The organism is Streptomyces sp. NPDC050619, from assembly GCF_040654815.1.
Classification (GTDB): Bacteria; Actinomycetota; Actinomycetes; order Streptomycetales; family Streptomycetaceae; genus Streptomyces.
Map to the genome: position 1 here is coordinate 115344 of NZ_JBFAIR010000022.1, position 57671 is coordinate 173014.

The window sequence follows — 57671 nt, forward strand, 5'->3', positions numbered from 1 at the left end:
GAGTTCACCGTCTATCCCGTCGCCGGCCGCGACTGCATGGAGCTGAACCTGTCCGGCGCCCACGGCCCCTACTTCACCCGCAACGTCGTCGTCCTCAAGGACTCCGAGGGCCGTACGGGACTGGGAGAGGTACCCGGCGGCGAGAAGATCACCCAGACCCTGCGCGACGCGGAATCCCTCGTCGTCGGCGCGAAGGTGGGTGACTACAAGCGCGTCCTGCGCGAGATCGGCGACCGGTTCGCCGACCGCGACGCCGGCGGACGCGGCGCCCAGACCTTCGACCTGCGCACCACCGTCCACACGGTCACCGCCGTGGAGTCGGCACTGCTCGACCTCCTCGGCCAGCACCTCGACGTACCCGTAGCCGCACTCCTGGGCGACGGCCAACAGCGCGACTCCGTACGGGTATTGGGCTACCTCTTCTACGTAGGCGACCCGGACCGGACCGACCTGGAGTACGTCCGCGAACCCGACTCCCCGGTGGAGTGGCACCGGATCCGGCACGAGGAGGCCCTCTCCCCGCAGTCGATCGTCCGCCAGGCAGAGGCGGCCTACGACCACTACGGCTTCCGGGACTTCAAGCTCAAGGGCGGCGTCCTGGCGGGCGCGGACGAGGTAGCGGCCGTACGCGCCCTCAAGGACCGCTTCCCCGAGGCCCGGATCACCCTCGACCCGAACGGCGCGTGGTCCCTGCGCGAGGCGATCGAGCTGTGCCGGCCCCTGCTTGGCACACTCGCCTACGCCGAGGACCCCTGCGGAGCCGAGGACGGCTACTCCGGACGCGAGATCCTCGCCGAGTTCCGCCGCGCCACCGGCCTGCCCACCGCGACCAACATGATCGCCACCGACTGGCGCCAGCTGACCCACGCCCTGGCCCTCCAGTCGGTCTCCATCCCCCTGGCCGACCCCCACTTCTGGACCATGCAGGGCTCGGTGCGCGTAGCACAGCTGTGCAACGCCATGGGCCTGACCTGGGGCTGCCACTCCAACAACCACTTCGACATCTCCCTGGCCATGGTGACCCACTGCGGCGCGGCGGCCCCGGGCGAGTACAACGCCCTGGACACCCACTGGATCTGGCAGGAGGGCCTGGAACGACTCACGACCGCCCCACCGCGGATCGCCGGTGGCGAGATCGCCGTCCCTGACTCCCCCGGACTGGGCGTTCACGTCGACATGGACCGACTTCTCGCGGCCCACGACCTCTACCGCGAGAAGGCGCTGGGGGCGAGGGACGACGCCGTCACCATGCAATACCTGATCCCTGGGTGGGAGTTCGATGGCAGGCGGCCGTGTCTGGTGCGGTAGGAGCGACGCGGACCTGCCAGTCATCACCTCAGCCGCCGTGCTGGTCGAGGCGATCCACCCGAAGATCAACGACGCCGCACCGAAGTGGACCCTGTCCCGCCTGAGAGTCGAGCCGGTGACCCAGGCCGTCGGGGCCAGGTCTGAGCCGAGGCGCCTGCCGGATCGCCTGCCGCTCGACTGCATCGAGTGCCTCGCGCCGGTGGCGGGACTTTTGAGGGCCCCGCCACCGGATCAGGGCCGGGCTACTCGATGTCTCCGTGGATTTCGAAGTCGTCGATCTCGCCGCTGACGTGGGGGTCGGGGAACTGGGACTTGCCGAGGTAGTTTCCGGTGGTGGTGCCCAGGTCGCGTGGCGCCACGGTCATGGCGGTGTTCTGGCCGATCTGGGTGCCGCCCGCGTAGAGGGTTCCGGTGGTGGTGCCGTTGCCGTTGTCCTTGAAGGTCAGCTTGAGCGTCACCCAGGTTCCGGTGGGCATGGTGTAGTCGGTGGTGATCTCGGATTCGTTGGCGCCGCCGGAGGTGGAGATTCCGACGCCGACGGTGCCATCGCCGGTCTTCGGGGCGAGGTAGAGGTACTTCTGGGTGTTGGAGCCGATGTCGAGCAGCGAAGTCCAGTCGGTGAGGCGGTTCATCTTGGCCCGCACGCTGATGGTGATGTCGGTGCCGCCCGCCAGGATGTCGTCGGGCAGCTGGGCGTAGGTGCTGTCGCTGCCGTCGAGCTTGAGCACGGTGTCGCTGCCGTCGGTGCCGGTGACGGCGTTGCCCTTGAGTGCGAGGGTGTTGTTGTTGCCGGACAGGTCGGCGACGGTCCCGTGGGATGAGGAGTCGAAGGAATACTTCACCCAGTTCGGCGGCATCGGCGGCAGCTCGTCGACGGTGACTCGGACGGTGTCGTGCCTGCTGAAGTCGCCGTCACTGACGGTCAGCCGGAACACGTAGGTGCCGGGCTTGTCCTCGGTGACGGTCGGGTTGAGGCCGGCGGCGTTGCTGAAGCTCACGGTCGAACCCGCGGGCTTGCTGTCGACGGACCAGGTGGTGGTGAGGGTGCCGTTGGGCGAGCCCAGGCCGTCGTCGGAGGCGGCTCCGCTGAGCTGGATGGTGTCCAGGCCCTGGCGGATACCGGTCTTGGCGCTGCCGGCGTCCACCGTCGGAGCGGTGTTGGCGTCCGGGGTGGTGGGCACCAGGTGCACCGTGTAGGAGGACCCGGCGGGGACGTCGTAGCTGACCGCGGTGGGCGCCTTCAGGTTCGACGCGTCGTCGGGCGCCGTGTAGACGTTCACCTTCCGCTGGGTCGTGCCGTTGACCTTGACGGCGTAGGTGCCCTCCGCCAGGCCGGTCACCTTCAGTGAGGCGCTGTGGGCCGCACCGCTCACGTTCTTGAAGGTGAGACCGACGCCGCGGTTGGCCGAGTCGACGGTGGCCGCCGTGTACTGATCATTGTCCAGGGAAACAGACAGCCGCTGGGTGACCAGGTTCAGCCGACGGCCCAGTCCGTCCTTGGGGACCACGCGGGTGGAGTGGGATCCGGAGGTGACCGTGGCGCCGTAGCCGACGGTGCCGAAGATCGGGTCGTCGGTGACGACGTCCGCGCTCAGGGTCTGGAGCGCTCCCCACAGGCCGAGGTCGGACTCACCGGTCATGCCGCGCCAGCCGTTGAGCAACGGCACGTCGGTGCCGCCGCCGAGGCCCAGGGTGCCGAGGTTGCCCTTCTCCGACTGATAGGTCCACGCGGAAGCGCCGATGTTGTCGGGATGGTTGCTGATCTGGCCGGAGTTGACGGTGGAGAAGGCGCCCACCTTGGCGGCGTAGTTGAGCCGTTCCAGTACGGCACGGTCGGCGGAGGAGACGGCGTTGGTCCCGCTCTCCAGCCCGGACGTGTGGTTGATGTAGTCGTCCATCGTGTAGCCGGCGAGGGCGATGGTGTACTGGAACTGCCACCAGTTCTCACCGGTGTTGGTGGTGGGGTTGGCGTACCAGTACCAGACCGGCATCTGGCCGCGTGTGGCCCGGGTCTTGCGGACGATGTCGCGCATCATCCGCAGCGCTTTGTCCTTGTCGCTGTTGACGTTCTGCTTGGCCAGGGTGTAGACGGCCTCTTCACCGGTGTTGTCGTAGCTGTACTCGGAGCCGTAGGGGTACTTCTTCGCCGAGAAGTTGGCGTATTTGGTCGCCATCTTCGCTTCGACGTCGTTCGCGTAGTCGTTCATGCCCTCCGCACGCAGCGCGGTGATCAGATCCGGGGTGGTCAGCTCGCCCATCAGGCCGGTGTCCCAGTTGTAGTAGACCGGACCGTCGTAGAGCTCCTTGAAGACCTGGTAGGCGGTGCTGAGGTACCACTTCGCGCTGTGCGCGTAGTTGATCAGATCGGGGTTCTGCTTCTCGATCTGGTACATCCCGAAGTAGGTGTTGTAGACGTGCGGATAGGCGTAACCGCGGTAGCTGGGCGAGGTGTTCTGGCTGCCGGGGTGGCCTTGATCCCAGAAGTCGTAGACGAGGTAGCTGGGGTCCTTCTGATTGGCGGTGTTGCCCATCAGGTGCTCCCAGACGGCCTTCTCGAGATAGTCGTCGAGGGCCTTGGCCTGGGTGGCGTCGGGGCGTGCGATCAGTTTCTCGGAGAGGAACTCCCCGTGGGTCAGGCCCCAGTCGTCGCCCAGGCCCCAGTAGCCGGCGTACTCGTCGCGGCGTCCGGCCGGCGGCTTGGAACGAGTGGGCACGGAGCCGTCCGCGGCGTTCATCATCCAGTCGTCGAACGTCTTGTAGCGGATGTCACCGGTGGTGATGCCGTCCGAAGTGTTCCACTGCGTCTTGTCGACCATGAACTTGGCGTGCGAGTCCAGCAGGTCGGAGACCTTGCCGATGACGTCGAACTGCAGGACGGACGTCCTGGCGCGTCCGCCGCTGTCGGTGTAGTTGACCGTCAGCTGGTTGTTGCCTATCTGGGTGGAGTCGAAGCGGACCTTGTAGATGCGGTACTGCCCGTTGGTCCGGGAGAAGGTGACGTCGGGATCGGTCGGGGAGCTGTTCCCCGAGTCGTTCTTGTTCTTCGCGACAACACTGTTGACGGTTCCTTTGACGCGCAGCGCGACCTGGGCGGTCTGGTCGTACGGGACGACCATGCCGGGCACCACGGTGGTGTCGAGAAGGCCCTGGTCGTAGAGGCTGTCCTTGACGTCCTGGTCGGAGTTCACCTTGCCGATGTGGAAGGTGTACGCCTTGCTGGCGCCCCGGGCCAGGGAGAGGCCGGTCGAGGGCAGGTACCCGCGGTTCGTCTTCTGGGCTGCCATGGAGTGGACGTAGTAGACGTTGAGGCCCTTGACGTTGGAGCCCTCGTTGTCCTGGTTCCAGGCCCAGGTGGTCTTGCCGACTTCCTCTGTGCGCCAGCGGTCCTGGTACTCGAAGCCGGAGCCCGTGGCGGTGTCCGGGGTGAACAGCAGGGACGGACCCTGGCCGCTGGGTCGCCCTATGGTGACGTAGGAGCCGTTCTTGCCGACGTAGGAGTGGCTGAGGACGCGGGTCTCGTAGATCTCGTCACCGCCCTTCCACAGCTCGTTGTCGGGCAGCGGGACGCCCCAGTCGCCGATCACCAGCCGCTGGCCCGAGGTGTTGGTGACCTTCTGCTTCCAGGTGAGGGAGCCGTCCGCCGCGAGGCTGTAGGTCTCGGTGAAGGTGAACTTCTTGATGGCGTTCGAGTCGGTCGAGGGCTTGTAGGTGACGGTGATGGTCTTCCCGTCGGCCGACTGGGTGACCGTGCGGGAGTCCGTGGAGGAGGTGGTCCACGCGGACTTCCACGGATTGCTGCCGACGCCCTGCTTGCTGACGGCTCCGGTGCCGGTGGCGTAGGAGAACATGACGTTCCCCAGCCACTGGCGGTACTTGGGGTTGGGCTCCTTGCCCTGGTCGGGAGCGACGTCGGGGTTCATGACGTACTCGGTGTCGAGGGTGTCCCCGGCGACCTTCAGGGACTGGATGCTGCCATCGGAGGCGAAGCCCACGTGCAGCTGACGCGAGGAGAGGGTGTAGGGGTAGGTGGTAGCGGCGTGTGCCTTGATCGGGGGAACGATGGTGAAGGACACCACCGCGAGTACCGCCGCCGGCGCGGCGATGGCCAACCGTGGTTTCGGCAGGGAAACCATGACGACCTCTCAAGTTGTGGGGGGTGGCCCGGCCGGCGTGGCCGGGGTGGCCACACTTTATGGACCCGACGGAACTGACCTTCACGCAGGGCGGGAAGTTGGCCGGGTGAGGCGTACTTCGTCGCCGTGCTGGTCGCGGGCCGCACAGGACCCACGTCGACCCGCGCGGACGGATACCGGCCTCACCGGTTTCGAAGCGACGCAGCACATTCGACGTGGCCGGCCAGCCCCGGCGGCTACCTCGTTCAGGCTCGCCTCGCATCGGCCGAAGGCGGGTGGAGGTGCCGCCCGCTACGGTGGGCGGAGGCGCTGGAGTTGCTTGCGCTGAAGGTGGCCGCCTCGGCCTGATCAGTACCCGAGGAACGCATCGGCTGGACTGCTACGCCCCCGGCGCCCGGTACTGGATTCGTTCGGCTTTGCGCAGGGCGTCCATGGTGTCGTCGACGGTCAGGAGAACCGTCGTCTCGAACGAGCTGAGCGCGCCGCCGCCACTGATCGCCAGCGCGACCGAGGCCATGGACACGTTGTCGGGGGCCTCCCACAGGTTGTAGCCGTCGTGGGTGCCGAAGGCGTACCAGAAGCCGTGGAGCTTCCCGCCGGCGGACTCGATGTATGCCTGAGCGGCCTTCGCGCGGTCCTCGGGGTGGACGATCAGCCTCGCCCAAGTCTCCGGTGTGTAGCTGAACCTCGATAGATAGAGCGGCATCATGTCTCCCTTTCGTTCCACCAAGGGATGCCCCGGTGGGGCGGGGGACGCGCCGGATGCGGCCCGCGTGTCCCCCGACAAGCTCAACGGCCGGTTGAGAGCATCCAGATCGCTGCGGCCGTGAACGCGATGCCGACCAGGAGAGGAATCCCGATGCTCTCGAGCCGTTTCTGGGCGTGGTCGATGCGTGCGGTCTTCGGGGCGCCGAGGAGGTAGACCACTGGGGCTTGACCGCCCACGGGCAGGCCCTTGACCCCGGATACCCTGGCCTCGAACTCGTGCCGGGTGCCCTGTGCGTCAACGAAGTCGACCACCGCGAAGTAGGTGGTCCCCTTCTGGATGCGCTTCTCGCGGTGGCGGACCACCCGGCCCTCGGTGCGGGTTCCTTCGCGTCGCAGGCGGCGATGGAGCGTGGCCTCGTAGATGCCGAACCCGATGACGATGAGACCTATCAGCAGAAGCAGCACCCGCAACCACACGGCCGCCTCCCCTCCTCCGCACTGCACGGCTCGTTATGAAACGCCTGTTGCAGGAATGGACGATGCGCCGAGTTGACGCGGTTCCTGGCAGTCGCAGCCCGAACTCGAGCAGGCCCTCGCCTCACCTTCGCCAGAACAGGTGGTGTGTCACGCCGCTCGGGCTGGGCACGACCTCCAGGTGGAACCGGTCGAGCAGCTCGTCGGGGGACTCCCAGAGTCGTAGTCCGGACCCGAGCTTCACCGGCGAGACCGCCACATGCATGGTGTCGACAAGGTCGGCATCGAGGAACTGCCGGATGGTGGTGACCCCGCCGCCGAGCCGGACGTCCTTGCCCTGCGCCGCTTCCCGCGCCCGGTCGAGGACCGTGGCCGGGTCGCCGTCGACGAAGTGGAACGTCGTGTCGGAGAGCGTGAACGACGGACGCTTGTGGTGGGTCATGACGAACACCGGCGTGTGGAACGGGGGCTCCTCCCCCCACCAGCCGCGCCACTCATGGTCCTGCCAGGGCCCGCGCTGGGGCCCGAACTTGTTGCGGCCCATGATCTCGGCACCGATGTTGCGTGCGAAGTCTCGCGTGAAGTAGTCGTCGAGGCCCCGGCTTCCTCCGGGATCGGTGCGCATGGGCCAGCTTGCCGTGGCTCCGGCCCAGGCGAACAGCCTCTCGGCATGGTCGAGGCCGAACGGTCTCTCGAGACTCTGGTGCTCACCGGCACCGATGCCGTCACTCGAGACGTTGAAGTTCATGACTCTCAGCAGTTGATCCACGTGTTTCCTCGTCAGGTCCTGTCGCGTCATCGTGCGGCGAGGCGCCGCACATCATGACGTCGAACGGGACGTGGCGGGATCGACAACGGCTCGCAACTTTTTTTGACCCTCTCGCTCGGAGAGGATCACCCACGTCACGGCGCCGGGACGTCCGTGTCCGTCGGTTCCTCGTCAGTGGGGTCATGCAGTGGAGCGCGCTTCGAGCGATGGCGGGGCGTCGTGCGGCGGGGGGCCCGGGTCAGGGTGATCTGGCGGACGGCTTGCTGGAAGCAGGCGAGGGCGGCGAGTCCGGGCAGGGCGGCTGATGTGGTGTCGAGGAAGGTTTTGGGGGCCTGTTCGACGCACAAGAGGATCGCAATGGCTGAGAAGACGAGAATCATGCACCAGGAGTGCACAGTGCGGCGCTGATGCAGAGCGGCACGGAGGATGGAGAGTGACGCGACCAGCCAGGGTCCGTACACCAGCAGGGGCCACCAGGCCGCGATGCCGCTGTGCACGCGGGACACGGCCATGACGCGCAGAGGGTCGTAGGCGGCCATCGCGCCGAAGAAACTCACCGCGGAGGCGACGAGTGCCGCCAGCGTGGCGATGAGATAGCTGGTGGCTTGGAGCGCGCTCGGGCGCTTGCGCTCACGAACCTTGCGGTGACCTTGGCGAAGTCTTTTCAAGGGCGGCAGTTCCGCCGTGATTTCCTGGATTTTCCATAGGGGCGTGCCCACGGTCGGAGTGATGACCGAGGTCTCGGTGACCGATGTGTCGTCGCGGGCCGCGGGGACTCTTGGGAGCTGCCCCGCCATGGAGTCCTGGAGCTGCTCCGCCATGGAGTCCTGAAGCACCCAGGCCAGTTCTTCCGCCGGATCCCAGCTCGCGTCCGGTGGCACCAGGGGTGCCGAGAGAACCTCGGCCGTGGCCCGGTGCCGACCCGTGCCTGAATGATCGATTTCTTCGTCGTGCATGACGCAGCCTGATTATTCCGCGCCCGGGAAGGCGTACAGGCCTTCGGATTTGGCCCAGCGCCGGGTGAGATCATCTTCCAGTGCGCTCATTACGTCCAGGAATTCCCGCAGAAGAGGCTCAGTGACCGCAAGCGCCACCGGAAACCCACCTCGCGTCAGCGTGCCGTTCGTGGCGGCTGATGAGTGCATGGGGGCGGGGATGTAGGTGTAGGGCCCCAGCGTCAGGGGACGGCGCCCTTTCATGGTTGCCTCATTCATATCCCGACTAACGGCGTTTCACTTCAACAGATGCGCGGCGAACGAGTGAAGGGAAGCCTGGATAAGTATTTCATCTAGGGGCCATTCAGGCTCCATATATCCCTGTACGAAACTGTACGAAAAGCATGATGTGATTCCTGAAAGGGAGTGAATATTTCTTATGACAGCCGCCCTCAGACCCGCTCTCAGACGCGGCTCAGACCCGCCCGCGCGACTCCGCGGCCCGCCGCGCCAGCGAGTCGAAGATCACCGCGAGGAGCAGCACTCCGGCAGTGATCATGAACTGGACCGCGGGCTCGACTCCCAGCAGCGCCATGCCCGAGGCGATCGACTGGATGATGAGCACCCCCAGCAGCGCGGACCAGGCCGAGCCGCGTCCGCCGAACAGGCTGGTGCCGCCGATGACGGCAGCGGCGATGGCGTTGATCAGGAGCATGCCGGAGCCCGGGACCGTGGTCGCCGAGGTGAGCCGCGAGGCGACGAACAGGCCGCCGACCGCGGCCAGGCCCCCCGACACCAGGAACACCCAGATCCGCACGCGCGCCACATCGACACCGGCCCGCCGGGCCGCCTCCACCCCGCCGCCCAGTGCGAGAATCTGCCGGCCGTAGGGCGTGCGGCGCAGGAAGAGGTCCGAGGCGACGATGACTCCGAGGAAGATCAGGAGCGCCAGCGGGGGGCCCTCGAACCGGCGCAGCACGTAGACGGCGGTGAACGCGACCGCCGCGAGGAGGGCCGTACGCGCCCAGATCTCGCCCACCGGCCGGTACGGCATCCCGGCGGCGCCGCGGCGCCTGCGGTCCTGGTAGGAGGCGAGGAGGTACGCGGCCGTGCCGAGCGCCGCCAGGCCATAGGTGGCGACGGCGGCGCTGAAGTAGCGGTTGGTCAGCGTGGCGACCAGCCCGTCCCCGCTGAAATTGATGGAGCTCTCCGGCCCCAGCAGGTAGAGCATCAGACCGTTCCAGCCCAGCAGGCCCGCGAGGGTGACGACGAACGCGGGTACGCCGATCCGGGCGAAGATGAATCCGTGGCCGGCCCCGGCCGCCGCACCGCAGATCACCGCGATGATCACGGCGGGCCATTCCGGCATGCCGAGGTTCACGTTCAGCGCCGCGAACAGGGCGCCCGCCAGGCCCGCGAGCGAGCCCACCGACAGGTCGATCTCGCCGATCAGCAGCACGAAGACGATGCCGACGGCGATCATGCCGGTCCCGACGATGTCCACGCTGAGGACGGACAGGTTGCGCGGCGAGAGGAAGTTGTCGTTGAGGCTCTGGAAGACCACCCAGGTCACGGCGAGAGCGAGGAGTGCGGGGACCGGGCCGAGTTCACCTTCGTGGAGTCTGCGGCGCACCGTACCGGCGCGCGCCCGGGTCCCGCTCCACCTCACGGCCATGCCTCCTCCGGGTGGGTCGGGCGGTGGCCCGGGGCATTGTCCGCCGCTCCGGTGATGGAGGAGATGATCCGTTCCTGGGAGGTGGTGTTCACGTCGAAGAAGCCGTTGTTGCGGCCGAGGCGCAGGACGGCGATCCGGTCGGCGACGGCCTTGATGTCACCCATGTTGTGGCTGATGAGGAGCACCCCGGCGCCCCCGTCGCGCAGTTGTTCGATGAGGTCGAGGAGCTGACTGGTCTGCTCGATGCCCAGGGAGGCGGTGGGCTCGTCGAGCAGGAGCAGCCTGGGCGCGCTGAGCAGCGAGCGGGTGATCGCGACGACCTGCCGCTGGCCGCCGGACAGGGTGGCGAGCGGCACCCGTACGTCGGGGATGCGGATGGAGAGGGTGTGCAGCAGCTCGCGGGTGCGGCGCTCCATCTCCACCTCGTCGAGGATGCCGAACCGGTGGATCTCCCGGCCGAGGAAGAGATTGCCGACCACATCGAGGTTGCCGCACATCGCGAGGTCCTGGTAGACGGTCGCGATGCCCAGGACCTGGGCGTCCTGGGGACGCTTGATCTGGACGGCACTGCCCCGCCACTCGATGAGGCCCCGGTCGGCGGGAGCGACCCCCGAGATCACCTTGACCAGGGTGGACTTGCCGGCGGCGTTGTCGCCCACCAGGGCGACCACCTCCCCGGCCCTGATCTCCAGCTCGACGTCCACCAGCGCCTGGACGGCGGCGAACCGCTTGGAGACGCCGCGCAACGCCAGCAGGGGCTGAACCGGCACGGGCCACCTCCTTCCACCTTCGAGGACAGCTCTTCGGAACGCTCATCGGAAAGCTCATGGGGTGAGCCCGGCCTTGTCGCAGGCGGACCGGAGCTTCGGAGTGCAGATCTGGTCGATTGTGTACATACCATCCTTTACCAGAGTGTCCTTGATGTTGCCGACCGTCACCGAGACCGACTCGAGCAGGACCGCCGGGATGTCCTTGGTGGTGGGGCTGTCGACGGTGCCGGTGGCGATGGACGCGACCGTCTCGCCGCGCCCCAGGGCTACGGCCATCTCGGCGGCGGCATCGGCCGCGGGCTTGAACGGCTTGTAGACGGTCATGTACTGGTCGCCCCTGACGATGCGCTGTACGGCCAGGAGGTCGGCGTCCTGGCCGGTGACCGGGGGCAGCGGCCTGACCTGCGTGGCGTTGTAGGCGGAGACCACGGCGCCGGCGAGGCTGTCGTTGGCGGCCAGTACGCCGTCGATGTTGCCCGCGCCCAGGGCGGCGATGGCGCCGGTCATGTTGACGTAGGCGTTCTCCGGCCGCCATCCGACGGTGTCGTACGACTTGCCGATCTTGACCTTGTCCTTGAGGACGGAGAGCGCTCCCCGCTTGAACCAGCCGGCGTTGGGGTCGGCCGTGGCCCCGTTCATCATGACGATCTGGCTGCCCTGCGCCTTCGCGCCCAGGGCCTTCAGGAGCGCCTCGCCCTGAAGCCTGCCGACTTTGGCGCCGTCGAAGGTGACGTAACCGGAGATCGGGCCCTGCGCGAGCCGGTCGTAGGCGACGACCGGGATGCCGGCTCGGTTCGCGGCCTCGACCGACGGGCGCAGCAACTCGGGGTCGATGGCGGCGACGATCAGGACATCCACCCCCCTGGTGATCATGGCCTCGAGCTGCTGCCGCTGGACCGCTGGGTCAGACGTGGCGGCGACGACCGGCGCCGGGCAGTGCGGGCACAGCTGCTTCAGTTTCTGCTCGATCAGGGGCCCGTCGAACTGCCCGAAACGAGAGGTTCCGCCACCCGGGAGCAGCACGCCGGCGGTGAGGCTGTCGTCGCCGTCCCCTCCACCCCCGTCGCCCCCGCCGCAGGCCCCGGTCAGGACCAGGCCCGCGGCGACCGAGATCGCCACGGACGCATGGGTGAGGGACCTGCGCTTCACGGCCGGAAGCCTGACACCGAGACGCATCGTTGGTTCCTTTGGGCTTTGTCCGTTTTTACTCCGTAATGGGAGCCTAATGCCAAGCCCGTCAAGCGTCTGTGTGGCCCCGCTCAGGCAAGGACACCCCGGCGGCCGTTGACCGGGGTCACAGGTGCCGTACCAGGTCGGCCATGTCCAGCGGCGGCAGGCCTCAGCGGGCGACGGTCGCCTCGGTGTGACCGGCGCGTTCGGCCGCCGACGCTCCGGTACCGGTTGCGGCCGCCAGGTCCACCGGTTCCTCACCGATAGCGGGTGATCGTCGCTCGCCATGTCACCCAAGTGCTCGGCCGTCGGCCCCCGCGGGTGTCTTGCCGTGCTGGTCGACGACCGTGCGCTCCATGATGGCGCTGGTTCCGAGCAGTGTGTCGGAGCTGATTCCCTTGACCTCGTCCTTGGTGACGTACGAGCGTGAGCCGAGGAAGGCGAGGGTGTTCTTGTCGAAGATCCATTCGTCGCGGGTCGCGGAGGAGGCGTCTTCGCGGGTGATGGCGATGCCGTGACGGCCGGCGGCGTCGACGGCGTCGGGGATCTCCTGCACCCCGGGGATCTTCGCGGCTGCCTTGTAGAACGCGGAGGCGTTCGCCGGCGGCATGATCGTTTCGCTGATCAAGCTGCCGATCTGGGAGAAGACGGCCTGCTCCTTCGACTTGCCTTCGTCCACCCTGGTCTGGGCGTAGAGCAACTCGAGCAGCGCGTCCGGGTCGGTGGGCAGGGAAGCCAGCCACTTGTACGTGGGGTGATCGATGCCCGCCCGGACGGGAGCGGATGACTCGATGGGGATCAGCTGACCGGGCATCACGGCGCCCTTGCCGGAATCGCGGATCCACCCCGTCTTGGTCAGGGGCCCGGGGTCCTGCGACATCCAGACCTCCCGCTTGTGCAGGGCACCGAGCCGCACGGGACCGTCGAAGGTGCCCTCGTTGGAGCGGATCAGGCTCTCGACGTACACGAACTGCCCGTCCTTCACCGGCGTCGCGTCGGTGGCCCTGGCCGCTACGGCGATCCGGTCGAGAACGGCGGAGGCACTGTGGGCGGCTCGGGTCGCCGGGGCGGAGCTGTCGTCACCGCCCCAGAGCGTGACGATCAGCGCTCCGGCCAGTGCCATCGACGCGAGGGGCAACAGCACGGCGCCACGCGCCAGTCGACGGCGTGGTGCCGGGCGCGCCTGGGTGGAAGGGGTGCCGTCGTGGTCGATGTGCTGCATCAGAACGTCCTTGTAGTGGAGGTGTCTGCTCGGCGGGAGGTCCCATTCGGCCGGAGCCGACAGCAACTCCTCGGCCTCACTCCCGGCGGAAGCGGCGCGCGACGGATCGCTGGTGTTCATCCTGTTTCCTCCTGCACAAACATGGCCGCGAGCGCGGCCTCACTCTCCTTCTCTCCGCGAGGGCCCCGCGGTTCCGCCTTCGCGCCCTCGAGTTGCCCGGAGCTGATCCGGGCGAGCCGCGCCCGGGCGCGCGAGAGCCGCGAGCGCACGGTGCCGACCGGGATGCCGAGCGCCTCGGCGGCCTGCTGGTAGTCCAGACCGGCCGACACGCACAGGGCGAACACCTCCCGGTCCTGGCGGCGCAACCGGCCCAGCGCCTCGTGCACCACCGCGAGCCGGCGGGCGTCGTCGATCCGCCCGGCCGTCTCCTCCGCGAAGTCCTCGACGGGACGGGGCTGAGGGCTGCGCGCCAGGAAGGCGAGCCGCCGGCGCAGCCCACGGTTGGCGTTGTACGCCTTGTGCGTGGCGATGCCGAGCAGCCAGGGCCTGAGCGAACCGCCCTCCGGCTCCACCGTCGCCCGGGTACGCCAGGCGGCGAGGAAGGTCTCGGACATGGCCTCCTCGGCCTCCGACCAGTTGCCGGTCAGGCGCAGGGCATGGTTGTAGACCGCCCGCGCGTGCTCGTCGTACAGGTCGGCGAATGCGGCCCGGTCACCTGCCCGTATGCGCGCACGCGGCGACTGCGATGGTTCCGATGGTTCTGTTTGCCTCACACTCGGTACTCTCCGCGGGTCCGGCGGAGTTCCTGTGGCCTCTGCCACACCGTCAGCCGTCAGCCGTCAGCCGTCAGCTGCCCGTTGCTCGCCGGACGCTCAGCCGGGAATCTCGGGGGCGTACTCGTCCCGCCCCCACTCGGAGCCGCCGAGCGGGTAGTTGTACGCCGGCCGTCCCACGTTCCCGCTCGTCTTGAAGGGCTGGCCGTTGTCGTCGACGCGTACGGTGCCCTGCTGGTCGCCGCTGGACCAGTCCAGCTCCAGATACCAACTCACGTTGTGCGCCCGCGCGTCGGCGAAGACGTAGAAGACCTCGGGATCGGACTCGCTCACCTTGTACGGGAAGTCGCGCTGACCGGCCTTGGGGGAAATCGCGGGCCGCCCGGCATCGAGGTTCACGTCGAACGCCTTCGTCTCCACGCCGCCGCCGCACCCGACGCCCATCGCGAAGTCGTTCCAGGCGAGCGGCGCGCTCTTCTCCACCACCCGCACATGCAGTTCCTTCAGGACGACGGTGGCCGGCCCGGTGCCCTGCACGGTCAGCGTGAGCATCTGCTGCCCGCCGGCGACCGCGCCGAGCGCGGTGACCCACCCGCGCGCGTCCGGCTCACCCGGCGGCGGAGGCACCTGCTCGGGCTCCTCGTCGACCAGGTAGTGCTGGCTGCACGGGTTCTCCCACTTGTACGGATCGACGGCGACGGTGGGCGCGGTGGCCCCGTCCTCGGAACCGCCGCCCTGGGCGGCCCCGGCCCCGGCTCCGTCCCCGGCCCCACCGCTTCGGGAGGCGGAGGCCGAGGGCGTGGTACTGCCGCTGCGCGAGGCGGACGGAGAGGCCGATCTGCCCTTCCCGTCGGGCGACTTGGAGGCGCGAGGACTTTCCTCGACGGTCTGGGAGGCGGCGCCCACGGACTGCTTCCCGCCCTGGTCGTCCTCGCCCTCGCCGGGCACAAGGTTCACCACGAGCGCGGCCGACACGAGGGCGGCGGCGACGGCGGCCCCGGCGAGGACGACGGTCCGCCGCCTCCGCCGCACCACGGGAGCCTGAGCCGGTGGCCGCCGCTCGACCTCGGTAACGTCCTCGGCCGCCTCCGCCCTGGTCGCCGCCTCCGCCCCGGTTCCGGTCTCGGCCCTGGTCGCGGTCTCGGCCCTGGTTCCGGTCTCGGCTCCGGTTCCGGTCTCGGCCCCGGCCCCGGTCTCCGCCCCGGTTCCGGTCTCGGCCCTGGTCGTGGTCTCGGCCCCGGTTCCGGTCTCGGCCCCGGTCTCCGCCCCGGTCGCGGTCTCCGCCGCTGTGCGCGGCGCCCGCGGTTCGTCCTCCGCGGAGGCGTCGCCCGCCCGTTGCCCCCGCCGGGCATCCGCGAGGATCCACCGCCGATGCAGCTCCACCAGTTCCTCGGGCGTCGCCTTGCACATCCGCGCGAACCGCTCCACGGGTGCGTAGTCCGTCGGTACGGCGTCCCCGTTGACGTACCGGTGCAGCGTGGACGCACTCGTGTGCAGCCGCTTCCCGAGCACCCCGTAACTGAGCCCGGACCGCTCCTTCAACCGGCCCAGCAGCTCCGAGAACTCGTCCCCCGCCACCGTTCCTCCCTCTCCCGACGTCCCGGACACCCATTCCAGGGGGAGGTCATTTCCCCAGGTCAGAGGCGTTGTAAGCATTCCAGCGTCCCGGATGTCCCGGCAGTCGTGGCGGCCGGGACGGATCGCCCCACAAGCTTTGGCCATCCAAGCACGCCGCTCCCGGCACCCGGTCGAGCGGCCCCTGCAACTCCCGTACCGCATCAGGGGGAATCACATGTCCACACGCACCCACCGCACCCGCAGCACCCACCGCACCCGCATCCTCATCGCCGCCGCGATCACGGCCGCCACGATGGCGTTGACCGCGTGCAACAACGGAGAGGGTGTCCAGGACGAGGGCGCATCGGCGGGCTCCGCCTCCACGTCGGCGTCCGCGTCCTCCAACACGCCTTCGCCCAAGGCGAGCGAGGGAACGTCCACCGGGGCGGGGCAGACCGACCCGAAGGGCTCGGCGGGCTCCGAAGGCTCGGCAGGCGGCGCGGCCGGCTCGAACGGCACGACGGGTTCCAAGGGTTCGTCCGGTTCATCGGGCTCGTCGGGTACGTCGGGTTCCAACGGTTCGTCGGGTTCCGCCGGCTCCGACGACTCGACGTCCGCCTCCACCCCCTGCACCAGCGCCTCCACCCGGATGGCCGCCACGGAGGTCTCCCGCCCCCTGAACCACCTTCTCCTCACCGTCACCAACACCGGCTCGAAGAACTGTGACCTCACCGGCTTCGACCGCACCGGCTACCCGGCCCTCCGATTCGAGAACGCCCAGTCCGTTCCGCCCGCCATCGAGGGCTCCAAGCAGCAGGCCGTGGTCACGCTGGCCCCTGGCGAGTCGGGCTATGCGGGCGTCCTTCTCTCGGCCGCCGACGGCAGCGGCTCCGGCGGCTACACGGCCAAGTCCCTCGCGGTCCTCCTCGACGAGAGCGGGAGCGCCGCCCGCCCGTCACTCCCCGCGAAGGGCGTGTACATCGACAGCGCGCTCAGCGTCACGTACTGGCAGCCGACCATGGCCGACGCCCTGGCCTGGTGACTGATCACAGCGGACAACGAAAGGCCCAGGTCGATGACCTGGGCCTTGGCCATCGTCTCCCCGCCCTGGAGCGGGCGACGCGCACCGAACTCGCGCTCCGTGGCCGCAGACCAGGGCGCCGACGGTGTTCCTCACCGCATCATGGACTCATGGGAACGGGGACTGACCGCGGTCGGGACGGCGCCGGGAGCGGTGAAGAGGGCACGGGCATCGCCGTCGGAGCGGACCTGCTCGACTTCCGTTCCGGGAAGTTCCACGGCGACGTGGTGGCCAAAAAGGTGGAACACCACTACCACCACATCCCGGGCACCCTCGCGTTGCAGGCGCTCCCCAGCCCCGCACGGGGATTCGTCGGACGCGATCGTGAACTGCGGACACTGCTGAACGCCCTGGACCCCGCCGAACCGGACCGTGGCGCCGTCCTCGTGTCCTCGGTCACCGGGCTCGGCGGCGTCGGCAAGACCGCGCTCGCCCTGCAAGCCGCGCATACGGCGCAACGCCGCGGGTTCTTCCCCGCCGGAGCGGTCTTCCTCGACCTGCACGGCTATGACGACGTCCCCGTGGCCCCGGAGCAGGCGCTGGAACAGCTCCTGCTGGCACTTGGTGTCCCTCGGGACCACATGCCGACGAGCGCGGACGCACGTGCCGGGCTGTACCGCTCGGTACTGGCCGAGGTGGCCGAGAAACAGGGTGCGCTCCTGGTGGTCGTGGACAACGCCTCCCATTCCTCGCAGGTGAGACCGCTCCTGCCGGGCCACCCGCGCCACCGTGTCCTGGTCACCTCCCGCGACGTCCTGGCGCAACTCGGCGCGCAGTTGCTGCGTCTGGGGGTGCTCTCCCCCGAGCATTCCGTGGAGGCGCTGAAGACGGCGCTCGCGGCGGCGGACCCGACCGACGCGCGCATCGCACGCAACCTTGACCAGGCGCGGCGGCTGAGCGGCTTGTGCGGGTACCTTCCGCTCGCCCTGCACATCGCCGCCGCGCTTCTCGTCAACGATCCCGGCAAGCCGGTCAAGGAGCTCGCGGACGAACTCGCCGACACGGCAACCCGCATCGACTACCTGGACGACGGTGAGCGAGCGATGAGGGCCGCCTTCGACATGTCGTATCGACGGCTGGGCGACGGCTCGGCGCGGTTGTTCCGCCTGATCGCCCTCGCGCCCGGACCCGAGGCAGGGCCGGAAGCACTCGCCGCCCTCGGCGGGGTGCCGCCGGATCCGCGGACGCTCGACGTCCTCGTCCGGGCCCACCTGATCGAGACCGGCAGCAGCCGCGGTCGCTGGCGGATGCACGACCTGGTGCGTGCCTACGGCGTGTTCAGGACCCGGGAGGACGCCGCTTCGTCAGCGGAAGGGCACGCGGCGCGAGCCCGGTTGCTCAGCCGGTATCAGCAGCGCGTCGCCGACAGCCACCCGTACCTCCAGACGCTCCCCGAGCAGCCCCGAAGCGGTGGATTCACCGACCGGGAGGAGGCCCTGCGGTGGCTGGACACGGAACGTGAGGGGCTGGTCGCGGCCTCCCAGTGGGCCGTCGATCCGCAGCATGCCGAGACCGGAGTGCGCTTCGCGCTCGGCCTGAGCCACTATCTGGCCTGGAGGCGCCACTTCGACGACGCCGCCGAGGTGTACCACCACGCGGCCAAGGGTGCCCGCCTGATCGGTGACCGGCGTTTCGAGGGAATGGCGTACGACAATCTCGGCATGGCTCTTCGCTATCTGCGGCGGGGAGACGAGGCGATCGCCGCGCACCGGCACGCCCTGGACCTCTTCCGCGCGATCGGCGCGGTACGGGAGGAGGGCACCGCGCGGTACAACCTGGGAAACGCCCTGCTGGAGGCCCGCCGCTTCGACGAGGCCCTGGACGCGTTCCAGGAAGCGGACGTACTGCTGCGCGCGTCGGGGGCCGTTCGCACCGCGGCCATGACTCAGAACGGACTGGGCGTCCTGCGGTTCAGGATGGGGCACTTCGACGAGGCCCTGACGCATCTCGACGCGGCCCGGGCCGCGTACCGCTCGCTCGGGGACACCATCATGGAGGCCATCTCCACCAACAACCGGGCCCGCGTCCTGCGAAGTCTGGGACAGCTCGACGCCTCACTCCGCGAACACACCCGATGCGTGGCCTTCTTCCAGTCGCTGGGCCAGATCGAGCGTGCGGCGAGCGCGGGCAATGACCTCGCCCTCACTCTCCATGCGATGGGCAGGGCCGCGGAAGCGATCGAGCAGCACACCGAGGCCGTGGACTCCCTCAGACAACAGCGGGAGCAGTACCGCGAGGCCATGGTCCTCAACGATCTGGGAAACACCCTGCGGTCGGCAGGGCGTCACCGGGACGCCGTCGACTGCCACGAACGGGCCTTGTCCTTGTTGCGTGACGTCTTCTTCGACACCTATGGACAAGCCCGCTCGCTCGACCTCTACGCCGCCGCGGTACTCGCCACAGGCGACACCGAAGAGGCGGCGCGGGCCTGGAGGGAGTCGGTCGCGCTGTACCGGCGGGCCGGCGCCGATGACGACGCCCGGGCGGTGACGCGACGGAGCACGGCCCTGGGCGTGCGGACAGAGGTCATCGGCTCGGAGGCGGGCGATGCCTGAGCTGGCCCGGACCGCCTCGGTCGTCTTCCTTCAGCCCATCACCCTGTGCAATCTGGCCTGCTCGTACTGCTATCTCCCGGATCGTTCCGTTCGTCGGCGCATGTCCGTGCAGGTGGCCGACGCCGTGGCGAGCGCGGTGACCGCTTGGTCGGCCCTGCATCCGGTGCGCGTCGTCTGGCACGGTGGGGAGCCGCTCGCCCTCGGCGTGCCACGCTTCACGGAACTGATCGGGCGGTTTCGCGACGACCATGGCCGCGTCACGCACGCCGTACAGACCAATGCCACGCTCATCGACGACGCCTGGTGCGAGGTGTTCACCCGCCATCGGATCAGCGTGACGGTCAGCCTGGACGGCCCAAGGCCGGCCAACCATGCCCGCACCACCCGCACCGGACGGGAGAGCTTCGACCTCGCGCTTCGCGGTATCGCCGCACTGCGCCGCCACGGCATTCCCTTCGGGGCGATCGCGGTGGTCGAGGAGCCCGATGCCCGCATCGCGGCAGAGCTGTACGACTGGTTCGCGGCGCTCGGGTGCCACTCCCTCGGCATCAACATCGTGGAACGCAAGGGCGTCCACGCCGAAAGCCAGGTGGACGACGGGCGGGTCACGGCATTCTGGTCCGCTCTTGCCACACGCTGGCGAACCGACCGGCGCCTGCGGATACGGGAGCTCGATCACGCGCTCCGCTATGTCTCGGCGACGCTGACCGAAACAGCCTCGCGACGAACACTGGCCCACCACGACCCCATGCCCATGATCGGCTGGGATGGGGAAGTCACGGTGCTGGGTCCGGATCTGGCCGGATTCTCCTCCCCGCGCCATGGCCCGTTCACCGTGGGCAATGTGAGGGACGCCGACCTCACCGACCTGGTACGGCGGGCGCCGCGAGCCGCCTGGGTGGCCGAGGCCCTGGAGGGCCTCGCCGCGTGCCGGGCCACGTGCGACCACTTCAGCTACTGCCTCGGCGGCCAGCCCGCGAACAAGTATTTCGAGACCGGACGATTCGACGTCACCGAGACCGCGTACTGCCGCAACAGCAAGAAACGACTCATGGAAGGACTGCTTCGCAGTGTCGGACACACCTGAAAACAGCGACAACCTGTCACAACGCGTCGAGGCGCACCGAGCCGCCCTGGCGTCATTGCTGGATCAATCCGGCGTCGACGTGTCTCCCTCCGCGCCCGCGGGTGTGGCGCCGCGAGCGGACGTGCTGATCTCTGCTTCCGAGGACCCCTGGCATGACGGGCGCGGAAACAGCGGCAGGGACAGGGAGAAGAAGGCGGAGAAGAAGGCGGAGGAGAAGAAGGCGGAGGAGAAGAAGGACGAGACAGAGTAAGAACCGCGACGCCCCGCAGACCCGACAACTCCCTGCCATGCGCCGGGGCAAGGGAGTTGCAAGCGGCCTGCAAGGAAAGTGCCCCGCGCACAGGGAACCCCCCTGCCGTCTGTTGTACGCAGCGACGAGCGACGGGGGATCGCGTGTCTGTCCGAACGACAAAACCAGCACTGATCGAGCAGGGGCACTGGCTGACGGTACGGGACTGCAAGAGGGTCCTGGTGGTCGTGCACACGGTGACCTTCGCCCAACGACTGCGCGAGGTCTTCGAGTTGCTGGAGACCGACCTGCGCATTCAACTGGTCTTCACGGTCGCCCCACATGCCTTCGGCAGCGGGGCCACCGAGTTCCTGAAGGACCTGGGCATCACCACGGTGCCCTGGGAGGAGGCCCTGCGGGCCGAGTTCGACCTCGCGCTCGCGGCGGGCTCCCGCGGAGTGCACGAACTGCGGACTCCGGTCGTCCGCATCTCGCACGGGGCGGGGCAGATCAAACTGCTCACCGACGTCACCGCGCTGGCACCGGGAGAGCTGAGGTCGCCCGGGATGCTGAGCCGCCAGCACTTGCTGCACGAGGGGCGGCTGGTCCCGGCGGCGATCGGCTATGCCCATGACCGGGATCTGGAGGAGCTCGCCCGGTCGTGCCCCGAGGCGCTTCCCGTGGCTCATGTGGTGGGTGACCCGTGCGTCGACCGGATCACGGCCGGCAGGCCCAGGCGCGAGTCCTACCGTCGCGCGCTGGGAATCGAGGACGGACAGCGGCTCGTGGTCGTCACGTCCACCTGGGGACCGGCTTCGACGTTCGGGCGGCTCGACTCCCTGCTGCCGCAGCTGCTGAGCCAGCTGCCGGGCGACGGCTACCGCGTCGCGATGCTGGTCCATCCCAATGTGTTCGCGGGTCACGGCATCCGTCAGGTGCACGGCTGGCTTTCCTGCTGCCGGGACCGGGGGATCGCGGTCGTCCCCCCGGAAGCCGACTGGCAGGCGCTGCTGATCGCGGCCGACTGGATCATCGGCGACCACGGATCGCTGAGCGTGTACGGCACCCTCACGGACGCGACGATGCTGCTGACGGCCGGATCCCGCCGTGAGGTGTCGGCCTGCTCCCCGGCGGCTCTGCTGTCCGCCGTCGCGCCCGTGGTCTCTCCGGTGTACCCGCTGGCGGAGCAGCTGGAGTACGCGGCACAGCTGTACCGCCCGGGACAGTACGACCATGTCGCCGCTTCGCTGTCGTCGGCGCCGGGCGAGTTCCACCGGCGGATGCGTTCGGTCGTCTACCGCATGCTCGGGCTGGGAGAACCCGCCCGTCCGCCGTTGGTCGCACCGCCCGCGTCTCCGCCGTCACTGACGCGGTGGCAGATCTCCGCCGGCAGCGGGGCGGCACTGTGAGCGACCGGCTCGCGGCCCCGGGGCCGGATGCCGGGTGGGCCACGGTGTGCTTCCGTGTGGCACGGACCGGCGGGGTACCCGGTGGTGACGGCTCGGACGGCCGGTCGTCCTTGGTCGTCTGGCGTTCGGGCGGGGCGCACGGTCCGGCTCTCGTCCGATCCGACCCGCTGCCCTCGTCGGCGCGGCGGCACGCGTGTCCGTATCCGCCTCCCCGCCCGCCCGCGCCCGCCCGGCTTCCCTGCGATGTGCACCTGTGGGTGGACGCGGACAGCCCGGAACGGACAGAGCTCATGGAACACGCCGATGTGCTCGTGAGCCGCCTGCCGCTGCCGCCCGAGTCGGCTCACCGGCGGGTGCACGAGTTGCTGGCGGGCCACCCCGGATGCCTTGCCGCCGCCGTACCCGATACGGCCACGACGTGTGTCGTCGGGGTACGGGACCGGACGGGTGCCGTGTCGTTCGTGCGGCCGGACCGGGGCGGGTCCGGTGCCGCGCTCTCACCGCACGCGGTCGGCTCGGTCGTCCACGCCTGGGCGGTGTCCGGGGGATCGCCCCGGGCGCTGCGTTCCGTCGCTCCGATGCCGCGTCGCTGACCGGTGGGACGGCCGGCCGCGGCGGCGATCACAGGTGCCGCAGCCGGTCGTCCAGACGTTGTGCGTCCTCGGGGCTCAGACGTCGGAAGAGATCCCGGGCGGCCTCGTAGTGGCGTATCGACTCCGCGTGATCACCACGTGACTCGGCGGCCTGGCCGAGCCATTCCAGACAGCGTGCCTCCCAGTGCTCGGACCGGGCGTCGCCCACTCGGAAGCGCGCGAGCGCCTCCCGCAGTCGCCGGACGCCTCCGACGCGGTCCCCGCGGCGGTCAAGGACATGGCCGAGAAGGGCCAGGACGCGGGTCGCCTCGTACGTCTCGCCCAGTGAGTCCAGTTCGGTGCCGGCCCGGCGCAGCTGCTCGGCGGCGGTGGCCAGGTCGCCGCCGGCCAGAGCCGTTTCGCCCAGGCGCCGCCGGGAGAGGGCGGCCCCGCGCCGGTAGCCGACCGACTCCCTCAGCCGCAGGGCGTGCTCGAAGTGGTCGCGTGCCTCGTCGAGCCGCTGGGCCAGGAGACTGACGTGGCCCAATCCGCTGACGGCTTGTGCCTGTTGGCGTACGTCATCGTCGGCCGTGGCCATCTCCAGCGCCTGCCGGTACCAGTCGGCCGCCTCCGGGTACCGGCCGGCGTTGCGTAAACCGATCGCGCCGGAGGTGAGCATGCGGCCCTCACCCGGCCTCGATCCGCTCCGGCGTGCGGCTTCGAGACCGAGCCGGTGCGCCTCGATCCACATCTCGGACGGACGTAACCGGAGGAAGAGGGGCCACATGAGGTCCGTCAGACGCCAGCAGGAGGTGTGCCAGCCGACCCGGGCCGAGTGCCGTACGGCGCCCATCAGCCCGTTGCGGTGCGTGTCCAGCCAGGCGAGCGCCTCTTCGGGACCGTCGAGTGGGGTCGCGGGCACCGTTCCCGCGGGGAGGTCGTGCCCCGGCAGCCGGTGGCTGGGGGTGAGGATGCTCTCCGCCGAAGCCGCGGTGGACAGGCACCAATCGACGAAGCGGCGCAGCGTGCGCTCGCGCCTGCCGGGGTCCTCCAGCTCTTCGCCGAGCCGACGGGCGTGCTGCTGGACGAGGTCATGGAATCGATAGGTGGCCGGGCCCGTCTCCTCCAGGAGATTCGCCTCCACGAGCGCGTCGACGGCGTTGTCGGCGGCGTGTCCGGTGGCACGCGATCTGGCCCCGTCGCCCGCGAGGGCGGTCAGCAACGAGAGGTCGTGGCGATCCGCGGGCAGCAGTCCGATCCGGCGGTACAGCGCACGGCTCTCCTCCGGCAGGATCTCGTACGACATGTCGAGCGCCGTACGCAGCACGGCCTCCCCGTCGACGCGCAGCGTGTCGACGGCACCCTGACCACGGGACAGGCTGTCGGCCAGGGTGGACACGGAGCGGTGGGGGCGCAGGGCGAGCTGGGCGGAGGCCAGGGCCACCGCCAGGGGCAGGCGGCCGCACATTCTGACCACTTCACGCGCGGCGGCCGGCTCCCGCGCCACGCGCGTCCCACCGCCGACGGCCAGGAGCTCGACGGCCGACTCGGCGGGCAGGCCCTCCAGCTGGTGCAGGGACGCGCCGTCGACGTGCAGTCCGGTCAGGTTGCTTCTGCTGGTCACCACGGTGAGGCCGGTCGGCGTACCGAGCAGGAGCGGGCGTACCTGAGCAGCCGTGAACGCGCTGTCCAGGAGGAGTGCCAGCCGCAGCCCCGAGGTCATCGAACGCCACAGCGCGCTCCGCTGCGCGATCCCGTTCGGCACCGAGGACGCGCCGAGTGCGACCAGGAAGGCTTCCAGGACGACCGCCGGGGAGGTGGGCCCGTTCTCCCCGGCGGTGGTCTGTCCGCCGAGGTCGGCGTAGAGCTGGCCGTCGGGAAAGCTGTCGGTGTGCTCGTACAGCCAGTGGGTGGCGAGGGTGGTCTTCCCGACGCCCGCGAGCCCGCTGACCACCAGGACCTGCGGTGCGTGCGCCGGCCGCTCGGCGCGCAGGGCGTTCAAGGCCTGTCGGTCGGCCTCCCGGTCGATGAACCGGGCGTTCACCGGCGGCAGTTGACGGGGGACGGGGAGACCCGGCCGGGGTGCCGGGGAGGGCGGGTGGAAGTGGATGCCCCCGTGGACGTCCCGGGCCTGCACGCTGGGGCCGTGGAGCACGGAACCGCCGCTGATGACGTTGGTGGTCGCCGTGGGCGCGGGATCGGGTGGCGTGCGGGTGGAACCGGGATGGCGGTGCAACCACTCGGTCAGCGCGTGCCGTGTCGCCATGTCGCGCGAGGCCAACGCGTGGAGCTTCTGGGCCAGTTCCCGCCGGAGTGCCGCCTCGGCCGGCTGTCCTGCCGTGGCGTGCCGGGGCCAGAGCCGGGCCACCGACGGGTCCGCGCGGGCCGCGATGTCCACCACCTGGGCCAGATCGCGCCACGCGGGGGATTCCGGGTCGGCGTCGCAGGCGGCCAGGGCCGACAGCAACGCCTCCAGTCCGTCCCAGGAGGAAGCACGCACGTAGGCAACTCCTTTCGGTTCCCGGGATTCACTCCCCGCTCCGCACCAGGTGTGAACTAATACGGCTACTTATCGGTCAAATTTGAGCTCATTGCGTCCTCTTGTGGTCACCCATGCCAGGGCCATGACACTCTCGAATGCTCGGCAATCACAGGCCCTACCGGCGGGAGGGACGCTGGTGGAGTTCGAGATCAGGCTTTCGGGATCGGTGGAGATTCGGGCAGCGGGCCGCCGTAGTGATCTCGGATCGACGAAGACGAGGCTGGCGCTGGCTGCCCTCGCCTGGGACGCGGGCCGCACGGTGAGCGTGGACACCCTGATCCACCGCATCTGGGACGAGCATCCGCCGAGTAAGGCGAGGGAAGCGCTCCACGCCCACATCTCGCGGATCCGAGGTTCCCTGCGGCTCGCCGGCGGCGACGCACCCGCGATCGTCAGCCGCACGAACTCGTACTCCCTGGAGGTCGACCCGGACCGGGTGGACCTGCGCTGCTACACGGGCTGCGTCGAGCGAGCCCGTTCCCTCAGAGACAGCGGGGACGAGGAAGCCGCCCTGCGTCTGCTGGACCGGGCGGACAGCCTGTGGCACGGTGAACCGCTCGCCGGGATCACCGGATCCTGGGCCGAGCATCTGCGCGCCGCCGTCGATGAGACCGGTCTCGTGGCCGCGATGACCAGAGCCGAGATCCTCCTGGACGGAGGGAAGTTCACCGACGCCGTTCCCGTGCTGCTGCCTTTGGCCGAGGCACATCCTGTGGACGAGGCCCTGACCGAACGACTGGCCGTCGCCCTGTACGGCAGCAACCGGACGGCCGAGGCGACCAGACTGCTCCAGCGGACGCGGCAGCGCGTCGTCCGCGACATCGGTCTCGACGCCGGCCGCGGGCTGCACCGAGTCCACCAGGGAATCCTGGCGGGGACCCCTGCGGCGGCCCTGCTCCCCGGCGCCGGAGCCGCCGAGAAGACGCCCCCGCGGCCGACGCGTCGGGTTCCGGACAACTTGCCGCGCGATGTCCCGTGGGCCGGACGGCGCGATGAACTGCGGCGGCTCACCTCGGCGCTCTGCGAGGGACGGGGGGCCTCGGACGTCGTCACCGTCGAGGCGATCCATGGCATGGGAGGTGTCGGCAAGACGGCCCTGGCCGTCCATCTGGCGCATCGGCTACGCGACCGGTTCCCGGACGGCCGCGTCTTCCTTCACCTGGGCGGGTATTCCACCGACCGGACACCGCCGACCCCGGCCCGGGCACTCACCGAACTGCTGCGGCTGCTCGGCATGGCCACCAAGGAACTACCGCGCGAGCTCGACGAGTTGGTCGCACTGTGGCGCTCGGTGGCGCGTGACCGCCGCATGCTGGTCGTCCTCGACGACGCGATCTCCTCCGCCCAGATCCATCCCCTGCTTCCGGGAGCTTCCCCGACGGCGGTCGTCGTGACCAGCCGCCGAAATCTGCCCGGACTGCCCGGAGTGCGGCCGGTCTCACTCGACGTGCTGCCGCCCGAGGACGCGGCCGCGCTCTTCTCGCAGCGGCTGGGGAGAGGGCGCGACACCGATCCGTCGGACGTGGCGGAGATCGTCCGGATCTGCGGGTACCTCCCTCTGGCCATCGAGATCGCCGCGAGCCGGTTGCTCGCCCGTGCCTCGTGGACCACGTCCGACCTGTTGCGCCAACTGGGCGGCGGTGGCGGTCATCTGACCCAACTGCGGGACGTGGAACGGACGTTGACACATATCTTCGCGGTCTCGTACCACGCGCTGAACGCCGAGCAGCAACTGGTCTTCCGCCGTGTCGGACTGCATGTGGGGGTGGAGTTCGGGCCGTGGGCGATCGTCGCGCTCACCGGATTCTCCTTGGACACGGCTGAACGCGTACTCGAAGAACTGATGGCTCACCATCTGGTGTCCGAGCCCATTCCACACCGTTTCACCATGCATGATCTTCTGCGCGACTACGCGAGATCGCTGGTCGAGGCCCGTGACGCCGATTCCGAGGATGACGTTCGACGGGCCGTACAAAGTCTTGTGGATCACTACGTTCGCACCGCGGACCGGGCGGACCGGCTGGCCTATCCCTTCCGCTCGCGCACGGATCTCGATGCCGGCGATCCAGCCGCTCCGCCGTGTCCGGAAATCATCGACGCACAGTCGGCGGAACAGTGGCTGATCGCCGAGTCGGCCAATCTTCTGGACACTGTGGACTGGCTTGTAAAGCATGGAACGGAACGCCAACTCGCGCTTTGCGTCCATGTGTTGGCGGGGTTCCTGGACATGGAGGGACACCTGGCCGCGGCCGAGCCGCTGCTGCTGCGCGCGGCAGCTCATTGGGACGTCGCAGGTGACAGCGTGGCCAGGGCGCGAGCCCTGCTCGACCTCTGCGCGGTCTACACCCACGGCTCCCGCTACGGCGAGGCGATCTCGGCCGCGGATGCGGCGCTCGACGTCGCGCGGTCTCTGGGGGACCGGGAACTGGAGAGCGAGTGCGTTCATCAACTCTCGATTTCCCTGTGGCAGACAGGTCAGTACGCGCTGGTCCGATCACTTCAGAAGAAGTCTCTAAGTTGGCTAGTGCAAACAGAAAATACTCTCCGGATCGCGCGCTGCCGAAACTTGCTCGGAATAATTCACCTTCACCTGGCAGAGAATGAAGAAGCATTGGCGTGCTTCAGCTCGGCTCTCGCTGATTTCACGGCAATAGAGTATGAGCGGGGAATATATAGCGCACTGAACAACACGGCGGAACTCCACAAGAGAACAGGGCGCCCAGAGGCCGCGGAAGTCGCATACCGGAAAGCGATGGTCGTGGCGGAGCGGATGGGAAATCCGAGAGACAAGGCCACGCTCCAGATGAATCTGGCGTCCGTCATGGATGAGCTCGGCAGGACCGAGGAAGCCCTCGCGTTGTACGGCATGGTGCTGCCGGTGCTGCGGGACGTCGGGGACCGGCGGGCAGAGGCCATCGCGCTGAACAGAATCGGCAGGGCGTACCGTGCGGCCGGACGCACGGAGGAGGCCCTGCGGCAGCACATCGCCGCACTTGAAGTGACACGTGCCATTCACGCGGCGGGTGAAGAGGCGGACGTGCTCTACGACCTGGCCCTGGCCGAACGGGATGCCGGGCGCACGGCTCAGGCCGTGGCTCGTCTGGAGGAGAGCCTGGCCGTCAGCAGGCACATAGGGGCTCCCGCCGAAGAGGCTCGTGCGACGGAGATGCTCGCCGCACTCCGAGGCGAAGTTACTGCTTAGGGCTGCAGCTGCGCGTTGTCATTGTGCGTACGTCTGCCCGAGTCAATTGATACTGTCCTGGTGTGGGAGGCGCTGGCGCCGCCACTCCTGGCTGGAGCTCCGCCTTGCCCGCACTCCAGAAGTTGACCGGCACTCAATGAAAAACCGAGAGGTATAAAGCTCCGTGAAATCCCTGTACGCCGCTGCGGCGCTCACCTTTACCTGCATTGCATGCGCGATCGTCAGCGGAGCTGGCTCATCCTACTTGAGCATATGAACGACCCGGTGTCCGGTACCTGCCGCCAACGCGTGGCTCGGTACCGGACACCGGCGTCCCGCATGGCCTCATGTGCCGTAGTACGCGGCAGTTCGGCCGGCAGGTCGGAGGACGGCTTCCTGGAGTGGAACGTCCAGCTCGCGGGCGGCGACCCGGGTCTCGGACCGGAAGGTGCTCGCGCTGTCCCGTTCGTATACCCCCGAGGAGCGGTCCCTGGCCGCGCTCGACCGGACTCTGCTGGCCACGGGAGCGGCGGGCGGACGCGCTCGGTGCCCGTCTGGAAACGGAACGCCGGGTGACCGCCGACATCGCGCACGAGTTGCGCACCCTGGTCGCGGGCATGTCGACAGAGGTCGGCCTGCTGCCGCCCGGCCGGGCGTCGGAGCTGGTGGCGGGCAGCGTGCACAGGCTGCGCGGGCTGGTCGAGGACGTCCTGGAGGTGGCCCGCCTGGACTCTCAGGCGGCGGCAGTGGACACCGAGCAGCGCGAGGTGAGCGCGATGGCCCGGCGCGGGGTTGCCGGACTCGATGACGTGCGGGAGCGGGTGGGTGTGCGTGTGCGGGTCACGGCGGACGCGGTCGTGGCGACCGACCCGCGCCGCGTCGAACGCATCCTGGCCTACCTGTCCGCCAACGCCCTGCGGCACGGCGCCGCACCCGTGGAAGTGGAGGTCGACGGCCCGGTCGTCCGGGTCCGCGACCACGGCCCGGCTTCCCGCCCGACCTGCTCGCCGTGCTGCACACCTCCGGCCCTCAGCGTTTCCGCACGGGCTCCCTCACCGGCGGCACCGGCCTGGGCCTGACCATCGCGACCGGCCAGGCCCGCCTGCTCGGCGCCCGCCCGGCCATGGTCCGGCCGTGGAACGCCGAGGGGGGCACCCCGCCCATCCGGGCCATGGCGGCGTTGACGTACCGGTAGCGCAACTGTTGGTCCATCACAGCCACCGAAGCAGACGTACTGTCCAGGATGCTCCGCAGGATCCCGTACTCGTGGGCCTGCTCCACCGCCTCCCCGGGCGCGTCCGCCAGCGCGGACAGCAGCACATCCTCAGCACCTGCGAAGAGCCACCTGAGCGGAAGCCGGTCAAAGCCCACGCCTGATCCTCCTCACCCACACCCTGACGAGGTCATGCCTCGCTTCAGTCTGGCTCAGACGGCCACACCACGCACTCGCAGGCATTGCGTAATCCAGACGAGCGGTCCATCATCAGGAATCCTGTTAATTTAAAGTTACAACGATTGAGGGTCGGACGATGCCCTTCACCAGAATCCAGGCCAGGGGGATACAGCTGCTGCTCGGCGGCATGATGGCCCGCGTGCACAACGACCTGCGCTTCACCGACATCCCCAAGCGCGTCGAATCCCTCCAGGTGGAGACCGCCGCCGGACCGGTGACCTGCACCGTCTACCGCCCGCCTGCCACCGGCGTCCCCGCCCCGGTGTACGTCAACTTCCACGGTGGCGGCTTTGTCGTCGGCCGCCCTGAGCAGGACGACCACATCTGCCGCTACATAGCCGCCACGGCCGGCTGTGTCGTGATCAACGTGGACTACGCCGTCGCCCCGCAGCGGACGTTTCCCGCACCCGTCACCCAGGCATACGACGTCACGGCGTGGATCGTCGAGAACGGTCCCGCCAACGACTGGGACGGCTCACGACTCGCCGTGGGCGGACACAGCGCCGGGGCCAACCTGACCGCCGCGGTCTGCCGCACGGCCCGGGACCGGGGCACTTTCTCGCCCCGGCTGCAGATCATCGACTCCGCACCGCTCGACCTGGTCGCCGACCCCGCCACCAAGCATTCCCCCATCGCCAAGCCGCTGCTCAGCCCCCATCTCATGCGGGTCTTCACCGCCGCCTACGTTCCGGATCCCGCCGACCGCGCCCATCCCCTCGCCTCTCCCGGTCTGGCCGACGACCTCGCGGGGCTCCCGCCCGCCCTGGTCATCGTCGCGGAGTACGACCGCATGCGTGACGAGGGCGACGCCTACGCCAAGGCCCTGGACGCCGCAGGCGTCCCCGTCATCCACCGCGTCTTCGAGGGCGTCGACCACTACTTCACCCACACCGGCCCGGTGCCGGCCGGCAAGGAGGCCATCGAACTGATGGCCAGCGCGCTGCGCACCGCGCTCAGCACCTGACGCCGGACGGCGCGGGTCCGGCTCAGTGGTCGTCGCGGACGGTGGTCGCGATGCCGTTGCTGATCACGACCTCGGCGGTGAAGCCCTTCTTGGCGGCCGTCTCCAGCTCGGCCTCGGTGCACTGGGTGCCGCCCTGGCCGCCCTCGCCGGTGTTCGTGTCGCCGCAGATGTCGCCGTAGCCCCAGATCTTGGTGTCCTCGGCGACGAGGAACTGCTGCTCGACGCCCTTCATGTCGGAGACCGTGTACTTGCCCGGCGCCAGGTAGGAGACGTTGCCGAACCAGGTGCCGTCGACACCCTTGCCCTTGTTGACGCCCTCGACGACGGTCTCGCGGGAGCCGGAGCCGGTGTCCTGCTGGGCGGCACGCCGCTCGGTCACCAGGGTCGCGATGCCGTTACTCATCTCCACGTCGGCGCTCACGGCGGCCTTCTTGGTGGCCGACTCCAACTGGTCCAGTGTGCAGGGGGCGTCCACCTTGGCGCCCGCCTCGCCGCAGATCGTGCCGGTGCCGTAGACCTCGGTGTCGTCGGCCACCAGGAACTGCTGGTCGTTCTTGCCCGGTACGGACACGATGTACTTGCCCGGGGCGAGATAGCTGACCTGGCCGTTCTTGAACGAGCCGCTGACGCCCTTCGAGTTCTTGGAGTTCTTGGAGTTCTTCGAGTTCGTGGAGTCCGACGCGTTCTTCGCGACCGACCCCTTCGCCGCGACCGCTGTCTTCTCCGCGACCGCCGCCTTGTCCGATCCGCTCTTGCCGGACGAGCTGTTCGCGGTGCCGTTCTGGCACGCCGTCATCAGCAGCCCGGCGGTGATCGCGGTGGTGGCGACGACGGCCTTGCGCAGGTGGCGGTTCATCAAGGGAGGTTCCTTCCGGGTTGGGGGGGCAGCAGGGAGCCGGCGGCGTTTTTGCCGGATTCCCGATCTCGCACCGGGCAAGAGGAGCCCCGGAGCCCTGAGGTCACGCCCGTCTCTCCTTCAGGACACCGCCGTTGCGCAACCGTGAAACAGCAACACATCGGCTGTGGACGGCGGTTCGTCGACGTGCCGCATTGCGGCCGCCTCGGCCGGTCCCCAAGACCGTGATCGGATCTCGGGGACCGGCGTCACGCGAGCCCTCGAATCAACCGGCCCTCAGGCCGTAGCCAGGCCGAACACGTGCATCCTGCCGCCGCTCGTGCTCGCCGGCAGTGTCACGCTCGCCAGCTTCTTGCCCGCCGTCAGCGTGATCGGCGCGGTCGCGAACACGCACGAGTCCACGTCGTCCTTGCCGCCCGCGGAGAACCGGTACGCGCTGCGCACGGCGACCGTGTTGCCGTAGGACGGCTTCTGTCCGCCGCCGCCGAGCGTCCAGTCGCTGAATCCGACCGTCACCTGCTGGGTGCTCCCGTCGGTGTACGTCAGCGTGAGCGTGCCGGTGCTCGGGCCGTTGCTCGCGCTGCCCAGCAGGGCGAGCTTCGTGGCCCCCGCCGAGGTGTCGGGCACGTCCAGGACCTGGTCACCGCCGCCGACCACGATGTTGTCGGGGTCGCCGGGGTTCACCTTCGGCCAGGTGAAGGCGAAGTCCCCGCTGGTCACCGTCGAACCGGGGGTGACCTTCTGGTCGGCCAGGGCCTTGGCCGAGTAGCTGGCGCCGCCGCCGTCGAAGTCGCCCGTCGGATCGCTGTCGTCGGCGGAGATCCCGTTGTTGCCGAGGAACCACAGCAGGCTCCCGCGCGGGGCGACCGTGATGGCGAGCGACGCCTTCGCGACCGCCGTGCCGGAGGCGTCCTTCAGCGTCAACGGGACCGTACGGAAGCCGCTGCCGGCGTCCTTGGCGGCCGTCACCGTGAACGTGGCGGTGCCGGTGCCGCCCGCTCCCGGCACGGTGACATCGCCGTCCGCGGGAGTGACCGTCAGGCCGTCCGGCGGGGCGGCCGTCCAGTGCAGGGTGCTGTCCTCGTCACGCAGCGACCGCACGGTGGCGGTCACCTTCCCGGAGGTGTCACCGGGCTGCACGCGTACGCGTGCCGGGCCTACGCCCGTGAAGTACGGCTGCTCGCCCTGGCGGAAGGACGGTGGCGCATCGGCCGCGGCGCTGCCCCAGGAGGTGTTGGCCTCGGTGCCCAGGGTGTAGTCCAGGGTGCCGCCGTCGGTGACGAAGGACTCCGGCAGCCAGGCGCGGTCGCTCGCCTTGCCGTTCACCTTCAGGGACTGCGTGTAGTACGTGTCCGCCGAGGCGCCGGGCGCGTTCACGGTGATGGTCTGTCCGCTGCCCCGATGGATGGTGATCTTCGAGAACAGCGGGCTGGCCAGGACCATTTCGGCCCGGCCCGGCACCTGCGGATACATGCCGAGCGCGCCCCAGACGTACCAGGCGGACATCGTGCCCAGGTCGTCGTTGCCCACCAGACCGTCGGGACCGGGCCCGTAGAGGGTGTTGAGGGACCGGCGCACGACGTCCTGTGTGCGGTACGGGGCGCCCGCGTAGGCGTAGGCGTACGGGGAGTTCAGGGACGGCTCGTTGCCCAGGAAGGCGTACGGCTCGTGGGGGCCGGCGTTCAGCTTCGTGAAGAACGTGTCCAGCCGCTTCACGGCCGCCTTGTCACCGCCCACCGCGCCGAAGAGCCCCTTCAGGTCGTACGGCACCATCCACTGGTACTGGGCGCCGTTGCCCTCCACGTACGAGCTGGAGTCCGCCGGATCGTAGGAGTCCAGGAAGGAACCGTCCCGGTTGCGCGGCTGGATGGAGTCGCCTGCCGGGTTGAACAGGTTCTGCCAGTTCTGCGCACGGCCCATGAACTCGGACTGGGTTGAGGTCTGGCCGAGCCGCCCGGCGAGCTGCGCGATGCCGAAGTCGGCGGTCGTGTACTCCAGGGTCGTGGAGGGGTCGCCCGGCAGGTAGCCGAGCTTCTGGTAGTCGGCGAGCCCGTCCCGCTCCACGTACCGCGCGCTGGACGGCTGCACCGTCGTGGCGCCCTTCACCATCGAGGCGAGCGCGTCCTTCGCGTCGAAACCCGTGGCTCCGAAGGCGTACATGCTCGCCAGGATCGAGTGGTACGGGTCGCCGTTCATGACTCCGTTGAAGTCGTTGTTCACCGACCAGCGGTCCCATACGTCGCCCGCCTGGTGGGCCTGGTTGTACATCGACTGCGCGATGTCCCCCGCCTCCTTGGGGGCGAGCAGCGCCAGGAGCTGCACTTCGGAGCGGTAGATGTCCCAGCCGGAGAAGTTGGCGTACTGGACGTGCCCCTTGGCCGCCTGGTGGACCTGTCCGTCGAAGCCGATGTACTGGCCGTCGGTGTCACTGAAGACGTTCGGCTGGATCAGCGAGTGGTACAGGGCGGTGTAGAAGGTGGTCCGCTGCGCGTCGGTGCCGCCCTGGACGCGGATCTGGTTCAGCCGCTCGTTCCACGCCGCACGCGCGCGTGCGGCCACGTCGTCGAACCCTGAGGTCCCCTGCTCGGCCTTCGCGTTCGCCGCGGCGCCGTCGACACTGACGTACGACAGACCCACCTTGACGCCGACCGAGCGGTCCTTGGCGGTGTCGAAGGTCACGTACGCGCCGGAGCCGGGCCCGGAGACGCTGACGGACTTCTGCTCCACCTTCTCGTCGGCCGTGTCACCCGTCGCCGCGTCGGTCCTGTCCATGTCGACCTTCGGGCGCGCGGTGCCGCGCACGCTTGCGTCGCCCGGGGTGACGGAGTCGTTGTGCCAGGTGCCCACGGAGGCGAAGGGGCGGTCGAAGGTCGCCGAGAAGTACGTGCGGTAGCGGTTGATACCGCCGCAGAACTTCCCGCTCGCCACGTAACCGCTGATCGTGCGGCGGTCCTCGCTGATGGTGGCCTGCGCGTCGTTCGCACCGCCGATCGAACCGGAAACGTTCACCAGGAGCGAGGCGGTCTTGTCGCCCTCCGGGTAGGTGAACCGCCCGGCGCCCGACCGCTGCGTGGCGGCCAGTTCGACCTTGGTTCCGGAGCCGAGCGTGACGCCGTAGGAGCCCGGCGAGGCCTTCTCGTCGTCGTGCGAGAAGCCGTCCAGGTAGCTGTCCGGGTCGGCGGCGGGGGAGGTGGTGACCTGTCCCGAGTGCGGCATGAAGGGCAGGTCCTGGGCGCCGTAGCAGCCGGCACCGGACAGGTGGGTCAGGCTGAAGCCGCGGATCTTGTCGTCGTCGTAGAGGTAACCGCCCGGCTGGGAACGGTCGGTGTCCGGGCTCCACTGGACCATCCCGAACGGGGCGACGGCCCCCGGGAACGTGTTGCCGGCACCGCCGCCGGTACCGAAGTCGGGCCCGCCGGCCTTCGTGCCGACGAAGGGGTTCACGTACTGGGCGAGGTCGGTGCTGGTGCCGCTGCCGGCACTGGTGTCCGCCGGGGCCGCCTGCGTCGGCACGGACGCGCCGAGGGTGACGAGGGCGGCCCCGAGGGCCACGGCGGCAAGGGAGAGCCTCGCGCCCGGACGCGGGCGCGGGATGAGTGTGCGTGGGGGGTGCATAAGGCGAAGTCGCTTTCGTCGAACGCCTTTGCGGGCAGGTTTGGGCCCGCAAGTCATGGGCATCCAATCGGCCTCGCGGACAAAAAGGCGTGAGCGACATCAAGATCCACATGATGTGCTCCATTTCGACGTGGGCCTGCCGTTTTCCGTGTGTTCGGTGAAGGGTCCGGTGGTGGTGTGACCCAGTAGGCCTGCGTGGTGTCAGGGGCGGGGGAAGCCCTCGGCCTCGAGGCGGAAGACCAGCTCGGCCTCGTCGCGCTTGGTGGTGTGCAGTTGCCAGTAGAGGGGCGCGATCTGCTCGGGTTCGGCCGCCTCGACGCCGGGGATGACGGAGACGCCGATCGACGAGTCGATGCCGATGTGGGCGGCCTGGATGCCGGCGCCGGCGTCGGCCAGTTCCTTGTGCAGGTTCATCGCCCAGTTGCGCAGCGCCGCGGCGGCGGCGTTGACGTTGGCGACCCGCGGGTCGGGCCAGATCGAGCCGGCGCCGGTGGTGTAGAGCAGGGTGCCCGCGCCGGCCTCCCGCATCGCCGGCAGCACCGCCTTGGTGGCGGCGATGGCTCCGTAGAGCTGGAAGTTCATCTCGAACTCCACGTCCGAGGGTCCGGTGGTGGCCGGAGCGGTCAGCGTGGTGACACCGAACGTCCCCACCGGGGAGTACTCCAGGACCTCGATCCCGCCGAACCGTGCGGCGGCGTCCTTGAGCGCCTGGGTGAGCGCGTCGCGGTCGAGCACGTCCGCGGGGAAAGCGGCGGCGGTGACGCCCTCGGCAGCGAGCTCGCCGACAAGACCGTCGAGCTTCTCGCGGTTACGGGAGATCAGGGCGACGTCGAAGCCCTGGGAGCCGAAGGTACGGGCGATGGCCAGGCCCATCTGGGGGCCGGCTCCGACGATGGCGATGCTGGTCACAGCGATCCTTTCGTGAAACCTCGTTAGGTCTATCCGTGTCTATCCGCTTCCGATGCGTGAAACGGATAGGCCTATCCGATTCGCTGTGGCAACCGTACCACCAAAAATGGATAGGGCAATCCGATTGCTAGACTCGCCGCATGAACCCTGGCGCCCAGCCCCCCGACGACTCCGCCGCCCCGCCTCTGCGCAGTGACGCCGAGCGCAACCGGGGGAGGATCATCGCCGCCGGGCGCACGGTGTTCGGGCGGGACGGCCTGAACGCCTCGATGGCCTCCGTGGCCCGCGAGGCAGGGGTGGGGATCGCCACCATCCTTCGCCACTTCCCCGCGAAGGAGGACCTGGTCTCCGCCGTCTTCCTCGACCGCATGGACGCCTACGCCGACGCGGTCGCCGTTGGCCTCGACGACCCCGACCCCTGGCACGGTTTCACCGGCTACATCGAGGCCGCCTGTGCGATGCAGGCCGCCGACTACGGCTTCGCCGACGTCCTGACCACGACCTTCCCCACCGCCAAGGCCCTGGAGCGGCGCCGTAACGAGGCGTACGAGGCCATGGTGCGGCTCATCGACCGCGCCAAGGCCACCGGCCGCCTGCGCGAGGACTTCGACCCCTCGGACCTGGTGCTGATCCACATGGCCAACGCCGGCGTCGTCAATGCCTGCGGCGATGCCGCCCCCGACGCCTGGCGACGCGTCGTCGCCCTGATGATCCAGTCCCTCGAGACCCCCGCCCCCGGCCCCCTGCCCGCCTCACCCGAGCACGACGCCCTCTACAGGGCCATGCTCCGCGGCGGCCCGACGCCGGCCTCGTCACGTCCCAAGCCTCTACAACAGAACTGAATTCACTTAAGGTTCGGGGAAAGTCGTTGACGAGGAGGTCAACCATGGCGTTCGTTCTCATCCACGGTGCAGGCTTCGGTGCGGACTGCTGGGACGAGCTGATCCCCCATCTCGGTGCGGAAGCTTTGGCAGTCGATCTTCCGGGGCACGGGAGCAGGGCCGCAGTCGACCTGGGCACGGTCACCCTCGCGGACTGCGCCGAAGCGGTCCGGGAGGACGTCGAGGCAAAGGACCTGCGGGACGTCGTACTGGTCGGTCACTCCTTCGCGGGAGTCACGATCCCGCGCGTCCTGGACCTCATACCCGACCGGATCCGCCACGTCGTCCTCGTGTCGGCCGTGGTGCCGGCGGACAGAACCCGGGTGCTGGACCAGATCGATCCCGAAGTGCGGGGGCTGGTGGAGCAGTCCATCGCCGGCGGTGTCTACCACCAGACCCGCGAGGGCGTCGCCGCAATGCTGTGCAACGACATGGACGAGGCGACCGCCACGTCCACCCTGGACCGGCTTGCCGACGATTCGGCCGCCCTGCTCAGCGAGACCGTGGACCTGAGCGGCTACAGACGCGAGATACCCCGGACGTACGTGCACCTCACGCGCGACCAGTGCTACGTCGAGGAACTCCAGCAGCGATCCATCGCGCTGCTTCGGCCCGACGTCATCGACCTCGACACCGGTCACATGGCAATGATCAGCGCGCCCGAGAAGCTTGCCTCCGTCCTCAACGCCCTTCACGGCTGATCGCCGGGTCGGCCTACCGGAAGGCGGGCGAGGGCCTTGGGGGCCAGCTCCTGGGCGAGGGAGCACAGCGTCTCCCTCGACGAGTCGCCGGTGACTCCCACCGAAACCACCTCGGTACGTCCCTTGGCGGTCGGCCCGGCCTCGCCGTACTCGACGTCGACCGAGCAGCTCGGCAAGCTGGGCCCGAGCGCCCAGCTGTCGTCATCGGCGGGGCGGTACTTCACCGCCGCCGTGCGTCCCCCGACCGTGAGCGGGCGTCCCTCCAGCGCGTCATCGAGGTGCTCGAAGAGGACGGACAGATTCGGTTCGTCGATGTTCGCGGGGCCCCAGTAGCAGCTCTGGCCGGTGAACTCGGCATGCACCTCGCCGGGGTCGATGTCCGGGACGCGTGCCGCCTCGCTCTCCTTGATCAGCTCGCACGCGTCCAGGTTCGCCAGCGAGTCGGGGGCGTGGCGGGCGGAGGGAAGGCCGCCGGACTTGAGCAGGCGGATGACGTCGGCGGCGGCGGTGTCGGCGATCGTGCAGGCGCGGCTACCCGGCCCGTCGCCGTAGACGCCGATCGAGACGGCCGCGACGTCTTCCCGCAACACCACATCCCGCGTGCAGTTCTTGTCGCCGGTGAGCCCGCCGTAGCTCTCGCTCTCGTAGACGGTGACGCCGTCCCTTAGGACGGGCGTCGGTGCGGGATCGCCCGCGGACACGTCGCTCGGTCCGGACTGGAGGTCCACGAAGACCGAGACGGACGAGTCGTCCGGTCCGTGGAGCTGGATGTCGCACTGGCCGTAGCTGATCCCCCGGTCGTACTCGACCTTCCCGAACTTCGCCAGCACCTTCTCGTCGATCACCTTGCAGGGGTCGGCGCCCCGCAGTTCCCCGGGGGTGACGGACAAGGAGACTTTGCTGGGTGCGGATGGTGCGGATGGTGTGGATGGCGTGGATTCGGCCGAGGTGCGAGGAGGAGTGGCCGCAGACGCCTTGTCCTGTGGGGAGTCCTCTGCGGAGCATCCCGCGGCGAACAGCGTGACGGCCAGCGCCGCCGCCGATACCGTCACCGTGGTACGGCCGCGCCAGGACGTCATCGAATGTGGGTCAGGGCAGCGGCCGCGACCGACGCCCCCGCGGGACACGTGCCGTCCTGCGAGACCCCTGCCTCCGGAATGGTCGTGGTGCCGATCAGGCGATTGACATCGTTCACCGCGACGAAGATGAAGCAGATCCTCTGGAATTCGGCCTGGATGGCCTGGTGCTGCCCCACCGGCACCTGCGTGACGCGCCCGTTCTTCGTCATGGTCTTCGCGTAGGACAGCGGCAGGTCCAGTGCGAGGCTGACGTTCTGGCCCGCCAACTTCCAGTGGCACGTCGCCCCCTGCTTGCCGGACTCCTGTTCCCCCCGGCCGCTGATTTCGAGGGCGGCGAGGTCGCGCCCGTCGAGGGCGTCGCACGGCCGCGCCGCCAGCTGCGCCTGGGTGTACTTGCTCGGCTGCGGTGCGGCGGAGGGCGGGGACGAGGCAGAGGGGGATGACGAGGCGGAGGCGGATGACGAGGTGGAGGCGGATGCGGAGGATGTCGGACTGGGGGACGATGGCCCCGGCGCGCCCTGCCCGCTCGAACACCCGGCGCTGAGCAGGCTCACCGCAAGTGCGAGCACCAGTCCGGCTTTTCGGCGGGAGCCCCCGCCCCAGGGACGCTGATCAAGATCGAATCGCGGCATATCGGCACGGTAGCGGCGTCGTGCCGGGACCCGTCCCGAATGCTCCTCCTGGCATCTGCTCCTCCTGGCATCGGCGGATGACTGCTGGGCTGTGCCCGAGCTCTGTGGTGGCCTCAGTGCCCCAGCCCGGCGCCTCCGTCGATCGGGATCACCGCGCCGCGCACATAACCGGCACCGGCCAGGAACGCCACCGCGTCGGCGACCTCCTCGGGCCGGGCGAGCCGTCCGGCCGGAGTCTGCCGCAGGAGGTCCCGGCGCTGCTCCGCGGTGAGCGCACGGCTCATGTCCGTCTCGGTCAGACCGGGCGCCACCACATTGCAGGTGATGTCCCGGGGGCCGAGTTCCTGGGTCAGCGACCGGGCGAAACCGACCAGTCCCGCCTTCGCCGCCGCGTAGTTGGTCTGCCCGGGGGCGCCGTGCAGCGCCGCCGTGGAGGAGATCAGCACGATACGGCCGTGGCCTTCCCTGAGCATCCCGCGCACCGCGCGCTGGGCGACCCGGAAGGCCCCCGTGAGGTTGGTGTCGATGACGGAGGTGAAGTCCGCCTCGCTCATCCGCACCAGCAGACGATCGTTGGTGGCGCCCGCGCCCGCGACCAGGACGGTGACCGGACCGTGGACCGCCTCGGCCTCCTTGAAGGCCTGGTCCACCTGCTGACTGTCCGTCACATCGCAGCGTACGGCGAGGAAGTTCTCGGCAGCGGGTGGTTCGTCACCTCGGTAGGTCACCGTGACCCGATCCCCCGCCGCCGCGAAGTGGCGGGCTATGGCCAGCCCGATTCCCCTGTTCCCCCCGGTCACGAAGACTGAACGGGTCGCTGCTGCCTGCGCCATCGTGCCTTCCCTTGCCTGAGTCGTACCAGTCGTATCCATTACGCGGTTTCCACCTGGTCGTCCTGCGCCTCTCGCGGTTCTTCCGGCCCCTGAGTGAGGTTCTGCGGTCGTGCTGCCCGTACACGCAGGCCCACGACAGACACGGCGAACCCGACGAGGGCCAGTGCGGCGGTCCAGAGCGTGGCCGCGTACATCGCGTCGAGGAAGGCGCGGTCGGCCGTCTCGGCCAGCTCCGGCAGTCGCAGCGAATCGGCGAGCGCGCGTGCCGCCTCCGCCGAGGTCCGGGCCTGTTCCTCCGCGCCGGGCGGCAGCCCCTGCGGACCGCCGGGCAGCGTGGCATCCGCCATCCGCGCCCGGTACACCCCGGAGAGGACCGAGCCGGCCACCGCCACCCCGAGTGTCCCGCCCACCTGCCGCGTGACGCTGTTGACGGCCGATCCGGCGCCCGCGAGATGCGGCGGCACCTCGCGCATCATCGCGGCCGTGACCGGCGTACCGACCAGGCCCATGCCGAAACCCTGCACCCACAACAGCGCGGCGACGGTCAGGATCGGGGTCCGTCCGTCGAACCACAGATAGCCGACGTACGTGGCCGCCGTGGCCAGGATTCCGGCCGCGACCGTCCACCGGGCCGACAGCAGCCGGCTCATCACCGGGGAGGCCTGGCTGCCCAGGACGATGCCGACCGCGGCGGCGATCATCACGGTTCCGGCGTCGGCGGGGGAGAGGCCGCGCGGCCCCTGGAGGTAGAAGGCCGCGTAGAACAGATGCCCGGCCAGCGCCATGAACGCGATCAGCAGCACCACACTCCCGGCCGTGAACCCGGGCTGCCGGAACAGCCGCAGGTCCAGGCTGGGGGCCGGGGACCTGCGCTGACCGGTCACGAACGCGGTGAGCAGTGCGCCGCCCAGGAGGAGGGGGAGGAGGACGTGCGGGCCGTACCAGGCCCGTCCGCTGCCGAGTTCGATGATCCCGTAGACCACGCCGCCCAGACCGAGCACCGACAGGGCCAGGCCCGGCAGATCGAGCACCCGGCGCCGGGGGTTTTTCAGTTCGGGTACTACGGCCACCGCCCCGGCCAGACACAGAGCCACGATCGGCACGTTGACCAGGAACACCGAACCCCACCAGAAATGGCTGAGCAGCGCCCCGCCCACGACCGGGCCGACGGCCACGCCCAGACCGCTGGACGAGCTCCAGATCGCGATCGCCCGGGTGCGTTTCTCCTCCGGAGTGCTCTGCACGATGACCGACAAAGTCGCGGGCATCAGCAGCGCACTGCCCGCGCCCATGAAGGCCCGCGCCACGATGAGCCAGGCCGGGCTTGTGGCGAACGCGCCGGCGGCGGAGGCGGCGCCGAACAGTGCCAGACCGGCGAGGAGGGTGGTACGAGGACCGAAGCGGTCCGCCAGCGCGCCGCCCGCGAAAAGGGTGCCGGCGAAGACCAGGGTGTAGGCGCTGGCCACCCACTCCAGCTCGGCGGGCGTCGCGCCCAGACCCCCGGCCGGGTCGGCCAGGGTGGTGACGGCGACGTTGAGGACCGAGGTGTCCAGCCAGATCAGCATCTGGGCGCAGACCACGACCAGGAGGACGGGCCACGACCGGGAGGGCGTGGACTTCTCTTCCGTCCGGCTCATGGTGCTCATCGGATGCCTCCCTCGTCTGTGGTGCCGGTATCGCCCAGGCGCCACGTCCGACACAGGTCGCCGTATCCGCGCAGCGCCCGGTCGAGGGCGTCACCGGGATCCGTCATTCCTGGCCCAGCCCGTCGCGCCAGCTAGGCCGCAGTGGTTTCCAGCCGAGCGCCGTACGGGCCCGGTCGTTGGCCGCGCCCCGCGAGGCGGTGAGCTGATGGGCCATGAACCAGCCGAGCAGCCGGGGCGCGAGCGCCGCCGGAATCGTGCGCGGGGGCGGGCCGCCCAGCACGCGGGCGTAGTGCGGCAGCCATTGCGCGGCCGGGGCCGGTTCGTCGTCGGTCACGTGGAAGAGGCCGGTGGCCTCCGACTCGACGGCCGCCACCGCCGCTCCCACGGCGTCCTCCACATGCAGGAACGACATGATCCCCGACCCGCCCTCGGGCAGCGGGAGTTTCCCGGCCAGCACCCGCTGCCCGGTCCCGCCGGTACGGGCGTACGCGGTCCCGGCGCCGTACAGCGTGCCGTACCGCAGCACCGCACCCGTGAGGCCCTCACTGCTCAGGACCAGCCGTTCCAGCTCGGCGACGGCCCCTACGGTGGCGGCCCAGCCGGCGTCCGGAGCATCCACGTACAGCGGCGCGTCCTCGTCGAGGACCGGATCCCCGGCCGGGGCGGCGGCGAAGGCGATGCTCTGCGCGACCAGCCGCCGCGCACCGGCCGCCCGGGCCGCCGCGACCAGGTTGGCGGTGCCCTCGGTCCGCAGCCGCGCGGTCAGCGCGAAGGCTCCCGGAGGGTCGTCGCGCAGCAGCCGCAGCGCCGACATCTGGTGGACGACCACCTCGGGCCGGGCGGCCGACACCGCCGACAGCAGGGCCTGACGGTCGAGGGCGTCGGCGATCACGACCGCGTCCGCCTCCGGGACCCGGTCCCGCGACTCCTGACGTACCAGCGCGCTCACCTCATGGCCGCGCGCCCGCAGCGCGCCCACCAGCGGATGTCCGACCACTCCGGTGGCCCCGGCGACCAGCACTCGCACGGCTCAGCCCTCCTCACCGGGAGCGACAGGGGTGGCGACCCGCATCAGCAGGCGGCACGCCTTGTCGCCGTCCCGCAGACAGCTCTCGGCCCGGTTCTCCGTCAGCGTCACGCCGAGCCCCTCGGACCAGCCCGCGTGGATGTCGGTGCACGGGCACCGGTAGCCCTCCAGCGAACCGGCCATCCGCACCATGGTGATGGCGAAGTTCCGCCGCAGTGTGAGCACGATCGTGTCGTCGCCCTCCACCTCGGTGGAGGCGTTGCGCAGTTCCGGCGGGAACATCCGGTCACCGCACTCGTCGTAGCGGCGGCGCAGTTCCTCCAGATCCTTGCCGGTGTCCCCGCTGTCGGGGAGCGCGCCGGACCGACGGGCGATGCGCTGTCCGACGTGCAGGGCGACCTTGCGCAGCGCCTCGGCGTTGATCTCGTTCGCGGCCTGCTGCCCGAACCGTGCGGCCACCCCCTGGTACCAGTGGGCGTCGTGCTGCCACCACAGCCGGTACGCCTCCACCGTCTGGGCGCGGTGGTTGACCTCGTCGGCACTCACACGTGCCCCCCGGCGGCGAATCGGTCGCGCATCACGCGTTTGAGGACCTTGCCGGTGGCGCCCTTGACCACGTCGTCGGGTTTCATCCGCAGGGCGCGGGTGACCGGGGGGAAGCCGGCGGCCTTAAGGGCGCCGTTGACCCGCTCGGTCCACTCACCGTCCGTGTCATCGCTCCGCTCGTCCGCCAGCTGGAGCAGTGCGTACGCCTCGGCTTCTCCGTCGCCGTCCCAGTCCGCCCGTACGCCGTCCGGGGCGATCCCTACGACGGTGCAGTCGGCCAACTCGGGCAGCTCCCGCAGCAGCAGTTCCTCGGTGCGGGTGCTGAACAGGATTCCCTGCCGCGTCCGGATGGCGTCCGGGGCTCGGTCCAGGTGGTAGAAGTTGCCCCGCTCGTCCTGGTGGGCGAGGTCCCCGGTGAGCCAGTAGCCGCCCAGCCGCATCCGGTTCCAGGTCAGCGAGTCGTTCCAGTAACCGGGGGTGAGCGTCGGCGACTTCAGCCCGAGCCGGCCGATCTGTCCGGGCGGCAGCGGTGTGCCGTCCTCGGCGAGCACGGCGGCCTCGGCGAAGCTGATCGGTTTGCCGACACAGCGCGAGTAGGCCGAGGTGTCCTTGGTGTGCCGGTTGTGGAAGACCGAGTAGCCGGCTTCCGACGAGCCGAGCCCGTCCACGAAGACCGAGCCCTCGACCCGTGTGCGGCGCAGGTCCTTGCCGATCTCCACGTGGCTGCCGTACGGCACCAGGGCCCGGATGTGCGCCTCGTGCGCCGCGTCCCCGGTGTTGAACCACACCTGCACGTCGGACAGATGACGGACCGTCAGGTCCTCCGCGGCCATCTCGCCGAAGGTCCCGGCGAAGGCCAGCACCGTGGTCGGGCGGAACTCCTCGATGGCGTCCAGTACGTCGGTGCCGCGCTGGCTGGAGAGCAGCTTGATGTCCGTGCGCAGCAACAGGCAGTACAGCAGCGTCGCCACCATGGCGTTGTGCGCGCCCGGCAGTCCCACCAGGGTGCGCTCCATGTCGGTTCCGGTGGAGTAGCGGAGCCGGTGCACCTGCGCGTACATCAGCGTCCGGTGGGTGTGCGGCACACCCTTGGGCATACCGGTGGTGCCGGAGGAGTGCGAGATGAGCACCGGATCGGTCGGGTCGTGCCGGTACGGGTAGGACGGCGGCAGCAGCTCGCGGTGTTCCGGCCGGATCTCGTCGGCGGTCGTGCGGAAGCCGAGCCCCGACCCGGACAGCACCTCATGGTGCTCCGGGTCCGTGAAGGCGCCCACCGCGCCCTGTCGGCGTACGTATTCCCGGGCGATCTCCGGGGCCAGATTGCCGTTCACGAACGACGGGACGGCGCCGAGGGCCGTCAGCGCCAGGAAGTTCACCGCGAACTCCGTACTGGAGTGGCTGTGCACGGCGACCGGGTCGCGGGGCTTCACACCCTGGCCGGCGTACCAGCCCCCGTATGTCTCGACCGCCTCGCACAGCTGCCCGAGCGTCAGTACCTGGGGACGGCTGCCGTCCGGCGCCTGCCAGTCGCCGCCCGTCCGCAGCACGGGCTCGTCGAGCGGGCGGCCGTACTCCTTCAGGCGGTGCAGCACATTGCCGGCGCCGAGTTCGGTGTCGGAGCAGATGCGCGCCCGCTCCTGCCTACTGATGAGCATGGGTCTCCGTCTCGTTCCTTGCTTCGGTCTCGGCGGTGAGGATGAATGCGGGGGCCTGCGGCTGGGTCACCAGGAGGTGGCTGCCACCGTCCCGCAGCAGTCGCCGGTGGGCGGCGGCCAGGTCGAACAGGCCCTGGATGCTTCCGGGATGCCCGGCGGCTGGGGTGCCGCCGTAGCCGGTGTCGTACGTCTCGGCCGATCGGACCGACACCGGTGCCTCGGCGGCGGGACGGCCGAGCAGCATCGCCGCCGCCAGGCCGGCGGGGGCGGGAAGGGCCCAGGCCGGCGGGTTGTCGCCACCGGCCAGCTCCAGGTACGCGGAGGCCGGCCGCTCGCCGCCCCCCAGTTCCACTCCCACGACGAGGACCCGGTCCAGCTCCGGGTCCTCAAGGAGCAGATCCGCCATGGCCAGCAGCTCGGTCACCGTGTCGCCGAGGGTGGAGAGGCTGAACATCTGCCCGGTGATCCCGAACTCCCGGCTGGTGTGGCCCAGTACGGAGTTGGGGGTGGCCTGCATGAACAGCAGTGGGTTGTGGACCCGCCCGGAGACCATGCGGCGACTGGCCAGATCCGCGGTGGTGGTGTCACCCATGAGGCAGGCCAGCGCGACGGCGGTACGTGCACCGTCCCCGGGCCGTTCGGTGAGGCACTGCCGGCTGACCTCGTACGCCAGCGGACTGAAGGCCGACTCGACGAAGCCGGGCAGCCTCGGCAGCGGGATGTCCGCGTTGTCCTCGGACCGCCCGGTGGCGTGGGTCACGGTGGCGCTCGCGAGGATGCCGAGGGGCGCGCGGAGCAGCGTCTTGGCGGTCTTCACGGCCGCTCCAGGACGAGTGCGGTATTGGCGCCCCCGAAGGCGGCGTTGATGGTGAGGGCCCGGCGCAGGTCGGCCTGGCGCGGCTGGTTCGGTACGTAGTCCAGGTCGCACTCCGGGTCCGGTCGGCCGAATCCGGCGGTCGGCGGCAGTACGCCGTCCCTCAGGGCCAGCATCGTGATCACGAACTCCACGACGCCCGCCGCCTCCAGGAGGTGGCCGGTGGTGCTCTTGGTGGAGCTGACCGGTATCGACTCGGCCCGCTCCGGGAAGGCGGCCCGCAGACCGCGGGTCTCGGCCCCGTCGTTGTACTTGGTGCCGGTGCCGTGGGCGTTGACATAGCCGAGGGCGGCCCCGTCCGGGTCCCCGGCGAGCCGCAGTGCCTGCCGCGCCGCGCGGGCGAGGCCGGCACCCTCCGGGTGCGGCTGGGCGATGTGGTGGGCGTCCGTGGCCGCGCCCCAGCCCACCACGGTCGCCAGCGGCCGGGCACCTCGGCGCCGGGCGTGCTCGGCGGACTCCAGCACGACGGCCGCCACGCCGTCGCCGAGGAGCAGTCCGCTGCGGTCGGCGCTGAACGGGCGGACCATGCCGTCGCGGGACAGCGCCCGGCCGGAGTCGAACTTGGCGAAGGTCTCCTCCTCCACCAGGTATCCGCCCGCGCAGACCGCCGTGTCGATCCGGCCGGAGGAGATCAGCCGGCAGGCGTGGATGATCGCGGCGGCGGAGGCGACACAGGCATTGGTGAAGGCGAGCCGCGGCCCGGTGAGCCCGAGCCGCCCGGCCAGCAACTCGGCGAGGTGAGCGGGGACGGCATCGGCGGCCCGCTCCGCCGTGCCGCCCGCGGTGTGCCGGGCCGCTTCCCCGGCCGGTTGGTGCCCGGGCGCGGCGCCGCTGCTCTCGCCCTCTCCCCGCGGATCGCGCCCGAGCGCGAGCGCGCGCCCGAGCCCGAGCGCGACGCCTGCCGTTCCGTTCGCTGCCGCCTGCGAATGTCCGCTCGCGTCCGCGTGCGGGAAGCCCTCGGCGTCGTCGCCTCGGTGCGCCATGGCGTCCCCACCGGGCTCGCGTCCCGGCCTCGCGTCGGCGTTCCGGCCCGCCGGGCCGACCCCGTGCCGCTCGGGCCCGGCAACTTCCGGTCGGTTCGCGACCGGGGTTCCGGGTCGAACCCGGGCGGGGCCGCCCGGTACGGAGTCACCGACCTCGCCCGGGCCGGACGGGGCGGCCGTCTCGCCCGGGACGAGCAGGGAACCCGCGGCGCTCCGCCAGTACCGCGTGACGCTGGTGTGGTCCCCGGCGACGCCGAGCAGTACCGCCGCCTCCGTGCCCGGGCGCAGGCCCGCCATGTCGAGGGCTTCCGCGCCGCACTGGGCGAGCGCGTGCCGCAGCGCCCAGTCCTCGACCGCGTCGGGTCCGTCCGGGGCGGCGGCCGCCATCGGCGTACGGTACGGGCCGGTGTCGAACCTCGTGGTGGGCCCGAACGAGGGGACTCCCGCGAAGACCCCGCGCCGCAGGACCTCGGTGCCCGTGCCGAACGCGGTGCGTACGCCGAATCCGGTCACCGTCACCTCACCGCTCATCGCGGCCGCCCCCTTCCGCCCGGTCGGTCTGGGCGGCGCGCAGAAACCCGGTGAGCCGCCGGAGCGAGGTCAGCCCGGCGATGTCCTCGTCGGTGGGCTCCACGACCAGGCCGTAGCGCTCCTCCACCACGTGCAGCAGCCACACCAACCCGAGGGAGTCCAGGACCAGTTCGGCGTCCTCGCCGAGGTCGTCGGGCAGCCCGGGGAAGACCTTGCGGTCGGCCAGCAGCTCCCGGACGGTGTCGGTGGTGAGGGGGGTTTCGGTGGTGACGGCGGACAGCGCGGGATCAGCGTCGCTCGCTGTGGCTCCCGTACTCGTGGGTCCCGCGCTCATGCCTTCGCACCGCGTCGGACGACCTCGGCGACGAGTCCGCCGAGGGTCAGGGAGGCCAGGGGTTCGATGTCGGTGTCCGGGATCTCCACCCCGAACCGCGACTCCAGCCGCAGGGTGAGCTCGATCAGGCTCAGTGAGTCCACATCCAGGCCGCCGACGGTCACCGGGCTCTCGTCCGTGATGCCGTCGCGGCTCATCAGGATGTTCATCTCGTCGATGACCGCGGCCAGGACGAACTCGCGGATCTCGTCTTCCAGTATTGACGTGCTCATGGTCAATCTCTCCATGTGAAAGGCCGTGGAAGGCCGTGGAAGGCCGTAGCGAAAGGTGTTCGGACAGCCCCCGCCGGGCTACGCGCCCCCCGACGCGGCCGCCTGCAGCGTCGTGGCCTGGCGCACCAGCTTCCCGTTGGACGTGCGCGGCAGGGACTCCAGCAGCCGGATCACCCGCGGCAGCTTGTAGTCGGCCAGCCGCTCCCGGCACCAGCGCAGCAGTTCTTCGGCGGAGGGGCGCTCGTACCCGGCGGCCACCGCGACATACGCCTCGGTCATGCCCTCGTGGATCAGGACCGCCTGCTCGACCGCCGGGTGCTCGCGGAGCACGTTCTCGACCTCGGTGAGGTCCACCTTGAGCCCGCCGATCACGACGAGGGAGTCGGCGCGGCCGTGCACCCGGACCGCTCCGGTGCCGTCCACCGTGGCCCGGTCCCGGGTGTGCAGCCAGCCGTCCGCGTACTGCGTGCCGCCCGAGTCGAAGAGGTACGGCGACTCCTTGAGCGCGACGTCCAGTTCGCCGCCCTGCTCCCGTACCGCCACACCCGGTGCGGCCCGGCCGACCGACGGCCGCAGCCCACCACTGACGTCGATGGCGACAATGCCGGTCTCCGTGGTCCCGTACGCCTCGCCGACCGGTACGCCGTAGCGTTCGGCGAACCGCGCCGCGACCTGAGGGGGCATCATCTCGCCGCCCGACACCGCGATCCGCAGCTCGGGCAGTGCGGGGGGATCGGCGGCGGCGGCGAGCAGTTCGTAGTGCATCGGCACCCCGAACAGGGCGTTGATCCGGTGGTCCACCGCGGTCCGTAGCAGGTCGCGGGCGGAGACCCGGGGTGCGAAGACCACACAGACACCGGCCGCCAGCGAGTGCAGCAGTCCGCCGATCAGGCCGAAGCTGTGCGCCGTCGAACTGAGCAGCAGCAGCCGGTCGCCCTCGCCCGGCATGCCGGGGACCGCGGCGAACGCCTCCAGCTCGGCGGCGAGCGAGCGGGCGGTCCTGCCGATCACCTTCGGCCGCCCGGTGGAGCCCGAGCTGAACTGGACCAGCCGGTGGCCGGTGGTGGCCGGCCCGCCGGTTCCGCGGCACTCGGTGATGACCTCGTACTCGGGCCGGAAGCCGAACGCCGCCCGGACGTTGGAACCGGCGCTGACCATGAACTGCGGTCGGCAGGACGCGCAGAGCGCCTCCACCTCGGCCGGTTTGAACCGGAAATCGAAGAGCAGCACCTGGGCGCCCAGCCGCCACAGCGCGAGCAGCACCTCGACCTGGGTGAAGCTGGGCGGTGTCCGCAGGCCCACGGTGCTGCCCGGGCCGATGCCGTATCCGGCGAAGACCGCGGCCTGCTTGGCCGCCCGTTCCCGTAACTCTCCCCGGGTGACGGTCTCCTGTTGATGTGTCAGGTAGGGCAGGTCGTCGTCCCGCGCGTCGAACAGCCCCCGGACCAGGGAGCTCATCCCGTCGTCCGCCGGGCGGCCGGACAAGCCGTCTCTCGGGTCGTCCATCACGCCGCCCATCAGACCTCCTTGCAGAACTCGCCGATCGGCAGGCCCACATGGCGCTTGTCCTGGGCCAGATAGCCGAGCAGTTCGTCACCGGTCCGCAGGTCGGTGACGTTGAGGACCTTCCCGCCCGGGCCGAGCACCCGTACATGCCAGTCGTCCTGCACGGTCAGGCTGACCAGCCGTCCGTCCTCGGCGTGGGTGCGGATCTCGAGGAGCGGCCGGGACTCCAGCTTGGCGCGGCCGACCACGACCCGCCGGGTGCGGCCGTCGGCGCCGACCGCCAGCAGGGCGGTTCCGGAGCCGACCTCGCTCAGGTAGCTGGTGCGGTTCTCGGGTCCGAGGGTGTACGAGTGCAGGGCACCGGCGTTGACCCGGAAGGGCCGGGTCGGCATGTACGGCAGCGGATGGGTCTCGCTGCAGCAGAGCACGAACCCGGAGGAGTACGAGCCGACGAGGATGCCCTCGTCCTCCTCGAAGTGCGAGCAGGTGTCCACGCAGACCCGGTCGCCGAGCCCGACGTGCCGGATGCTCTCCACGGTCAGCGTGGACAGCTCCAGTTGGGGTGTGGTGGCCTCCAGCAGCCGTGCCAGCGCGAACACCTCGTCGGCGCTTCGGGGCGTGAAGAGGATGCCGTCCGAGCCGCGCTCGAGGACGTCGAAGACGATCGCGGCCTCCTCCAGGTCGGCGACCACGGTCACCAGCTTGCCGTCGGCGGACTCGGCCGCGGCGAGCACGATCTCCAGCGGGATCTTCGTCGGATCGGCGAAGTGGATGACGGTGTACGGCAGCGCCATCGCTCCCGCGCACGACAGCTGCAGGGTGCGGTCGTCCCGTACGTCGATGAGGCCGGCGGCGGGCGTGCCACCGGCGGCACGGTTGTCGGCGGCGAGCGCGTCCAGCTCGTCCTGGGTGGTGAACTTCCGCAAGCGGACGTCGATTCCGGCCCCGGCGGGAGACGCGGCGTCGGCCGCGGACTTCGACCCTTTCGCCTCTTTCGTAATGTCGCCGGGCTTCTTCGCGGCGGCCGTGGCCGGACCCCCGGGGACCAGCACCCGGGTGACCGTCGGCGGAAGCGTCCCGAGCAGCTCGGCATCGGTGGCCACCACTCCGGCCATCCGGGTGTGGACGGCCGCGTCCACCACCGCCTGGAGCTGCGGTCGGGGAACTTCACGGAGATCGATCCATGCGAACCTCATGCGACACCTGCCACGATCGTCGAGTATTGAGTCATGCTCATGTCATCGGCCATCTCATCGGCCATGTCATCGCTCACTCCGTCGGGACGCGTCGCCGGCCCGGCGTCCTCCGGCGTGGTGCCGTCGCCGCCGCGGCCGTGCACGACCGCTGCGAGCCGGGACACCAGAGAAGCCGGTGAGGGCGCCGAGAAGATCCGGCGGCCGACGGCCAGTCCCTGACAGCCGGCGGCCATCACCGCGGTGCCGTACTCGATGAGGTCGGAGCCGTCCGGCGGTCCGCCCGCGGCCAGGACGGGGATGGGGCTGTGGGCCACCACCTCGGCCATCCGGTCGAGCGGCAGGGCGACGGAGGTCTTCACCATGTCGGCACCCAGGTCCGCGGCGACATTGACCAGATGCGCGAGGAGGGCGGGATCGCGCGGGTTCTCGATGCGGGGGCCCCGGGGGTAGATCATCGCGATCAGGGGCATGCCCCACGCGTCGCAGGAGCGGGCCACCGCCCCCAGATCGGCGAGCTGCCGACCCTCGGTGTCCGAGCCGATGTTCACGTGGACGCTGACCGCGTCAGCGCCGAGCCGTAGCGCCTCCTCGACGTCGCCGACCAGCACCTTGGCATCGACATCGGCGGAGCAGGCGGTACTGGCGCTCAGGTGTACCACCAGCGCGCAGCTGCCCAGGATGTCCGGTGCGAGGGCGCGGGCTCGTCCCTTGTGGACGATGATTCCGTCGGCTCCGCCGGCCACCAGTGCCCGCAGCAGGTTGTCCCACTGGCCGGCGGGGACGACCGGGCCGTCCGACACGCTGTGGTCGAGCGGGACGAAAAGGTGCCGGTCATCACCCGCCAACGACAGTCTTCTTAAGCGTAATGGCTTGCCAGTTTTCAGCATGGATAATGCGCCTTCCCAGCCCGAAGGCTGCATGGCAAAGGTCCGGCAGCGGCTTTGAAGTGTCCGAAAAACGACGGTCGTAGAACATTCAAGTTCGACCGCGGATCAGCCTTCATGGGTAATCGCCGGATGGCAAGGTGTGACCATTGGAAAATTTTTATGCCATCGACCGCAAGAATATTGACAGCAATTTGACAGGAATGACGGGCTTGACGGGGCCGAGAGGTGATGGTCGTGGGGTTTTGTGCGGCAAATGACCAGGAAGCGGGTGCAGTGTGCTCTATCTGTATTAGGACGATCTGACCCTGCCCGTAGCCGCATCGAGTGCTTTATTGCTGTTGCCACGTGTCAAGAGGTGCTCATTCTTTCGCCTCCTTGTCGAAATTGAATTCCCGTGATTAGGGTGACAGGCGCACTCCGGTTCGTGTTACATGCGAGGCCGTCCCCACCACCGGAAGTGACCCCCATGCCTGAATTAACGTCCAAGACCGTGCCAGGGACCGCCGGCCCCAGACAGGCCGCGGCACCACCACCGGAAGTGCGGAGCAAGGCCTCGCGGGTCGCCGTCGCGAGCCTGATCGGCACCACGATCGAGTACTACGACTTCGCCGTGTACGGCACCGCCGCCGCGCTCGTCCTCGGACCCGCCTTCTTCCCCTCCGGCAACGCCACCGTCTCCTCCCTGGCCGCGTTCCTCACGTTCGCCGCGGCCTTCCTCTCCCGCCCCCTCGGCGTCGCATTGTTCGGGACGATCGGTGACCGGCTGGGCCGCCGAAAAGCCCTGGTCATGTCCCTCTTGCTGATGGGCGTGGCAACAGTCGGCGTCGGCCTGCTGCCCACGTACGAGACCGCCGGACTGCTCGCTCCCGTACTCCTGGTGACGCTGCGTCTGCTGCAAGGCGTGAGCATGGGCGGCGAGTGGGGCGGGGCGGTGCTGCTCGCCGCGGAACACGCGCCGCCCGGACGCCGCGCGCTGTACGCGTCCATCCCGAATGTCGGCCCCTCGCTCGGCTTCCTGCTGTCCAGCGCGGTCATCCTGCCCACCCTGAACATCGCGGGCCGGGACGGCTTCACGAACGGCGCCTGGCGGATCCCGTTCCTGGTCAGCGCCGTGCTGGTCGTGATCGGGCTGTGGGTGCGTACGACGGTCTCCGAGTCACCTGTGTTCAGTTCCGCGGTTCGCAGTACGGCACGGGTACCGGTACCCGTACCCGTACCGGCACCTGCGTCCCGCTTTCCGCTCGGTACGCTCCTCACACAGCATCCCGGCCGGCTGGTGCTCGGTATCGGCGCGGCGATCGGCGGCTCGGCCGTCTACTACCTGACGATCGTCTACAGCATCTCGTACGGGCCGAAGTCGCTCGGCATCCCCCAGAACACGATGCTGACCGCCGCGAGCATCGGCGCGGCGGCCGGAATCGCCATCACCCTCCCGGTTGCCAAACTGGCCGACCGGATCGGCCGCCGCCCGGTGATGCTGACCGGAGCCGTCGGCTGCGTTGTGTGGGCGGTGCCCATGTACGCCTCCCTGAGCTCCCGCGACGCCCTGGTGATCACCGGCGCCTACACCGTCGGACTCATGCTGCTCGCGCTGATGTTCTCCCCGGTGGCGGCCTTCCTCGCCGAGTTGTTCCCCGCCCGGCTGCGCTACACCGGAGCCTCCGCGGCTTTCATCCTCGCCAACACCCTCGGCGGCGGCTTCGCCCCGCTCGTCGCCACCTGGCTGAACAGCCACTGGGAATCACCGCTCGTCCTCGGCTTCTACACCGGCGGGCTCTGCCTGCTGAGTCTCCTGTGCCTGCTTGCCCTGCCGGAGACCCGCGACCACGAATTCGACGCCTGAGGGGGCGCGCCGTGTGCGCGGCGGGCCTACCCGCGCGAGCCGGCCGGGCGGGCCGATGCTCCCGCGGTGACGGCGGCTCAGCCGCCTCCCGCGTAGGTGATGTTCGGCCGAGGCGGCTTGGCCATGCCGGCTCCGAGGAAGTAGTCGACGTGGTGGGACTGCATGTACCCCTTGAACGTCATGGCGTTTCGGTAGGCGGGGTTGTGCGCGAGCGTGTACAGCCGGGTGTTCGTCGGCTGGTTGGTCGAGAAGATGATCAACTCGTTGTAGGACGCGTTGGTGTACACGGCCTCCTCGCGCCAGTCGCCGAGGATGTCGCCGACAAGGGTGGGCCCGCCCTGGGCGGCCGTGACCGCGCCGTGGTTCCAGGTGCTGACCAGCCGGGGCAGGCTGCCGCTCGCCGTCGGGTTCTGCGGGTCCCACTTCTCGATCTTGCCGCTGTTGAGCAGTTCCATGGTGAGGTCGCCGTCCCACCACAGGCCCAGCTGCGGCCACGGGCGCAACGACGTGTTCGGTTCGGTGAGCTTGTTGGCGGGCGCGTTGTACAGGCCCGAGAAGGACCAGGCCTCCATGCCGGGGAAGCGCGGGTCGACATCGCCCGCCATGCCGCGTCCGACGTCGGCGGGGCCGCCGTTGTGTTTCCAGATGACGGAGCCGTTCGCGGCGTCGTAGTAGTACTCGAGCAGGCCGCTCGGGTTGTCCTGCTGCACGCCGTAGCCCTCCAGGCCCGGACGGCTGGGGTCCATGTCGGCGAGGTGGAAGCGGTCGCCGTGGATGATGCCCTTGGGGCCCATCGAGTAGCGCAGGGAGCCGTTGCCGTTGAGGACGAACCCGATCTCGGCGACCTCGTCCGTCCCGTCACCGTTGACGTCGATGGCGCGGGTGTTGTGCCCGTCGGGTGCGTCCTGGTTGCCGCGCTCCCACGTCCACTGGCGGTCCAGCGAATCGCCGTCGAACTTCCAGGCGCCCATCATCAGGTTGAAGGCCCCGTCGTCGCGCCGGTTCTTCATGTAGGCGACCAGGCTCGGCGTGGTGCCGTTGAGATACGCCACCCCGAGACGTGCGGCCATCGGACCGTCGCCCAGATAAGTGGTCGGTACGGCGGACCAGTTGCGCAGCGCTCCGGTCCGGCCGTCGAGGACGGCCATGAACTGACGTGAGTCGTCCGCGTGCGTCCAGGTCGTCCCGTCCCCGAACCTGACCCCGTCGGCGATCCGGACGGCGACCTCCGCACGGCCGTCGCTGTCGAAGTCGTAGACCGTGACGCCGTCCCAGTGGCCCAGGTCGATCGCGGACGATCCCGGTTCGATGTTGTCCTGGTTCTGGCTGTTGGGCCCCAGGTCGACCTCCCAGAGGAAGTCGCCGTCGCCGCTGTAGGCCTCGAGCTTCTGGGGGGAGGTCTGGCGGTCCACCACGTAGTCGTACTCGCCGTCGCCGTCGAGGTCGCCGACCCAGACGAACTTCACCGGACCGCCGGAGCGCAACGGCACGCGGACCACGGGCTCCGTGGCGTGGTTGGCCGTCAGGGTGAAGGCTGTGCTGGGCGCCTGCTCCTGCCCGTCCACGACCGGAGCCACTCGGTAGCTGTTGGACCGTGTCAGGTCGGCCGTGGAGTCCTGGTAGTTGGTCCCGCCCGTCAGGACGCCGGCGTTGAGCTTGGTGTACGCGCCGCCGCCGGTGGACCGGTACACGTTGAAGCCGATGCCCTCCGGGTCGAGTCCGAGCAGCCGCCAGGAGACCAGTACCTGGGTGCTGCTGGAGCGCACCGCCACGACCCCGCGACCGAGATTCTCCATCACGCGCCCGGCCCGCACCGCCGCGTCGCCGGCCGTGGTCGTGGTGGTGGCCGTGGACGTGGACGCGCTGGGCGAGGCGGGGCTCGCGGGGCCGATGGCCAGGGTGGCGCAGACGGCCAGGACCGCCGAGACAGTGACGGGCCTCCGGTGGGCGGCTCGCCACCGATGCTTTAAGTGCATGACAACCTCCTTAACTCCGGGAAGTTAAAACGTTTACACAGCTGTGATGGAAGCACCATGACGAGTACGCGTCAAGGGAACCGGAGTGGCGACGTCGGCGGCGTCCGCAGAACACCATCTGCTCAGGTCATCGGCCCGATGGACGAAGTCCGCGATCCTCGGCCCGTGTTGACGCGCCTGGTCGCACGCGCAACGATCGGACGGAAACGCTTACATACACATGCCGGACCCAGGAGGCCTGATGCCTCGCCGGACAGCGGCCGACGAGGCATCGGGCCACCCCGCCTCGCGGCGATCCGCGACGTGGCCCAACACGCCGCCGACACGGGTGTGCCCTGGCTGCCGTGGGTGATGCCGGCCGGGACCGGGTTCGGGTGCGCGGGGCTGGTGGCGCGGTTGCACCGCGCCAGGCATCTCACGCCGAGGCCGACCGCGATGGCCGTGCCGAGGTGAGGCTCAGCGGGCCCCGGCCACCTCGGATGCTGTTGGAGCAGCCACCTCGGCCGGGGCCTTGGCCGGAGTGTCGCGCAGGCCGAGGCGCAGGTGCTCCACGTGGTAGAGGGCCTGCTCCAGCAGCTCGGCGACGTGGTTGTCGTAGAGGGCGTAGATGACCGAGCGTCCCCGGCGCTCGCCGGTGACCAGGCCGAGGTTGCGCAGCAGGCGCAGCTGGTGGGAGCAGGCGGACTGCTCCATGCCGACGGCGTCGGCGAGTTCGGTCGCCGCGCACGGGCCCTCCTGGAGGCGGGCGAGGATCCGCAGCCTCGACGGGGTGGCCAGGGCCTGGAGGGTGGCGGCCACGTCGGCGGCGCCCACGGCTTCGAGGCGCTCGCGCGCGGTGGCGGTGGTCTTGGCGTCAGCTCCGTGGCCCATGGCAGTCATCCTACGGAGCCGAACCCATGAACGTATGAATGGGTCTTCATGTGGTCCTGTACGGTGGAGGGAGCGGCACCTGATTCGGGCTGACCGCTGTTTCGCCATGCCGTCGTGAAGGATCTCCGCCCCGATGACCTCCACCCTCGCTCCAGCCCCGGCCAACCCGACCGCTCCCCCACGCCAGGGCGGTGCGCCCCGGCGCCGCACCCGTGTCCTCGCCCTCCCCGAGGCCCGCTGGGCAACCGCGGCCACCGTCTTCTTCCTGCTCGCCCTGCCGCTCCAGCTGACCGGCGCCCCGGCCTGGGCATGGGGCCCGCTGTACGCGCTGACGTACGTGGCCGGCGGCTGGGAGCCAGGCTGGGCGGGCCTGCGAGCGCTGCGTGAGAAGACCCTCGACGTCGACCTGCTGATGGTCGTCGCCGCACTCGGGGCGGCGGCCATCGGGCAGGTCATGGACGGCGCGCTGCTGATCGTCATCTTCGCCACGTCCGGAGCGCTGGAGGCGCTGGCCACGGCCCGGACCGCCGACTCCGTGCGCGGCTTGCTGGACCTCGCGCCCGCCACGGCGACCCGCCTCGACGCCGACGGCAGCGAGATGACCGTCGCCGTCGAGGAACTGTCCGTCGGCGACACCATCCTCGTCCGCCCCGGCGAACGCATCGGCGCCGACGGCCGGGTCCTCGACGGGGCGAGCGACGTCGACCAGGCGACCATCACCGGAGAGCCCCTGCCCGTCGCCAAGGAGAAGGGCGACGAGGTCTTCGCCGGCACCCTCAACGGCACCGGCGCGCTGCGCGTCCGCGTCGAGCGTGACGCCTCCGACACGGTGATCGCCCGGATCGTGCGCATGGTGGAGGAGGCGTCCGAGACCAAGGCACCCACCCAGCTGTTCATCGAGAAGGTCGAACAGCGCTACTCGCTGGGCATGGTGGCCGCGACCCTCGCGGTGTTCCTCGTCCCGCTCGCCTTCGGCGCCAACCTCACCGACTCACTGTTGCGGGCCATGACCTTCATGATCGTGGCCTCGCCGTGCGCGGTCGTCCTGGCGACCATGCCGCCCCTGCTGTCGGCCATCGCGAATGCCGGACGGCACGGTGTGCTGGTCAAGTCGGCCGTGGTCATGGAACGGCTGGGCCAGGTCGACGCGGTGGCGCTCGACAAGACCGGCACGCTGACCGAGGGCACCCCGAGGGTCACCGGCATCCGGCCGCTGACCGGATCCGGGCTGGACGAGGGCGAGTTGCTGGTCCTCGCGGCCGCGGCGGAGCACCCGAGCGAGCATCCGCTGGCACGGGCCGTGGTGGACGCGGCGCGCGAGCGCGGGCTCACCCTGCCGGTGGCGGAGGACTTCGACTCCACGCCCGGTGTCGGAGTGACGGCCACCGTCGACGGGCGCGTGGTCGCGGTCGGCGCACCGGCCCGGCTGCTGAACGGCGCGACGGACGCGAA

46 protein-coding genes and 2 pseudogenes (2 of these 48 cut by a window edge) are annotated in these 57671 nt (G+C 69.9%); 15 read left to right on the plus strand and 33 right to left on the minus strand.

Features of this window, described 5'->3' with window-relative positions:
• Positions 1–1308, plus strand: the 3' portion of a protein-coding gene (locus tag AB0I77_RS31855) for an enolase C-terminal domain-like protein (protein ID WP_363286183.1). The gene continues 24 nt to the left of window position 1, outside the view; 1308 of the gene's 1332 nt are visible here — the last part of the coding sequence; its start codon lies beyond the left edge, outside the window; the stop codon is at positions 1306–1308.
• 4 nt (positions 1309–1312) lie between these two features.
• Positions 1313–1438 (plus strand): annotated as a pseudogene (locus AB0I77_RS31860) (DNA-binding protein); the annotation flags it as partial.
• Between the two features lie 112 nt (positions 1439–1550).
• Here the strand turns inward: AB0I77_RS31860 and AB0I77_RS31865 are convergent.
• From AB0I77_RS31865 to AB0I77_RS31920, 12 genes are all read right to left on the minus strand, one after another.
• Positions 1551–5441, minus strand: a complete 3891-nt coding sequence (locus AB0I77_RS31865; protein WP_363286184.1) for a DUF5695 domain-containing protein — start codon at positions 5439–5441, stop codon at positions 1551–1553.
• Positions 5442–5820: 379 nt separating this feature from the next.
• Positions 5821–6147, minus strand: coding sequence for a GYD domain-containing protein (locus tag AB0I77_RS31870; RefSeq protein ID WP_363286185.1), 327 nt, complete (start codon positions 6145–6147; stop codon positions 5821–5823).
• A gap of 83 nt (positions 6148–6230) precedes the next feature.
• Entirely contained in the window at positions 6231–6626 is a 396-nt protein-coding gene (locus AB0I77_RS31875) for a DUF3592 domain-containing protein (protein ID WP_363286186.1), read from the minus strand.
• Between the two features lie 121 nt (positions 6627–6747).
• Entirely contained in the window at positions 6748–7392 is a 645-nt protein-coding gene (locus tag AB0I77_RS31880; RefSeq protein WP_363286187.1) for a dihydrofolate reductase family protein, read from the minus strand.
• Positions 7393–7526: 134 nt separating this feature from the next.
• On the minus strand, positions 7527–8348 hold the full coding sequence (locus AB0I77_RS31885; protein ID WP_363286188.1) for a DUF2637 domain-containing protein: 822 nt from the start codon (positions 8346–8348) through the stop codon (positions 7527–7529).
• Between the two features lie 12 nt (positions 8349–8360).
• A complete protein-coding gene (locus AB0I77_RS31890) occupies positions 8361–8606 on the minus strand; it encodes a hypothetical protein (RefSeq protein WP_363286189.1) in 246 nt (81 codons plus the stop codon).
• A 196-nt stretch (positions 8607–8802) separates the two neighbouring features.
• On the minus strand, positions 8803–9996 hold the full coding sequence (locus AB0I77_RS31895; RefSeq protein WP_363286190.1) for a sugar ABC transporter permease: 1194 nt from the start codon (positions 9994–9996) through the stop codon (positions 8803–8805).
• Positions 9993–10772, minus strand: a complete 780-nt coding sequence (locus tag AB0I77_RS31900; protein WP_363286191.1) for an ATP-binding cassette domain-containing protein — start codon at positions 10770–10772, stop codon at positions 9993–9995. Before AB0I77_RS31900 ends, AB0I77_RS31895 begins: the two co-directional genes overlap by 4 nt.
• A gap of 54 nt (positions 10773–10826) precedes the next feature.
• Positions 10827–11948 (minus strand): substrate-binding domain-containing protein, encoded by a 1122-nt coding sequence (locus AB0I77_RS31905; protein ID WP_363286192.1) that lies wholly within the window; start codon positions 11946–11948, stop codon positions 10827–10829.
• A gap of 283 nt (positions 11949–12231) precedes the next feature.
• The gene (locus AB0I77_RS31910) at positions 12232–13284 is read right to left on the minus strand and encodes a CU044_5270 family protein (RefSeq protein WP_363286193.1); all 1053 of its coding nucleotides are present in this window, start codon (positions 13282–13284) and stop codon (positions 12232–12234) included.
• Positions 13281–13937 (minus strand): RNA polymerase sigma factor, encoded by a 657-nt coding sequence (locus tag AB0I77_RS31915; RefSeq protein ID WP_363286194.1) that lies wholly within the window; start codon positions 13935–13937, stop codon positions 13281–13283. Before AB0I77_RS31915 ends, AB0I77_RS31910 begins: the two co-directional genes overlap by 4 nt.
• Positions 13938–14036: 99 nt before the next feature.
• Entirely contained in the window at positions 14037–15515 is a 1479-nt protein-coding gene (locus tag AB0I77_RS31920; protein WP_363286195.1) for a helix-turn-helix transcriptional regulator, read from the minus strand.
• Positions 15516–15729: 214 nt separating this feature from the next.
• On the opposite strand from AB0I77_RS31920, the gene AB0I77_RS31925 reads away from it, so the two are divergent.
• From AB0I77_RS31925 to AB0I77_RS31950, 6 genes are all read left to right on the plus strand, one after another.
• Positions 15730–16536, plus strand: coding sequence for a DUF4232 domain-containing protein (locus AB0I77_RS31925; RefSeq protein ID WP_363286196.1), 807 nt, complete (start codon positions 15730–15732; stop codon positions 16534–16536).
• 149 nt (positions 16537–16685) lie between these two features.
• Entirely contained in the window at positions 16686–19130 is a 2445-nt protein-coding gene (locus tag AB0I77_RS31930) for a tetratricopeptide repeat protein (protein WP_363286197.1), read from the plus strand.
• A complete protein-coding gene (gene amcB, locus AB0I77_RS31935; protein WP_363286198.1) occupies positions 19123–20217 on the plus strand; it encodes a cyclophane-forming radical SAM peptide maturase AmcB in 1095 nt (364 codons plus the stop codon). The genes AB0I77_RS31930 and amcB overlap by 8 nt, the downstream gene beginning before the upstream one ends.
• A complete protein-coding gene (locus AB0I77_RS31940; RefSeq protein WP_363286199.1) occupies positions 20201–20467 on the plus strand; it encodes a hypothetical protein in 267 nt (88 codons plus the stop codon). The genes amcB and AB0I77_RS31940 overlap by 17 nt, the downstream gene beginning before the upstream one ends.
• A gap of 143 nt (positions 20468–20610) precedes the next feature.
• Positions 20611–21855 (plus strand): hypothetical protein, encoded by a 1245-nt coding sequence (locus AB0I77_RS31945; RefSeq protein WP_363286200.1) that lies wholly within the window; start codon positions 20611–20613, stop codon positions 21853–21855.
• Between the two features lie 290 nt (positions 21856–22145).
• The gene (locus AB0I77_RS31950) at positions 22146–22448 is read left to right on the plus strand and encodes a hypothetical protein (protein WP_363286201.1); all 303 of its coding nucleotides are present in this window, start codon (positions 22146–22148) and stop codon (positions 22446–22448) included.
• A 28-nt stretch (positions 22449–22476) separates the two neighbouring features.
• Here AB0I77_RS31950 and AB0I77_RS31955 read toward each other — a convergent pair whose 3' ends face one another.
• Positions 22477–24927 carry a tetratricopeptide repeat protein gene (locus AB0I77_RS31955; RefSeq protein ID WP_363286202.1) on the minus strand — a complete coding sequence of 817 codons (2451 nt, stop codon included), beginning with the start codon at positions 24925–24927 and terminating at the stop codon, positions 22477–22479.
• Between the two features lie 178 nt (positions 24928–25105).
• On the opposite strand from AB0I77_RS31955, the gene AB0I77_RS31960 reads away from it, so the two are divergent.
• Both AB0I77_RS31960 and AB0I77_RS31965 read left to right on the plus strand, forming a co-directional pair.
• Complete coding sequence (locus AB0I77_RS31960) at positions 25106–28171, plus strand: tetratricopeptide repeat protein (RefSeq protein ID WP_363286203.1); 3066 nt, start codon at positions 25106–25108, stop codon at positions 28169–28171.
• A gap of 512 nt (positions 28172–28683) precedes the next feature.
• Positions 28684–29267: pseudogene (locus AB0I77_RS31965) on the plus strand (ATP-binding protein); the annotation flags it as partial.
• Here AB0I77_RS31965 and AB0I77_RS31970 read toward each other — a convergent pair.
• Positions 29180–29521: a PAS domain-containing protein gene (locus tag AB0I77_RS31970; RefSeq protein WP_363286204.1), complete on the minus strand. Its 342-nt coding sequence runs from the start codon at positions 29519–29521 to the stop codon at positions 29180–29182. The pseudogene AB0I77_RS31965 and the gene AB0I77_RS31970 sit on opposite strands and share 88 nt — an antisense overlap.
• Before the next feature lie 158 nt (positions 29522–29679).
• Here AB0I77_RS31970 and AB0I77_RS31975 point away from each other — a divergent pair, with 158 nt between their 5' ends.
• Complete coding sequence (locus tag AB0I77_RS31975) at positions 29680–30567, plus strand: alpha/beta hydrolase (protein ID WP_363286205.1); 888 nt, start codon at positions 29680–29682, stop codon at positions 30565–30567.
• Positions 30568–30589: 22 nt separating this feature from the next.
• Here AB0I77_RS31975 and AB0I77_RS31980 read toward each other — a convergent pair whose 3' ends face one another.
• The 3 genes from AB0I77_RS31980 to AB0I77_RS31990 form a co-directional block, all read right to left on the minus strand.
• Positions 30590–31423, minus strand: a complete 834-nt coding sequence (locus AB0I77_RS31980; protein WP_363286206.1) for a hypothetical protein — start codon at positions 31421–31423, stop codon at positions 30590–30592.
• Positions 31424–31699: 276 nt separating this feature from the next.
• The gene (locus AB0I77_RS31985) at positions 31700–34975 is read right to left on the minus strand and encodes a GH92 family glycosyl hydrolase (protein ID WP_363286207.1); all 3276 of its coding nucleotides are present in this window, start codon (positions 34973–34975) and stop codon (positions 31700–31702) included.
• 264 nt (positions 34976–35239) lie between these two features.
• Positions 35240–35947 (minus strand): SDR family NAD(P)-dependent oxidoreductase, encoded by a 708-nt coding sequence (locus tag AB0I77_RS31990; protein ID WP_363286208.1) that lies wholly within the window; start codon positions 35945–35947, stop codon positions 35240–35242.
• 140 nt (positions 35948–36087) lie between these two features.
• Here AB0I77_RS31990 and AB0I77_RS31995 point away from each other — a divergent pair, with 140 nt between their 5' ends.
• Both AB0I77_RS31995 and AB0I77_RS32000 read left to right on the plus strand, forming a co-directional pair.
• Positions 36088–36789 carry a TetR/AcrR family transcriptional regulator gene (locus tag AB0I77_RS31995; protein WP_363286209.1) on the plus strand — a complete coding sequence of 234 codons (702 nt, stop codon included), beginning with the start codon at positions 36088–36090 and terminating at the stop codon, positions 36787–36789.
• A gap of 44 nt (positions 36790–36833) precedes the next feature.
• A complete protein-coding gene (locus tag AB0I77_RS32000) occupies positions 36834–37529 on the plus strand; it encodes an alpha/beta hydrolase family protein (protein ID WP_363286210.1) in 696 nt (231 codons plus the stop codon).
• On the opposite strand, the gene AB0I77_RS32005 is transcribed toward AB0I77_RS32000, so the two are convergent.
• The 14 genes from AB0I77_RS32005 to AB0I77_RS32070 form a co-directional block, all read right to left on the minus strand.
• The gene (locus tag AB0I77_RS32005) at positions 37520–38419 is read right to left on the minus strand and encodes a hypothetical protein (RefSeq protein WP_363286211.1); all 900 of its coding nucleotides are present in this window, start codon (positions 38417–38419) and stop codon (positions 37520–37522) included. The two genes, AB0I77_RS32000 and AB0I77_RS32005, sit on opposite strands and share 10 nt — an antisense overlap.
• A 185-nt stretch (positions 38420–38604) precedes the next feature.
• On the minus strand, positions 38605–39240 hold the full coding sequence (locus AB0I77_RS32010) for a DUF3558 family protein (RefSeq protein WP_363286212.1): 636 nt from the start codon (positions 39238–39240) through the stop codon (positions 38605–38607).
• A gap of 113 nt (positions 39241–39353) precedes the next feature.
• Positions 39354–40073, minus strand: coding sequence for a 3-oxoacyl-ACP reductase FabG (gene fabG / locus AB0I77_RS32015; protein WP_363286213.1), 720 nt, complete (start codon positions 40071–40073; stop codon positions 39354–39356).
• Between the two features lie 38 nt (positions 40074–40111).
• Positions 40112–41719 carry an MFS transporter gene (locus AB0I77_RS32020; RefSeq protein WP_363286214.1) on the minus strand — a complete coding sequence of 536 codons (1608 nt, stop codon included), beginning with the start codon at positions 41717–41719 and terminating at the stop codon, positions 40112–40114.
• 103 nt (positions 41720–41822) lie between these two features.
• Positions 41823–42746: an NAD(P)-dependent oxidoreductase gene (locus AB0I77_RS32025; RefSeq protein WP_363286215.1), complete on the minus strand. Its 924-nt coding sequence runs from the start codon at positions 42744–42746 to the stop codon at positions 41823–41825.
• 3 nt (positions 42747–42749) lie between these two features.
• Entirely contained in the window at positions 42750–43292 is a 543-nt protein-coding gene (locus AB0I77_RS32030) for a hypothetical protein (protein WP_363286216.1), read from the minus strand.
• Positions 43289–44947 carry a class I adenylate-forming enzyme family protein gene (locus tag AB0I77_RS32035; RefSeq protein ID WP_363286217.1) on the minus strand — a complete coding sequence of 553 codons (1659 nt, stop codon included), beginning with the start codon at positions 44945–44947 and terminating at the stop codon, positions 43289–43291. The genes AB0I77_RS32030 and AB0I77_RS32035 overlap by 4 nt, the downstream gene beginning before the upstream one ends.
• Positions 44934–45764: a hypothetical protein gene (locus tag AB0I77_RS32040; protein WP_363286218.1), complete on the minus strand. Its 831-nt coding sequence runs from the start codon at positions 45762–45764 to the stop codon at positions 44934–44936. Before AB0I77_RS32040 ends, AB0I77_RS32035 begins: the two co-directional genes overlap by 14 nt.
• Complete coding sequence (locus AB0I77_RS32045; protein WP_363286219.1) at positions 45761–47335, minus strand: beta-ketoacyl synthase N-terminal-like domain-containing protein; 1575 nt, start codon at positions 47333–47335, stop codon at positions 45761–45763. Before AB0I77_RS32045 ends, AB0I77_RS32040 begins: the two co-directional genes overlap by 4 nt.
• A complete protein-coding gene (locus AB0I77_RS32050; RefSeq protein ID WP_363286220.1) occupies positions 47325–47669 on the minus strand; it encodes an acyl carrier protein in 345 nt (114 codons plus the stop codon). Before AB0I77_RS32050 ends, AB0I77_RS32045 begins: the two co-directional genes overlap by 11 nt.
• Positions 47666–47941 (minus strand): phosphopantetheine-binding protein, encoded by a 276-nt coding sequence (locus AB0I77_RS32055; protein ID WP_363286221.1) that lies wholly within the window; start codon positions 47939–47941, stop codon positions 47666–47668. Before AB0I77_RS32055 ends, AB0I77_RS32050 begins: the two co-directional genes overlap by 4 nt.
• Before the next feature lie 78 nt (positions 47942–48019).
• A complete protein-coding gene (locus AB0I77_RS32060; protein ID WP_363286222.1) occupies positions 48020–49459 on the minus strand; it encodes a class I adenylate-forming enzyme family protein in 1440 nt (479 codons plus the stop codon).
• Complete coding sequence (locus AB0I77_RS32065; protein ID WP_363286223.1) at positions 49459–50643, minus strand: 3-dehydroquinate synthase II family protein; 1185 nt, start codon at positions 50641–50643, stop codon at positions 49459–49461. The genes AB0I77_RS32060 and AB0I77_RS32065 overlap by 1 nt, the downstream gene beginning before the upstream one ends.
• Positions 50640–51530: a 2-amino-3,7-dideoxy-D-threo-hept-6-ulosonate synthase gene (locus AB0I77_RS32070; protein ID WP_363286224.1), complete on the minus strand. Its 891-nt coding sequence runs from the start codon at positions 51528–51530 to the stop codon at positions 50640–50642. The genes AB0I77_RS32065 and AB0I77_RS32070 overlap by 4 nt, the downstream gene beginning before the upstream one ends.
• A gap of 466 nt (positions 51531–51996) precedes the next feature.
• On the opposite strand from AB0I77_RS32070, the gene AB0I77_RS32075 reads away from it, so the two are divergent.
• Entirely contained in the window at positions 51997–53373 is a 1377-nt protein-coding gene (locus AB0I77_RS32075; RefSeq protein WP_363286225.1) for an MFS transporter, read from the plus strand.
• 77 nt (positions 53374–53450) lie between these two features.
• Here the strand turns inward: AB0I77_RS32075 and AB0I77_RS32080 are convergent, their stop codons facing one another.
• Positions 53451–55349 carry a hypothetical protein gene (locus tag AB0I77_RS32080; RefSeq protein WP_363286226.1) on the minus strand — a complete coding sequence of 633 codons (1899 nt, stop codon included), beginning with the start codon at positions 55347–55349 and terminating at the stop codon, positions 53451–53453.
• Positions 55350–55805: 456 nt separating this feature from the next.
• The gene (locus AB0I77_RS32085; RefSeq protein ID WP_363286227.1) at positions 55806–56219 is read right to left on the minus strand and encodes a metalloregulator ArsR/SmtB family transcription factor; all 414 of its coding nucleotides are present in this window, start codon (positions 56217–56219) and stop codon (positions 55806–55808) included.
• Positions 56220–56352: 133 nt separating this feature from the next.
• On the opposite strand from AB0I77_RS32085, the gene AB0I77_RS32090 reads away from it, so the two are divergent.
• Positions 56353–57671: the 5' portion of a heavy metal translocating P-type ATPase gene (locus AB0I77_RS32090; protein WP_363286228.1), read on the plus strand. The gene runs 661 nt beyond the window's last position; only the first 1319 of its 1980 coding nucleotides appear in the window; its start codon is at positions 56353–56355; its stop codon lies beyond the right edge, outside the window.

Excerpts from the sequence above, each read along its gene's own strand:
- AB0I77_RS31865 (WP_363286184.1), bottom strand. The coding sequence starts at position 5,441 with ATGGTTTCCCTGCCGAAACCACGGTTGGCCATCGCCGCGCCGGCGGCG.
- AB0I77_RS31870 (WP_363286185.1), bottom strand. The coding sequence starts at position 6,147 with ATGCCGCTCTATCTATCGAGGTTCAGCTACACACCGGAGACTTGGGCG.
- AB0I77_RS31885 (WP_363286188.1), bottom strand. The coding sequence starts at position 8,348 with ATGCACGACGAAGAAATCGATCATTCAGGCACGGGTCGGCACCGGGCC.
- AB0I77_RS31890 (WP_363286189.1), bottom strand. The coding sequence starts at position 8,606 with ATGAATGAGGCAACCATGAAAGGGCGCCGTCCCCTGACGCTGGGGCCC.
- AB0I77_RS31905 (WP_363286192.1), bottom strand. The coding sequence starts at position 11,948 with ATGCGTCTCGGTGTCAGGCTTCCGGCCGTGAAGCGCAGGTCCCTCACC.
- AB0I77_RS31910 (WP_363286193.1), bottom strand. The coding sequence starts at position 13,284 with ATGAACACCAGCGATCCGTCGCGCGCCGCTTCCGCCGGGAGTGAGGCC.
- AB0I77_RS31925 (WP_363286196.1), top strand. The coding sequence starts at position 15,730 with ATGTCCACACGCACCCACCGCACCCGCAGCACCCACCGCACCCGCATC.
- AB0I77_RS31930 (WP_363286197.1), top strand. The coding sequence starts at position 16,686 with ATGGGAACGGGGACTGACCGCGGTCGGGACGGCGCCGGGAGCGGTGAA.
- amcB (WP_363286198.1), top strand. The coding sequence starts at position 19,123 with ATGCCTGAGCTGGCCCGGACCGCCTCGGTCGTCTTCCTTCAGCCCATC.
- AB0I77_RS31950 (WP_363286201.1), top strand. The coding sequence starts at position 22,146 with ATGGAACACGCCGATGTGCTCGTGAGCCGCCTGCCGCTGCCGCCCGAG.
- AB0I77_RS31975 (WP_363286205.1), top strand. The coding sequence starts at position 29,680 with ATGCCCTTCACCAGAATCCAGGCCAGGGGGATACAGCTGCTGCTCGGC.
- AB0I77_RS31980 (WP_363286206.1), bottom strand. The coding sequence starts at position 31,423 with ATGAACCGCCACCTGCGCAAGGCCGTCGTCGCCACCACCGCGATCACC.
- AB0I77_RS31995 (WP_363286209.1), top strand. The coding sequence starts at position 36,088 with ATGAACCCTGGCGCCCAGCCCCCCGACGACTCCGCCGCCCCGCCTCTG.
- AB0I77_RS32000 (WP_363286210.1), top strand. The coding sequence starts at position 36,834 with ATGGCGTTCGTTCTCATCCACGGTGCAGGCTTCGGTGCGGACTGCTGG.
- AB0I77_RS32010 (WP_363286212.1), bottom strand. The coding sequence starts at position 39,240 with ATGCCGCGATTCGATCTTGATCAGCGTCCCTGGGGCGGGGGCTCCCGC.
- fabG (WP_363286213.1), bottom strand. The coding sequence starts at position 40,073 with ATGGCGCAGGCAGCAGCGACCCGTTCAGTCTTCGTGACCGGGGGGAAC.
- AB0I77_RS32020 (WP_363286214.1), bottom strand. The coding sequence starts at position 41,719 with ATGAGCACCATGAGCCGGACGGAAGAGAAGTCCACGCCCTCCCGGTCG.
- AB0I77_RS32035 (WP_363286217.1), bottom strand. The coding sequence starts at position 44,947 with ATGCTCATCAGTAGGCAGGAGCGGGCGCGCATCTGCTCCGACACCGAA.
- AB0I77_RS32045 (WP_363286219.1), bottom strand. The coding sequence starts at position 47,335 with ATGAGCGGTGAGGTGACGGTGACCGGATTCGGCGTACGCACCGCGTTC.
- AB0I77_RS32050 (WP_363286220.1), bottom strand. The coding sequence starts at position 47,669 with ATGAGCGCGGGACCCACGAGTACGGGAGCCACAGCGAGCGACGCTGAT.
- AB0I77_RS32055 (WP_363286221.1), bottom strand. The coding sequence starts at position 47,941 with ATGAGCACGTCAATACTGGAAGACGAGATCCGCGAGTTCGTCCTGGCC.
- AB0I77_RS32060 (WP_363286222.1), bottom strand. The coding sequence starts at position 49,459 with ATGGGCGGCGTGATGGACGACCCGAGAGACGGCTTGTCCGGCCGCCCG.
- AB0I77_RS32065 (WP_363286223.1), bottom strand. The coding sequence starts at position 50,643 with ATGAGGTTCGCATGGATCGATCTCCGTGAAGTTCCCCGACCGCAGCTC.
- AB0I77_RS32070 (WP_363286224.1), bottom strand. The coding sequence starts at position 51,530 with ATGCTGAAAACTGGCAAGCCATTACGCTTAAGAAGACTGTCGTTGGCG.
- AB0I77_RS32075 (WP_363286225.1), top strand. The coding sequence starts at position 51,997 with ATGCCTGAATTAACGTCCAAGACCGTGCCAGGGACCGCCGGCCCCAGA.
- AB0I77_RS32080 (WP_363286226.1), bottom strand. The coding sequence starts at position 55,349 with ATGCACTTAAAGCATCGGTGGCGAGCCGCCCACCGGAGGCCCGTCACT.
- AB0I77_RS32085 (WP_363286227.1), bottom strand. The coding sequence starts at position 56,219 with ATGGGCCACGGAGCTGACGCCAAGACCACCGCCACCGCGCGCGAGCGC.